We start from the raw sequence: 56,676 nt of genomic DNA, 5'->3' as shown, positions 1-56,676 counted from the left end.
CCTGCTCAGGCAAGCTGCTTCTGCCAGCGTATGAATGGTGTGAGCCTTTCCGGGCTGCGCGACCATGTCGGCAAATGCGTGGGCGATCTGAGGGTCGCTCAGCATCGAAAAGCGTTCGACCCACACATTCATCGAGCTCAGCGACTTCCGCACCAAAGCCACGATCACCTGCTTCAGCAGCGCGCCGGTCATTGCGCCGGAACCGATTTCCTGCGACATCAGTTCAGCCATTGCATTCTTGAGCTTGGAATCGAGCTGGTCGGCCGCGCAAAAATTCTCGACGATCGGCGCGGACAAGGTCTCGAACAAGTCGATCGACGAGCCGTACAAGGTCTTGAAGAAGCCGCAGATCATGACCGTCCGAGGCCCGGCGCTGCCCGCCGTGAAGCGCTGTATCGAGTCGACCAGCTTCACATTGTCCATCCCATCCACCGCTTCCGTCGCACCGGGCTGCTCGTCGCTTTTCATTACTTCCAGGCGGAATGGACAGTTCGGCGGCAAGATGACGAGCGTATGCGGCTCGATCTTCACCGGCGGATCGTTTCGAACATACATCAGCCCGGATCCTTCGAGCACGTAATGAATACCGGGAAACTCCTGCCCTTTCAATACCAGGTGATAGCCTGGGCTGACCAGACATTCCGATAAGCCGACTACCTGGACGTCCAGCACTGCAATCAAACGGTTCAAATCCGGCGGTGAAATTTGAGAAACGGACTTCATTAAAAAAAGAACTCCTTTGTTCGCACTGCTTTTAATTTCTTTTTCCTCCACCCAGGCGTGCTTCGTCGAATTGATGCAATTCACCCGGCATCGGATCCTGCCGTGCGGCCTGGCGCGTCATTACAGGTGTCTTATCGACATCATGCCAGAAGCCGGACGGGTTTTGCGGGGTCGCCTGTAGATTAGGACTATTGAGCACAATTCGCGGATTTTACGGTCACCGGAGTCTTTAAGATTCATCCATACGCAGAGGCTGGTTGAGCCGTTCTTCAGCGGACAAAGCAATAGGCAACACAAAATAAGCGAAACGAAAAAAGCTTCCATTCAACCCTATTCAAATCAAAAGGAAATGCCATGCACGTCAAAAAAATGCTGGAAAAAGTGAGCTCCGGTGCTGCGGTCACTCCCGTCGAAGCGCGCGATGCGATGCTTGGCTGCTTCGTCACCATCCACGGCGAATCGCTCAAGCGTGGCGCCGAACTGCTCGGCAAATCCCTGAGCGACGCCGAGGCGGAAAAGCACGCGACCGTGATCATGAAAGACCTGCTCGGCAACGACTGGGACAATCCGACTTCCAGGTCCTTGCACGATGCGCGGGTTGCCATGGATCGCAAGATGAGCTTCTCCAGGGCGCCAAAGGATCTGCGCGACCTGCACGACCAAACGTGCAAGCTCATCGTCAGCAAACTCTGAATGCGACAACGCCGGGTGCAAGGAACCATGCAAGCAAACGAAGGAAATACGACGCCATGCATGGCCAGCAGCGATGACGGCTTGCGTGCTCCTGCCTGGCTGGCGCTCGAAGCCGTCGATCGCCTGGTCAGCACCATGGAAGTCCAGGTGATTGCGCTTTCCGAATGCGTCGTCGGGCCAGGATTTGCAATCGACCTTGACGGCTGCGACACGCCAAGCTTCCACTACATCCGCGAGGGGTACGGGCGCCTGTACACGCGACATGGCATTCCAGCCGCGATTGAACCGCAAGCGCTGATCATCGTGCCGCCCCATTGTCCTTTCAGGTTCGAGCCGGCACCGTCCCCCTCGTCGTCACCCGCAGAGAGCACGGCGTTCATGTTGTGCGGCACGTTCCGCAGTTTATGCGGCCATTCGATCGACCTCTTCGATACGCTGCACGCACCTGTCGTCGAACAGTTTTCCAGGGACGATGGGCTGGAGCGCACATTGCAGCTTGCGCTGACCGAGCATATTGCACGTGAGGTCTGCTCCGATGTGCTGGTCTCGTCCGCCATGAAGCAGGTCCTTATCGCACTGATACGCCGCTCGGTCCTGTCGAAGAAAGGCTGGACACGGCGTTTTGTGGTCGTCCCGGTTGCGGAACATGCGTCCCTACCCGTCCCTATCAATTCAAGAAAGGCATGACATCAGATGAGTCCGGCTGTGATCCTTCATCACAATGTGACAAGAGCTACCTTGGAAGCCATCCATTCCGCCTTCGGCGCCAGCTACAGGCTGGTCGAGGTGGACGCTGCGGCAGATATCGCAGTGGAAGGCAGAAAGGAACGTGTTGCACTGGTCGTGGTCGGGATAGACAACGAGCTTGTCGCGCTGCCTGAACAGGTAGAAGCGCCCACGGTCCTGGTCGCGCGGCGACACGATATGGCGCAGGAGCTGCAGGCACTCGAGGCCGGCGCGGCCGACTACTTGTCGGATGTGACGCCGACGCCGGTGCTGAAGGCGCGGCTGCGCAACCACCTCTCCGGACGGATGTCAAAACTCGAATGCTCCATCCGCGAACTCGAGCGGCAGCAGAGAAAAAACGCCAAGCTGAACCGCTGCCTTGCGACGCTCAGTGCAACGAACTCGGCGATTGCGCGCCTGCGCGATCGCTCCGTCCTGTTCAATGAAACCACCCGGATCGCGGTCGACATCGGCGGATATGGCGCAGCGTTGGTGGCAATGCGCGACAAGGACGGCAAGCTGGCGCTCGCTGCGAGCAATGGCTTTTCGCACGACGAACTTCCTGCCCTCGATCCCTTGCTCGCTCATGAAGGCGTGATACGGAAAGCCATCGACTCGGGCGTGGTCCGCATTCATGATCCGGGCTCGCCGGATGCCGTGCCAGATGCGGATGGCGTCCATGTCTTCGAGCGCGGCCTCGGCGCCATGGCCATCGTTCCACTCAAGCCCTGGGACCGGGTCGAAGGCGTCATGGCGCTGTTTGCCGACGAAGGTTTTTTCGACGAAATCGACGTACCGCTCTTGTTCGAACTGAGCCAGGATCTTTCATTTGCGTTAAGAAACCTCGATCAACAAGATCGCGCGAACTATCTGTATTACTACGATGTCCTGACGGGTCTGCCGAACTTCCCGCTGTTCCTCGACCGCTTGACCCAGCTCGTTTACGCGGCCTATAGTCGTCAGCTCGGCGTCTATGTACTCGTCGCGAATCTCGGGCATTTCAAGCACGTCAACGAGGTATGGGGACGCCAGGCGGGCGACCAGGTGCTGGAAATCATCGCCCAGCGCTTGCAGGCCGGCTTGCCGGAACAGGCCAGCATCGCCCGGGTGGCTGGCGACAGCTTTGCGATCGCGGACATCTATGCCGACAATGCGGATTTGACGCTGCTGATAGACCGCGTTACGGAGATCATCGAGGAACCGATACAGCTCGAGGGCCACAAGTTGCAGCTGTCGGCGCGCATGGGATGCGCTACCAGCCCCCAGGATGGCGAAGAAAGCGAAGTGGTATTCCGCAATGCAGAAGCGGCGCTGAAACACGCCAGGATGACCGGAGAACGCGCATCTTTCTACTCGCCCGAACTGAATGCGCATGTGAGCGCCCAGCTCGAGCTGGAAGGCCTGATGCGCTCCGCCATCGGAACCGGCCAATTCGTTATGCACTATCAGCCCAAGGTCGACGTCAGGTCCGGCGAAATTGTGGCGGCTGAAGCGCTGATACGCTGGATACATCCGGAAAAGGGTGTGATTTCTCCGGCGCAGTTCATCCCGCTGGCAGAAGACATCGGATTGATTGTCCCGATTGGAAAATGGGTGATCGATACTGTCTGCGCCCAACAGTCCGCATGGCGTGCGCAAGGGATTCCGATCGTCCCCGTGGCCATCAACATCTCCGCCATGCAGTTCAAGGGGAGCGATGTCTTCAAGGACGTTCAGGACGCGCTCCGCTTGCACGACGTCAGCCCGGACGACATCGAGCTGGAACTGACGGAGACGCTGGTCATGCAAGACCCCGATGCGGCCGAGGAAACCATGCGCTCGCTTCGAGACGCCGGATTGCATCTGGCATTGGACGACTTCGGCACCGGCTACTCATCGCTGGCTTATCTGAAACGCTTTCCTTTCAGCTCGGTGAAAATCGACCGTGCGTTTGTCACCGACATGACGACGAATTCCGGCGATGCCGCCATCGCAAAAGCGATCATCAGCATCGGCCACAGCCTGCAACTCAAGGTGATCGCCGAGGGGGTCGAGACCGCGGAGCAGGTGCAGTTGCTGCGCGAGAGCGGCTGCGACCAGATCCAGGGCTTTTATTTCAGCAAACCGGTTCCCGCGGGCGGGTTTGCCGACATGCTGCGGGCACGAACAATCAGTCGCACCATTTCAGGTTTGAATTCAGCATGAACCCGGATACCTGCCTGGAAGACTCCTCGATCCGCTTGGATGCGCTGCGAGCGCTCAGTCTGTTCAATGCGAATCCCGACGAGCGCTTCGATCGGCTCGCGCGCCTGGCCAAACGCCTCTTCAATGTGCCGGTCGCCAAGGTGACCCTTGTGGCGCCTGACATGGTGTACACCATCTCCAGCACGGGAGACGCTCAGGCTCCGATCGCGCGTGAGCATTCTTTCTGCGCCCAGGCGATAAAAAGTGAGGACATCATGCTTGTACCGGACACCCTCGCCGATGGCCGGTTTGCCAACAATCCTTTCGTCGTCGGCGCCCCGCATGTCAGGTTCTATGCGGGTTGCCCGCTGGTGATGAACGGCTGCCGCCTGGGAACCCTCTGCCTTGTCGACGATGTCCCCAGGAAGATGACGCAAGAGGACATCGGCGTCATGAAGGATCTGGCGGCGACGGTCGAACATGAGCTGACGGCAATGCACATGGCCATCGTCGACGGACTGACGGGACTGGTCAACCGCCGCGGATTCGAGACGCTGGCCCAGAATGGACTGCATGTCTGCAGGCGCATGCAGCGGCCGGCTTCCCTGCTTTTTTTCGACCTGAACGGCTTCAAAGCGATTAATGACACGTTTGGGCATGCTGAAGGAGATCGTGCTTTGCGCCATTTCGCGGACGCGCTGAAGCGGACCTTTCGCAGTACGGACATCATCGGGCGGCTCGGCGGAGATGAGTTCGCTGTCCTGCTGCTCGATTCAAGTCCCTCCGATACCCGCGCCGCCATGCAGCGCCTGCGGGCCATCGTCGAATCGGAAAACGAAAGAGGCAGGCGTGGCTGCGAGCTTCAATTCAGCGTCGGCCATGTCGATACGAACGGCCTGGAAGCCGCGGATATCGGCCGAATGCTGCTCGACGGCGATACCAGGATGTATTCCGACAAGCGCGCCCTGTCATCCATTCAGGACTCCCGCGTCAAGAAGCCGGATTTCATGACATGATGCAAGATTTAGCATGGCGCCTGCTGATCGAATCGTCAGCTTGTCTGAAACGGATAGGGACGCCATGAACATTCACAAAATCTACCCGGGCAGCGCCGGCTCCGACGCCCTGTCTCTCCTCCACATGGGAGAGACACCGATGCCCCTGGCGCCTTGTATCCGGCTCACGAACGGCAAATATTGCATCCCCCAGCACTACCTGCAGTATGAGCAAACGGTAGAGAGCGTATCCGCCATCCTGAACGATATCGAAGCGGTAGACGATGTCCTGCTGTTTTGCGGGCAGGATAATGTCGGCCTGTACCTGCAAACGGGTTGCATCGGCCCCGATAACTACCAACGTCAAGGCGAGCCAGGCAAGCGGCGGATCGTGTATGGCCGCCGCTGGCGGATCGACACGTACGTGCCGACTTCCGAGGTGATACAAACGGCCTTCCTGGCGATAAAGAAAGCCTGCGAACACGAAGTAAGGGAACTCCTGACCATCCACGACAACAATACCGGGCGCACCGGGACGCCATTCAGCACCCACATGGACCTTCCGTTGATGACGCGGTTTCCGGAACTGGTCAGGCGAAAGGCGAGTCACGGCCACCAGCCCGTCGTGGAGACGTGGCTGCAAGGCGTACGCTTCGATGGCCGTACGATGAAGGTCGATGATGTGGCGATTCGCCCCAACGGTAACGTGATCGTCGACATCGTATTCGCGCAATCTCCGTCCCCCAGGGCGCGTTCGGGATTTGAACAATTGCCGATGACTATCGTTTTACGCGAATTCAGCGAGGCGTCCCTGATGCACGAAATAATGAATGCGCTGATACGGCACAGCGACCGCCTCGTTGATGAGCAATTCCGCTATCGCGGTTTCGCCCGGTTCAGCCAGGACCTCGATCCAGCGCGCTTGATGGAACTATCCGTAGTCACGCGCACTGCAGGTTTGCCGGACCAGCAATTCGAACTTGTCCGCACCGCGGTGAATTACGATACCGACAAGCGCAGGGTGCCGTCGCTCGGCGCCGGCATGTTAGCGCACAAGAACCGCGGTGCGCTTCTGCAGGAGGGGGAGCTCGGCGGCCATCTGCCGATCGGCTTGCCGGCTTTTCCTCTATTTCAAAGCGGACCGTCATATTCGCCACGTGCCGGGTAATCCCTGGTGATTGCGAAATCGATCGCCTGGAGCAATTCCACGAACACCGGGCGGGCGAACGGCATTGTTTGCACCGCACCGTAGTACAACGTTCCGTCCGGCCGCACAAGGAACACCCCTGGTTCTGAAAAGAGCGCCGGTTCTTCAATGTTAATCGACGACTTTCCACGCGATGAAGATATATAGAGTCCCCATTCGCGGGCGGCCGTGAGCGGGAGCGAGTGCCCGAATCGCAAATCATCGGCGCCGACCTTGCGGGCCATCTCCTGCGTTCGTTCGGGACTGTCGGAACTGATGGCGATCACCTTCGTGCCGCGACGCTCGAACTCGAGAACCAGGGATCCAAGCTCGCGCAGATACTTCAAACAGATCGGGCAATGCAGGCCGCGGTAAAAACAGATCAAGGTGAAACGCTCCGGCGCGTCGTCTGCAAGATCGAACTCGCCATGCGCAAGCGTGGGCACGCGAAGCCCGGGAACGGGTTTCCGAGGTAGTAGCATTTTTTCTCCGTAGTAGGTCATTTTTTCATTGGTCCGGGCGCCGGGGCTTTCAACGGCTTTCGATACTGGATGAAACCCGAGCGATCGGCGATGCGGTCGTAAAGCTGCATGGCGCTCCGGTTCTCTTCGTGCGTCAGCCAATACACACGGGCGGCGCCGCGACGTTTCGCGTCCGCATAGACATGTTCGATCAGGGCGCGGCCGATGCCGCCGCCACGCGCATCGCCCGCGACAAACAGGTCCTGGAGATAACAGTAGTCTTCCGTCGTCCAGGTGGAGCGGTGGTAGACCGAATGCACCAGCCCGACCGCGTGGCGGCCGGCCAAGGCCAGGGCCGCATGAAGCGGCTCGCGGGGGTCCAGGAAGCGCTCCCAGGTCCCGCGCGTCATGGAGGCGGGGATTTCCGCCTCGTAGAAACGCTGATAGTCCATCCACAGCGGAAGCCAGATGTCAAAATCCTTGTCATCGACGCTCCTGATCTCAACCGATCCCATGGCATGCCTCCAGATATCCGCGGCCTGGCGCCCCGCCCGGCCCTTTCCGTCCCGGCCCCTGCTAGGCCGCCGTCACCAGCAGTCCGCGCTGCACCGCGGGACGCTCGAGGCCGCGCTCGAGCCATGCCGGCACATGCAGCAGGCTGTCGAAATCGACGAGTTCGCGCGCTTCGTAAAAGCCGATCAGGTTACGCACCCAGCCGAGCAGCGACATATCGGCGATGCTGTAGTCGTCCCCCATCACCCATTCGCGGCCCGCGAGCCGTTCGTCGAGGACATCGAGCAGCCGCGCCGCCTCGGTCACGTAGCGGTACAGCGGGCGCTTGTCCTCATAGGCTCTGCCGGCGAATTTGTGAAAGAAGCCGACCTGGCCGAACATCGGCCCGACCCCGCCCATCTGCCACATCAGCCACTGGATCGTTTCGTAGCGCGTGTTGGGATCGGGAGAGAGGAAGCGCCCGGTCTTGTCGGCGAGGTAGATCAGGATCGCTCCCGATTCGAACAGGGCCAGCGGCTGGCCGTTCGGCCCGTCGGGATCGTAGATCGCCGGGATCTTGCCGTTCGGGTTGAGCGCGAGGAAGGCCGGATCGCGGTTCTCGTTCGCCGTGATGTCGACGCGGTGGGGTTCGTACGCGAGGCCTGTCTCCTCGAGCATGATGCCGACCTTGACTCCATTGGGGGTCGGCAGGGAATAGAGCTGGAGCCGATCGGGGTACTGCGCCGGCCAGCGCGTGAAAATTGGATGATCGAGTGCCACATTCTTCTCCGGACTTTGGTGTTGCGTTCGCATCGGACACCCCGGTAATCCCGGAGGCTCCGATGCGGGCGACAGCGTTCAGATCGCGCCGGCGGGCGTCACGGCGGGGAAGTCCTTCTCCGGATCGAACACGTTGTTGAAAAAGTTCGTCAGCGAGTACATCGCCACCAGCGCGACGATTTCGATGACGTTCGCTTCCGTGTAGCCGGCGTCGCGCACAGCCTGCAGGTCGGCGTCCGTGACGTTGCCGCGGGTCTCGATGACTTTGCGCGCAAACTGGACGGCGGCGTGGCGCTTCCGGTCGCTGGCATGGCCCTTCCGGGCGAGAATGATTTCATCGGCCGGCATCCTGGCCATATGCTCGGCCGTAAAGCTATGCACACCCAGGCAGTAATTGCAGCCATTGACTTCGGACACGGCGAGGCCGATGCTGTCGCGCGTCTTCACGTCGAGCGCCTTGCTCAGCGAGCCGAGCAGGGTTGCCCATGCGTTGAACGCGATCGGGCTCTGCGCGAAGGTCGCCATCATATTGGGGGTGAAGCCGATGTTCTTGGTGAACGCATCGAGGGTCGGTTTCGAAGCGGCCGGTACTTGTTCCGGGGTGAGCACTACAGATCTTGCCATCATCATCTCCGTGTTTACTGGTTTCACTACTGATAGGGGAAGCCCATGTCGGCACACTCCCCTGCATGCTCCGAACCCATGCGATGGGCCGAAGCAAATCGGGCGTTGAAGGGGCGCGGCCGGGCCTATACCAGGTCGAGCACGTCGGCCACCGGACGGCGTGGCTTCTGCGGCCAGTTACCCGGACGCTCCGCTCCTACCGACAACAACATGACCGGCACTTCGTCGTCGGCCAGTCCGAACTCGCGGTGTACCGCATCGGCATCGAAACCGATCATCGGCGTCGATCCCAGGCCCAGCGAGCGGGCCGCGTAAATGATTGCCGCGGCGCCGAAGGTGGCGGTGCGCACCGCCTCATCGCGCCGGCGCTGCGGGTAGGCCATGTACAGGTCGCGTGCGGGGATTTCCCATTCCGGCACCATCGCCGCCGGCATGATGCCCGCGTCGACCACCGGGGCCAGGCGCTCCGGTATCACGCTGGTATCGACCAGCTGGCCGATGACGATGAAAGTGACGGCGGCATCCTTGATGGCGGGCTGGCTCCAGGCGATCGGGCTCAAGCGCGCCTTGGCCTCGGGCGTGCGCACCGCGATGAAACGCCAGTTCTGCAGGTGGAAGGAGGTCGGCGCTGCGGTACCGATCTGCACCAGTTCGCGGATCTGATCGTCGCTCAGGACCGCGGCAGGGTCGTAGTACTTGGCGGCGCTGCGGCTCAGGATGCATTCGATGACGGCATTGGTCTTGGTAAGTGCTTTGGTCATGGTTATTCCTCGGGGTGAAGGGACAGGTTGAGGTACACACGCGCTGTGAATGAGCCTCCACTGTAGGCCGTCGGGTTACCGATTTCGAGACTGCATCTGCTCAATAAGCTGCCCAAAAGGATCATCCAGATCACGCAGCCGCAACGGCGCGAAAAAAAAGGCGGCCGCACAAGCGGACCGCCGTCAAGGAGAGCAACAAATCTTGAACAGGGAGTTCAGCGCGCCTGGCGGCCCTCGCCGGCGCCAGCGCGCGGTAGTCGAAGCGCCTCTCGAGCAGGGAAGTACGTTTGACAGTCAATGGGCCTGTGTTCTTCATCGTGTCGTCAGGCTTCTTTCTTCACGACCTTGCGCGGATCGTCATTGCTGACTCTCCTGCACCGCCGGCACGTGACCATCCCCATCGGCCGATCGGGCGGCGCCCTTCCCCATCACCGTCAGGTCGATCTTCGCGAGCGCGATCTTCCTTGCCAGTGCGGCTTGCTCCCGGTCGAGAAAGGCGGTGGCCTGCACGGGGAAGAATTGCAGGGATTTCAGCCCGATGCTGCCCAGCACCGCGGACAGGTACGGCCTGAGAAAATCGGGCTGGTTGGCGCGCTCGCCCGCGAAAACGCCACCGGAAGCGATGCCGACGAACACCGGACGATCCCGCAGCATTCCCACCTTCCCGGACGGCGTCGACTTGAAGGTGCGGCCGGTGCGCAGGATCCGGTCGATCCAGGCCTTGAGAACCGAAGGAACGGTGAGGTTGTGCATGGGCGTTCCGATGACGATCGCATCGGCCGCCTCGACTTCCTGGATCAGCGTTTCGGAAAGATCGAGCGCACCCATCGGCGGCGCCGCCAGCGTGGCCGGCGAAGATAGGGCGGTCGCGTAGTCGGATTCGCTGTGCGGCACCGGGGCCACGGCGAAGTCGCGCCGGGTCACGCTCGCGCCGGGCGCGGCTTCGAGGAGCTTTCCGACGATCGCCGCCGACAGCGCGCGGCTGTGCGATTCGGGGCGCGGGCTGCAGTCGATATGCAGGATGTTCATGCGAATCCTGGTCGTTTCATTGGTCATGATGATTCATTGGGGTGACTGGATCGGTCGAGGCACGCGCATGCTTTCGCGCCATGCGCAGCGCTTGTCGTTCAGGGTTCCCGATCGAGATAGCGGCTGGCCCACGTCGCTATCATTGCGGCGGCGTAGTCGGCATCGGCGCGGCGCGTCAGCAGGTGGACGGCGTCGTCGAGGGAAATGAAGCTCTTGGGGTGCTTCGCCAACGTAAAAATACGCGCGGCATTTTCGATCCCCACCGTGGCATCCAGCGGCGAATGCAGGACCAGCAATGGAATGCGCAGCTGCGCTATCCGCGATGCCAGGTCGTGACGCGCCAGGTCCTCGATAAAACTCCTGCGTACCATGAACGGCCTGCCGGCCAGCGACACCTCTGCTTGTCCGTGCATCGCGATGGCCTGAAGGCTTTGCGGGTCGAATTGATGCAGGACGTGGGTGGTATCGAAGGGCGCGCCCAGCGTGGCCAGGGCGCGTATGCCTGGCATGCGGCCTGCCGCCATCAGCACGGCCGCGCCCCCGAGGCTATGGCCGACCAGGATGGATGGCGGCTTGCCGTCCCTGGTCAGCGCGTTGCCGGCCGCGACCAGGTCTTCCACGTCCGCGGCGAACGTCGCGTCGGCGAAACTCCCGCCACTATTGCCCAATCCGGCGAAATCGAAGCGCAACACGCCGATGCCGCGCGCGGCCATTGCGCGTGCCAGGCGGGTGGAAGCCAGGCTGTCCTTGCCGCACGTGAAGCAGTGGGCGAGTATGGCCCAGCCTTGCGGCTGCCCGTCCGGCAGCTCCAGCTTGCCGGCCAGCCGGTAGCCGCGCGGGCCGTCGAATTCAAAGGTTTGTGCTGTCATACGAGGAGTCGATATCCCTGGTGTCGGAAGCCTCCACGTTAGCGCGGCCGGATACAGGTTTCGAGACTGCAGCGGCTCAATTCAATGCCCAGGAAGATCAAAACGGCGATGCAATGGCAAGGCCCTACTCGCCCTCCCGCGCCTGGCGGCGCCATTGCCCCGGTGTCATCCCCATCTTGTCCGTGAACACGCGCCGAAAGGCCGCCACCGATTGATAGCCGACCGACTCGGCCACGGTTTCGGTGGTCATCGCCGGCTTCTTCAGCTCGTTGGCGGCCAGGCTCATCCGGATATCGGTCAGCAGCTCGATGGCCGAGCGTCCCAGCTTGTCCTGAAAATGCCGTACGAAGGTGGCGCGCGACATGCTGCACAGGGCGGCCAGATCGGGCAGGTTCCAGGGCCGCGCCGGATCGGCCAGCATGGCTGAAATGGCCGGCGCCAGCCGCGGATGGCCCGACAGCGCCAACAAGCCTGCCTGGGCTTGCTCGGATTCGCTTGCCGCACGCAGCACCAGCGTGAACAGCGCCGAGGTAAGCGCATTGAGGATGGCAAATCCACCGAGCTTGTCTCCGGCGGACTCGGTGCGCATCAGGCCGACGAGGCTGGCCAGATGGCTCGACGCGGCGTGGGCGCCCTCTTCCGCATGGCCGCCGGCGGTGCGAACCACCAGGTTGGTGGGCAGATAATTGCGGATCAGCCGGTCGTGAGGCGGGCCGATGAAAAACCGCCCGCACAACATGTCCAGATGCGCGCCCTGGCCATCGTTTTCGCTGTACGTCATTCCCGCCGGACCGCTCCGGATATAGGTACGCGCCGGCGCACGTCCGCTGCCGTCGTGCAGCACGTGCGCCGACCCGTGCGGCAACAGCACGATATCTCCGCTCACCAGCTCCGTGGCAGTGTTCGTCTCCGGATCCTCGATCACGGCCCGGCCATTGAGGACGACGTGGTAAGGAATCTCGTGCGCCGCGGACTGGGGCCAGGCCACGCGCCATGGAGCATCGTAGGCGCAGCGCACCTCCAGTCGACCAGTGACGGTGATCATTTGCAGGAGATGGCTCAGCCAGTCGACTTGGGACATAGCACTTCGGGAACGTAACACGCTCACGCCGGACGGGCTGCGGGCGTGAACTGATCGGACGTGCGGCGCACGCGCTGCAGGTGCAGGGTTTTCAACGTTGCTCAAGATGGGCCCGGCACTGAGGGCTCGCGGACCCGGGCGGGTGCTCCGCTGGTGGCGGTCGGCATGCTCCTTTGGCGTCTGCGGCATGCGGCTACCGGAATTCGACATTCGGCTTCGCGGTGACGCCTGGCCCATGCGCCTCGGCGCCAGCGGAGATTGCAGTTGTCATACCTATTGCGGTCAGAATCGGACGAGTCATCATTGTTGCGCTTCTCCTCTTGGTCTTTACATTCTGTACTATCGATGGTACGAATAGAAGAACCAAGATCCCCCTAGTTTGTGTGTACCAAGAATGGATTCGACCCTGCAGATTCAACTCGACCGGACAGCGAAGCTGTCTCTGTCAGAACAAATTCTTGTCAGTATTACGCGGGCCATCGAGTCAGGCCTGCTCGTACCTGGCACCAGACTGCCTTCGTGGCAGGACCTGGCCGCGCAACTCGGCGTGGCGCGTGGTACCGTTCAGGCGGCATATGAACGCCTGTCCGATGCCCAGATGATCGAAACATTCGGGGCACGAGGCACCCGCGTGGCGCCGCGGCCCAGCGTGGCGGCGCCCCAGGCAAAGGCGCCGGAACCGGGAATCCTGATGAGAACCTGTCAGGAGATAAACGCCCGGCCCGGGATCTTTCAGCTCGGCATTCCGGGACTGGATGTCCTCCCGGAGCGGCTTTTTGCGCGCGCCCGCGCTTCCAATCTGTTGAAGATCGGCTCGCTCTCCTCACCGATCTATCCCGATCCTGGCGGGGAGTTCGAGCTGCGCCGGGAGATTGCGGGCTATCTCTCCATCGCCAGGAATCTTCACTGCTCCCCGGAGCAGGTGTTCATCACGTCGGGATACCGGGCCGGCCTGGGTCTTGCGCTGAGAGTGCTGGGCCTGGAGGGGAAGAAGGTTTGGATGGAAGAGCCCGGTTTCCACTTCACCCGGAGAGGACTGGAACTCGCCCGTTTGGATATCGTTCCGGTACCGGTCGACGCCGACGGCCTCGACGTCAGCTACGGGATCGGGCACGCTGCGGACGCCGCGCTGGCCGTCGTGACGCCCGGCCAACAGGCGCCCCTGGGCTCGACCTTGTGCCTGCGTCGGCGGCTTCAGCTGCTCGAATGGGCGGTCTCGAGCGGCGCCTGGATCATCGAGGACGACTACCTCAGCGAGCTGCAACTGGAAGGCAGGGCGGCACCCGCCCTGGCCTCACTGGACAAGGGCAACCGGGTGATCCACATCGGTTCTTTCAGCAAGACCATCAGTCCCGGGCTGAGACTCGGGTTCGTCGTGGCGCCCACCGAGCTGCTTGCCGCGTTCTCGGAAGTAGCCGCCATGCTCGCCCCCGCGCCGGCACCGGTCGTGCAACTCGCCACGGCCCAATTCATGCGTGATGGCCACTACGTGCGGCGCGTGCGCCGGCTCAAGCGCCTGTATTCCGCGCAACGCGACGCGCTGTGCGAGCAGTTGCGCATGCGCGACGCGGAGTGGGTCAAGGCGGGCCTGGCGGTACTGCTCAGGCTCCCCGACGGCGCGCCCGACGTACAGATCGCCCGGGAAACGCTCGCCTTCGGCATGGCCCCCTCGCCTTTGTCCGCGTGGTTCGCGACCCCATCCCTGGCCTTGCCGGGGCTGCTGCTCGGGGTCGCCACGGCGCCCGAGCCCCAGCTCGCTACCGCCTGCCGTCACCTGTTCGACATCATCGATCGATATCGCTAGCCCGGTTCAGCTCGGGAAGGACCCAGTTGGGGCGCGGGAAGTGGCAGGTATACCCGTCGGGCCGCTTCTCGAGGTAATCCTGGTGCTCCGGCTCGGCTTCCCAGAAGTCCCCGGCAGGCGCAAGCTCGGTCACGACCCTTCCCGGCCACAGGCCCGACGCGTTCACGTCGGCGATGGTCCTCTCCGCCACCCTTTTCTGCTCATCGCTCGTATAGAAAATCGCCGAACGGTAGCTCATGCCGATATCGTTGCCCTGGCGGTTCATGGTGGTCGGATCGTGGATCTGGAAGAAATACTCCAGGATGCGCCGGTAACTCGTCTGCGCCGGATCGAAGACGATCTCGATTCCCTCCGCATGGCTACCATGGTTGCGGTAGGTCGCGTTCGGCGTGTCGCCACCGGTATAGCCGACGCGGGTGGCGACAACGCCGGGCAGCTTGCGGATCAAGTCCTGCATGCCCCAGAAGCAGCCCCCGGCAAGTACAGCGCGCTCATGCATGTCAAAGCCCTCCAACCTGGTCGAGATATTCACCGTAGCCCTCGCGCTCCATGTCGTCGCGATGGATGAAGCGGAGCGAGGCGGAATTGATGCAGTAGCGCAGGCCGCCGCGGTCCGGCGGGCCGTCCGGGAAGACGTGCCCAAGGTGGCTGTCGCCGTGCGTCGACCGCACTTCGGTCCGGACCATCCCATGGGAGGTGTCGCGCAAGGCATTGACGTTCGCGGGAACGATCGGCTTGGTGAAACTCGGCCACCCGCAGCCCGACTCGAACTTGTCGGTCGACGCAAACAGGGGTTCGCCCGAGACCACGTCCACGTAGATGCCGGGCTCCTTGTGATCGTTGTATTCCCCGGTAAACGGACGCTCGGTTCCCGATTCCTGCGTGACGCGGCGCTGCACCGGGGTCAGTCGATCGATCGCCTGCTGTGACTTTCTGTATTCCATGATCAGCCTCCAAAATGTTGTTTGAGTCGGGTCTTGCTGTTGCCCCTCGCATCTTCACGGACGAACGCGGATGATCGACTTGCCCTTGCCCGGCGCCGATAATGCTGCGACGGCGTTGTCGAGCTCCGCCACCTTGCCGATGTTGGTCCGCAGTCTTCCATCGCGCACCCGCTGGACGATCTCGCCCAGCTGCGTACGGTCGGCCTCGACCACGAAGTCGATCGCGCGGCCGTCGGCGGGCCGCGCTTCGGATGGGCCGACGACAGACACCAGGGTTCCTCCGGCCCGGATCAGGCGCGCGGACCGCTTCCCGATGTCGCCGCCGATGACATCGAACACCAGGTCGACGCTGTCGACATCTTCCAGCTTGTCGGTGTCGAGGTCGACGAATTCGTGGGCGCCGAAGTCGAGCGCCTTGTTGCGGTCGGCGGCGCGTCCGGTCCCGATGACATGTGCGCCGGCCGATCTTGCAAGCTGGGTCACCATCGAGCCGACCGCACCGGCCGCGCCGTGCGCGATGACGCTCTGTCCCGCCTGAAGGCGGCCGTGATCGAACAATCCCTGCCACGCGGTGAGTCCCGAGATGGGCAGGCTCGCGCCCACCGTGAAATCGACGTCGTCCGGCAAGGGCGCGAGGTTGCGTGCCTCGATCGCCACATACTCGGCAAGGGAGCCGTCGCGATACCAGTCGGCGAGGCCGAACACGCGCTGCCCAGGCGACAGGCCCGCCGTGCCGTAGCCGAGGGCCGTGACCACGCCCGCCAGCTCGTGGCCGGGGACCGTGGGCGTCCGGTCGCGGCCGAGGCGATCCGCCCAGGTCGATGGCCATGATAACTCGGTCCCGACGAATCCCGACGCATGGATCCGGACGATAACGTCATTGATGGCGGCCTGCGGCTCCGGCCGCTCCACCAGCTTCATTCCGGCCATGCCCGCAGCCTGGTCCGTCACGATGATCGCTTTCATGGTCTTCCTCCCTATGCCTGGAATAACCATGTTAGCGCCGTTCGCGTACTCGGTAGTCTCGAAATGGTGCTGATTCGTCCACATGTGCGCATCGCTGCCATTGGACAGTATGCCTCCACTGTACTGCCAGGCCGGGCGGCTCGGCGGTGTACTGGAAGGTGTGGATGGGAATCGACCTGGCGCAAGCGGGACGCCAAAAACAAAAGGGCTAGCTTTCGCTAACCCTTTGATTTGATTGGTCGGGGCGAGAGGATTCGAACCTCCGACCCCCTGCACCCCATGCAGGTACGCTACCAGGCTGCGCTACGCCCCGACTCAGCCTGCAATTATATCAGAGGCAGGTAAAATGATAAGTGTTTTGTTACTTCCATTCACCACGCAAGGCCAGCACTTCCTCGTACAAGCCTTCCGGCGTGACCTCCTGCGGCGGCACCGGGCGGCCCACCGCCAGCGCCAGGCGCGAGCGCCAGCCGCGCGTGAAGGAGCGCTCGAACACGTTCGACGGGTCGCGCGAGAACAGGCTGCCCCACAGGCCGCGCAGCGCCATCGGGATCACCGGCACCTTGCTGCGTTCGACAATTTTTGCGATGCCGCCGCGGAACTCGTTCATTTCGCCGGTGCTGGTCAGCTTGCCTTCCGGGAAGATGCAGACCAGTTCGCCTTCGTGCAGGGCCTGGGCGATGTCGACGAAGGCCTTTTCCATCAGCCAGGGGTTTTCCTTGGCCGGGGCGATCGGGATCGCTTTCGCCGTGCGGAAGATGAAGCCGAGCAGCGGGGTCCTGAAAATGCGGTGATCCATCACGAAGCGGATCGGGCGCGGGCTGGCCGCCATGATCACGATGGCGTCGACGTAGCTGACGTGGTTGCAGACCAGCACCGCCGCGCCCTCTTCCGGGATCCGGTCGGTGTCCACGGTCGAGACGCGGTGGATGGTGTGGATCAGCAGCCAGGCCAGGAAGCGCATCAGGAATTCCGGCACCAGCGAGAAAATATAGATGGCGACCACCGCGTTCAGCAGCGCCGTGGTCAGGAACATTTCGGGGATGGTGAAGCCCCGCTTGATGAGGAACACGGCGAGGCCGGCCGCCGCCACCATGAACAGGGCGTTCAGGATGTTGGTGCCGGCGATCGTGCGCGACACGTGCTGCGGGTCGCAGCGGGTCTGGATCAGGGCGAACAGCGGCACGATGAAGAAGCCGCCGAACACGCCCAGCAGCAGCAGGTCGGCCAGGATGCGCAGCGTACCGGCCTGGTGCAGCAGGCCGAGGAAGTCGACCGGCGCGGTATTCGCATAGCCCTGGCTGGCGAAATACAGGTCGATGCCGAACAGCGACAGGCCGATCGCGCCGAACGGCACGAGGCCGATCTCGACCTTGCGGCCCGAAAGCTTTTCGCACAGCAGCGAGCCGGCGCCGATGCCGAGCGAGAAGATGGTCAGCAGCAGCACGAACACGCTGTGGTCGCCGTGCAGGTAGTCCTTCGCATATAGCGGGAATTGCGACAGCAGCAGCGCGCCGTAGAACCAGAACCAGGAATTGCCGAGCATGGACAGGAACACCGTGCGGTTCTTGCGCGAGAACGCCAGGTTGCGCAGGGACTCGGCGGCAAAGTTGCGGCTGATGGCGAGCTCGGGCGCCGGCGCCGGCGAGTGCGGAATGCGCCAGCTGGTGATGAAGCCCAGCACCGCCACGGCCAGGGTGGCGCCGGCCACCAGGTGGATGCCCCAGGTGCCCTGCCCGGCCAGCACCGCGCCCATCACTTCGCCGAGCAGGATGCCCACAAAAGTCCCCATCTCGATCACGCCATTGCCGCCGACCAGCTCTTCCTGCTTCAGGTGCTGCGGCAGGTAGGCGTACTTGACCGGGCCGAACAGGGTCGAATGCACGCCCATCCCGGCCACCGCCGCCACCAGCAGCCACAGCGTATGCGTCATCCAGCCCAGGCCCGCCACCGCCATGATGCCGATCTCGAGCAGCTTGACCCAGCGCGCCAGCCTGCCCTTCTCGACCTTGTCGGCGATCTGGCCGGCGGTCGCCGAGAACACGACGTAGGGGAGGATGAACAGGCCGGGGATCAGGTTGTTCAGCAGCGCCGGCGGCACGCTGGTCCAGGACAGCGCGTCGTAGGTCAGCACGACCATCAGCGCGGTCTTGAACAGGTTGTCGTTGAAGGCGCCGAGGAACTGGGTCCAGAAAAACGGGCCGAAACGGCGCTGGGTCAGCAGCGCAAACTGGCTATGGTGGCTGGATTGGCTCATTCGGTGGGGTCGCGGTGTTGTGACAGATGCGTAATCTACCGCACAACACCGCACTTGAATACCTGGCCTTGCCGAACTCCGGCCAAGGTAGCGGATTCCGATACCGCGCGGATCAGCGCATCCGCGACCAGGCGCGGTACAGCGGCCCGATCGCCAGCACCACGACCACCATGCGCGACACGTGGAAGGCCGTCACCACCGGCACGCCCAGGTGCAGCACGCGCGCCGTCAGCGACATCTCGGCGATGCCGCCGGGCGAGGTCGCCAGCAGCATGGTGCCCGGATGCAGGCCCGTCACCTGGGCCAGGGTCAGGGCGAAGCCGGCCGCCAGCAGCATGGTGACCGCCGTGCAGGCGGCGACGCCGGCCAGGTAGCGTGGCGCGGTATGCACGAAGCGCGGGGTGAAGCGGGTGCCGAGCGAGACGCCGATGAACAGCTGGCCGGCGCGGATCATCCACTCCGGCAGGCGCGAGAGCTGGATCCCGGCCGCGGTCAGCGCCAGCGCCACCAGCAGCGGGCCGATCACCCAGGCGTTCGGCACCTGCAGGCGCTTGAGCAGCAGCGCGGCGGCGGAGGTCACCGCGATCAGGACCAGCAGGCCGGCCGGGTGGACGGTGGCGGCGAGCGGCACGAACAGGTCGATGCCGGCGCCCCAGCCGTGGCTGGTGAACCAGCGCACCGCGAACGGGATCGTACCGACCACCATCATGATGCGCAGGCTGTGGGCGGCGGCCACGTGTTCGACCACGGCGCCGTGGCGCTCGCCCTGCACCGCCATCTCGGACGCGCCGCCGACCGCCATCGCGAAGAAGGCGGTCGCTTCGTCGCTGCCGGACAGGCGGCGCAGCATGGCGCCGGCCACCACGCCCAGGCAGATCGCGACCGCCACCGCCAGCACGATCCATGGCAGGTTGCGCGCCAGCGCCGCCAGCACCGGGGCGCTGAAGTACAGGCCGAGGGCGGTGCCGATCGCCCACTGGCCGGCTTCGCGCGCCTGCACCGGCGCCCCCAGCCGCGCGCCCAGCATGCAGGCCGCCGCGGTCAAGAACAGCGGCCCGATCATCCAAGGCAGCGGGGTATCGAGGGCGATGCAGGCCTCGGCCGCGGCGAACGCCAGGGCCAGGGCCGGCAGGAAGGTCGACAAAAGCGCGCGCAATGGCGCCGGCAGGCGGATCAACAGTCGGCTGCTGTGGCTCAGAACACCCACAGCTTCTCGGCCGGCATCTCGAGCCAGTACTGGCCCGGGTCGATGCGGTGCTTCGAATACGCGCGCACGCTGGCGTCGCCCTGCTTGAACAGGCATTCCCACCGGTCGCCCAGGTACATGCAGGTCGACAGCGGCATCTGGATGCCGTTGTCCACCTGCTGGCGGCCGATGCGGACTTCCTCGACCCGGATCAGGGCGGCGGCATCTGCGCTGTCGCCGGTGCCGCGGGTGGTGGCGTTCAGCGCCATGCCCTCGACCTGCAGGCGGGCGGTGCCGCCGTTGCGGGCGACCACGCGCGCCGGCAGGCGGTTGTTGCTGCCCATGAACTCGGCGGTGAACAGGGTGTCCGGCGACTCGTACATCGATTGCGGGGTGCCCTGCTGCTCGATCTTGCCGTTGTTGAGCAGGAGGATGCGGTCCGAGATCGCCATCGCCTCGGCCTGGTCGTGGGTCACCATCAGGGCCGACAGGCCCAGGCGCACGATCAGTTCGCGCAGGAAGGCGCGCGCTTCTTCGCGCAGCTTGGCGTCCAGGTTCGACAGCGGTTCGTCGAGCAGGATCACGGGTGGGTTGTAGACCAGGGCGCGGGCGATCGCCACGCGCTGCTGCTGGCCGCCGGACAGCTGGTGCGGGAAGCGCTGGCCCAGGTGGCCCAGGCCGAGCTGGGACAGCACCTCGTTGACCTTGCCTTCGATCTCGCGGGCCGCCATCTTGCGCAGCTTGAGGCCGTAGGCGACGTTGTCGAACACGGTCTTGTGCGGCCACAGCGCGTAGGACTGGAACACCAGGCCGAGGTTGCGGGCTTCGGCCGGCAGCTCCATCTTCTGGCTGCCGTCGAACACGCGGCGCTCGCCGATGTCGATGGTGCCCGCCTTCGGGCTTTCCAGGCCGGCCACGGCGCGCAGCAGCGTGGTCTTGCCGCTGCCCGATGGGCCCAGCAGGGCCACCACTTCGCCGCGCTGCAGGTGCATCGACACGCCTTTCAGGATCGGGTTGGCGGTGGCGCCGCTGCCGTAGTCGAGGTGCAGGTCGTTGACGGTCAAAACGTTCATGGTAGGGTCTCGCAATTCGTTGGTCATGATGCTTGTGTCGCTTAGTTGTGCAGCTTGACGCCGAAGCGCAGCGCAATGCCCAGGCCGATGGCCACGAGCGTGATGTTAATGAAGGACAGCGCGGCCACCAGGTCGGTCGAGCCGCCGGCCCACAGCGACACCAGCATCGCGCCGATCACTTCGGTGCCCGGCGACAGCAGGTACACGCCGGTCGAGTATTCGCGTTCGAAGATCAGGAACACCATCAGCCAGGCGCCCAGCATGCCGAACTTGATCAGCGGCAGCGTGACGTCGCGGGTCACGCGGCCGCGGCTGGCGCCGACTGCGCGCGCCGCCTCTTCCAGTTCCGGGCCGACCTGCAGCAGCGAGGTCGAGACCAGGCGCATGCCGTAGGCCAGCCACACCACCGAGTAGGCCAACCACAGCGCGAAGATGGTCGAGCGCAGCTGGCGCAATTGCGGGATGAAGTGCTCGGACAGCCAGCGGGCGGCGTCGTTGTCGAAGTTGTGCAGCAGGCCGTCCAGCCAGCTCGGCACGAACAGGAACACCCACAGGAAGGACAGGCCGGCCAGCAGGCCCGGCACCGCGCGCGGCACCAGCACGCTGTAGTCCAGCAGGCGGGTGACGCCGTCCTGCTTGCGGTGCATGGCCAAGGCGATGGCGGTGTAGCAGGCCACGGCCAGGGCGCCGCCGATCACGCCGATCAGGATGGTATTGAGGATGCCGCGCATCAGCGACGGCTGCTCCCAGATGTCGCGGAAGTGCTGCAGGGTCAGCACGTCGGCCAGTTTCACGCCCTCGCCCCAGTACTGGACGAAGGAGCGCAGCACGATGCCGGACAGCGGCAGCACCACGGTGACCAGGATCCAGGCGCCCAGCACGGCCATGGCGACCCATTTCCATTTACCCAGCGGCAGCGGCTTCTGGCGCGCGCCCTTGCCCTTGATCGACACATATTTATTGGCCGATTTCAGCAGCCAGCGCTGCAGCATCACCAGCGGCATCGTCACCGCCACCAGGCACACGGCCACGGCGGCCATCAGGTGGTAGGACGGGGTGCCCAGCTTGTTGGTCAGCTTGTACAGGTAGGTCGCCAGCACCAGGTGGCCTTCCGGATCGCCCAGCACCAGCACCAGGCCGAACACCTCGAAGCCGAGGAAGAACACCAGTACGCCGGCATAGGCCAGGGCCGGCATGATCATCGGCAGCGAGACGTTGAACATCACCTGCCACGGCGAGGCGCCGGACACGCGCGCCGCTTCTTCGACGTCCGAGCCGAGGCTCTTCAGCGCCGACGAGGCGTACAGGTAGACGTGCGGCACGTGGGTCAGGCCGGCGATCACGACGATGCTGGTGAACGAGTACACGTTCCACGGAGTGACGCCGAGCAGCTGGTGCACCCAGGTCGTGTAGAAGCCCACCGGGCCCATCGACACGACGTAGCCGAAGCCCATCACCATCGGCGACACGAAGATCGGCACCAGCAGCACCGGCGCGATCCAGCCGCGGCCCGGCAGGTCGGTGCGCACCATCAGGAAGGCCAGCATGCCGCCCAGCGGCACGGCGATCGCGGCCAGGCCGGCGGCCAGCAGCATGCCGTTCTTGAACGCCATCCAGAAGTCGGCGTCGTCGAAGATGAAGCGGAAAGCGTCCAGCCCGAGTTGCTTGTCGGGCATGAAGAAAGGCGCCGTCAGGACACTCTGGTAGAACACCAGGAACAGCGGCAGGAAGATCGCCACGCAGGTGAGCAGGACCACGATGGCGCGCGGCCAGTTCAGGTGCTTGCGCGTAGCCGCAGCGTCATGCGCGGCGCCGGATTTCAGGCGTGCGCCCGGCAGGGAAAAGGTAGGCATGGGGAGATCCGATCAGACAGCGGAAACAGGGACGGCAGGCGGACGGGCCGGAGGTCGACAGACCCGCCCGTCCGGGGTGCTACGTGATGCTTACTTCTTGCCGGCGGTGGCTTTCCACTCTTTCAGGAAGGCCATGCGGATCGCCGGATCCAGGTACTCGGCGACGGCCGGACTGACCGGCAGCGGCTTGATGTTCTTCTCGCCGACCATCTTGACCAGGTCGCTCGAAGTGGTCTCGCCGGTGACGTCGGAGCGGATCGCATACAGCTTGGAGCCGTTGGCGATCACGGTCTGGCCGCGGTGCGACAGGATGTAGTCGGTCCACAGCTTGGCGGCGTTCGGGTGCTTGGCCTTGCTGTTGATGAAGTGCACGCGCGAAATGATCAGCGTGTAGTCCTTCGGCAGCACCACGCCCAGCGACGGGTCGGTCTTGGCGCGCACCAGGGCGTAGGAACCCAGCACGTTGTAGCCGATCAGGTTCTCGCCCGACGAGATACGCTCGAGCATGGTGCCGGTCGAGGACTGCACGCGCACCTTGGCGGCGCCGAAGGCCTGCTCCAGCTGCTTGAACTGCGGGAAATCCTTCTCGTCCTGGGTCATGAACATGAAGCCGACGCCGGATTTCTCGATGTCGTAGGTGGTGACCTTGTCCTGGAACTTCGGCTTGCTGATCAGGCTCACGAATTCGGCATGGGTGTGCGGGACTTCGGCTTCGGTCACCAGGCGCTTGTTGTAGACGAAGGCAGCCGGCTCGAAGGTGGTGCCGTAGGCGGTGTCCTTCCATACGGCCCAGCCCGGGATCTTGGACGCTTCGACCGATTTGTAGGCCATCGCGTAGCCGCCGGCGGCCAGCTTCATCTGCAGGTCCATCGCGGAGGACCACAGCACGTCGGCGGTGTCGCCGCCGGCCGCGTTCTCGGAGATGAAGCGGTTGTACACCTCGGTCGAGTTCATGTCGTTGTACTCGACCGTGATGCCCGGGTAGAGGGTGTTGAAGTCCTTGATCAGCGGCTGGGCGGCCTTGCTGTCGGTGGCGCCGTAGATCACCAGCTTGGCTTCCTTCTTGGCGCCGTCGACCAGTTGCTGGTAGTTGGCGGGATAGCCGGCCGGCACCTGGGCCAGTGCCAGCGGGGCGGCCAGCATGGCAGCTGCGGCGGCGATGAGGGTTTTGGTGAATTGCATGTCGTCTCCTTGGTTTTTTCGGTATGGTCAGCGGACCAGGTTTAACTGCCTGGCCTGCCGGTTGTAGTCGGCCACGGCCTGTTTGATATAGCGGGTCAGCGCGTCGCCGGTCAGCGAGAACGGATACAGGCCGGCTTCAAGGCGCATCTGGGCGAAGCCGGGCGCCGCCTCCATGCGGTCGAAAGCCTCGACCCAGCGCTTGTAGTCGGCGTCGGATACGCCCGGGCCCATCCAGACGCCGCGGATGACCGGCCACACCACGTCGTAGCCTTGTTCGCGCGCGGTCGGCACCTTGGCCAGCACGCCCGGCAGGCGGTGTTCGGCCAGCACCGCCAGCACGCGCACATTGCCGGCGTCGGCGTACAGCGTGGCCTCGGAAGTGTCGCCCGAGATCACCTGGACGTAGTTCGCCTGCATCGCGGTGAATTCTTCGCCGCCGCCTTCCAGGGCGACGAAGCGCAGCTGCTTCGGATCGATGCCGGCCTTGCGCACCAGCAGGGCCATCTTGATCCAGTCCTGGCTGCCGATGGTGCCGGACACGCCGATCAGGACCTTCTGCGGATCGTTGCGCAGCGCGTCGATCAGCTCGGCCAGGTTGTGGTACGGCGAATCGCCGCGCACCGCGATCATGCCGTAGTCGGCGCCGAGCGCGGCCACCCAGCGCACGTCACCGGGGTTGGCCTTGCCGAACTTGCCCTGGGCGAGGTTGAGCAGCGAACCGCTCGAGAACGCGATCAGGGTGTCCGGCTCGGCCCGGCGCTGCGAGACGATGGTGTGCCAGGCGACCGCGCCGATCCCTCCCGGCAGGTAGCTCAGCTTCAGGCGCGGCGCGTCGGGCCTGGCCTGCAGGGCCTTGCGGGCCAGCTTGCAGGTCAGGTCCATGGCGCCGCCCGGCTTGGACGGCACCACGCATTCGGCATCGGCGGCCATGGCCGGGATGGCGGCCGCAGCCAGGGTCGAGACCATGGCTGCGGCGAACAGGGATCGAAGTGTATGCATGGCTAGCATGATACTGCTGTTGGCGCGGTCGTCCGGCGGCGATCAGAAGCGGTGCTGGATGCCGGCGGTGAAGCCGTTCTGGGTCGTGCCGAAGCCCGGATCGTCGCGCGACAGGCCCACCAGCTGGCCGTGGTCGGCCTTGGCGTGGGCGGCGACCATGTACAGGTCGGTGCGCTTGGACAGCGCGTACATCGCGCGCGCCACCAGCATGGTCGGATCCGCGTCCTTGTCGGCCGCCACGCTCTTGGTGTTGACGTGGTAGACGGCGCCGGTCAGGGTCCAGGCCTTCACGTTGTAGCTTACGCCAGCCCAGTAGGTGTCGCCGCGCACGTCCGGGGTCGCTGCCTTGCCCGACTCCAGCTTGTAGCCGCGCATGGCGGCGTCCAGGCGCCACGGACCGACCTTGTAGTCGGCGCCGACGTGGAAGGCGGTGGTCTGGTCGCGGTTGCCGGTGGCGGCCACGGTGTTGCCGTTGATCTGCTCGTAGGATGCCATCACCAGCAGGCCGCTGCCGCTCCAGGAGCCGCCGACCGCGTATTTGCGGCCGTCGGCCTGGCTGGTGGTCTGCTCGCCCAGGCCGATGGTGGCGCCGTAGGTGAAGCCGCCGGTGTGGCCGGTGTACTTGATCAGGTTGTCGAACGCGGTGGTCATGCCGTACTTCGACGGGCCGGTGGCGTTGCCGCTGGTGGCCCAGGAGTAGTTGGGCGCGAAGCCCATCGGGTCGACCTTGATCACCAGGTCATAGGTCGTGGTGAACGAACGGCCGATCACCACGCGGCCGAAGGCGCCTTCCAGGCCGACGTTGGCCTGGCGCTTGAACAGGGCGCCGTCCTGGGCGCCAGTGTCCAGCAGGATGCCGCCTTCCAGGTTGAACACCGCTTTCAGGCCGCCGCCCAGGTCTTCGCTGCCGCGGAAGCCCCAGCGCGAGGTATTCTTGCCGCCCGAGACGACGCGGGTCATGTCGGCTCCGTTGGGACCGGCGTTGGTCAGGTGCTCGACGCCGGCGTCGATCAGGCCATAGACCTGGACGTTGGATTGAGCGTGGGCGGTGGTGTTCAGGGAAAGCGCTGCCAGGGCGGCGAGCGCGAGAGCCGACTTCTTCATGGTGTCTCCGGTTGTGAAAAATCTTTTTTATACTGCTTGGCGAACCAACTATATGCGGCGTTTCCTTTCAATCAGCTTTCAGTCGGCTGTCAATCGGCTTTCAATCCGTATTCAATGCGCACTATCCGGCGCCGGCGGTTTCCGCTTACACTAAAAAAATGCGAATCCTGTTAGTCGAAGACCACGTCGAGCTGTCCCATTGGGTCTCCAAGGCGCTGCGCGACGCCAAGCTCACCGTCGAATGCGCCACCAGCGGCACCGATGCCGATGCCCTGCTCCATACCCAGGACTACGCCCTGGTGATCCTGGACCTGACCCTGCCCAAGATGGACGGCCTGGAGGTGCTGCGCCGCCTGCGCACGCGCGGCGGCCCGCGTGCGCGCACGCCGGTGCTGATCCTGACCGCCCGCGGCGGCCTCGAAGAAAGGGTGCAGGGACTGAACCTGGGCGCCGACGATTACCTGGCCAAGCCCTTCGAACTGGCCGAGCTGGAAGCCCGCGTCAAGGCTTTGCTGCGCCGCAGCGTCGGCAACGAGGCGCTGGTGCACCGCTGCGGCCAGCTCAGTTTCGATACCGTGGCGCGCATGTTCAGCTACTGCGGCGAAGCGCTGCCGCTGACGCCGCGCGAGCACGCCCTGCTGGAGACGCTGATCGCGCGCCCGGGCTGCGCGCTGTCCAAGGAAAAGCTGTTCGACGCCGTGTTCGCGCTCGACGACGACGCCAATCTCGACGCCATCGAGCTGTACATCCACCGCATCCGCAAGAAGCTCGACAAGCGCGAGGACGGCGGCGCCGCCATCGTCACCCTGCGCGGGATCGGCTACCTGCTGCAGGAACGCCCGGCGCAGGCGGACAAGCCGGCCTGACGATGACGGTCGCGCGGCTCGCCTCCTTCCTGCGCCGCCAGCCCGGCGCGGCCACGCGGCCCGCGCCGGCGGCGCCGCTGGGCAGCCTGCGCAGCCAGCTGCTGCGCTGGCTGATCCTGCCGCTGGTGGCGCTGGTCGCGCTGAACGCGGTTTCGCTCTACCGCGACGCGCTGGACGCCGCCGATATCGCCTACGACCGCTCGCTGCTGGCCTCGACCCGGGCGCTGGCCGAACGGGTCTCGGTCCGCGACGGCAAGGTGGTGGCCGACGTCCCCTACGTGGCGCTGGACAGCTTCGAGACCGACACCCTGGGCCGCATCTTCTACCGGGTCGGCGGCCTGAAGGGCGAAACCGTGTCCGGCTACGACGACCTGCCGCCGGTGCCGGCCAAGGTCAAGCGCTCGGAACTCTATCCGGCCCTGGTGCGCTTCTACCATGCCGACTACAACGGCGAGCCGCTGCGCATCGCCGCCCTGCTGCAGCCGGTGTACGACGATTCGATGCGCGGCATCGCCCTGATCCAGGTCGGTGAGACGCTGGACGCGCGCCGTGCGCTGTCGCGCCGCATCCTCCTGAACACCCTGCTGCGCCAGGCGCTGCTGGTGCTGGCGGTCGCGACCCTGGTGTGGTTCGCGGTGCGCCTGGTGCTGCAGCCGCTGATGCGCCTGAAGCAGGTGTTCGAGACGCGCGCGGTGTCCGACCTGTCGGACGTCGACGCGTCCATGGTGCACCGCGAGGTGCGGCCGCTGGTGGCGGCGCTGAACGGCACCATGGGCCGCATGCAGGGCCTGATCGCCAGCCAGCGCCGCTTCATCGCGGACGCCTCGCACCAGCTGCGCACGCCGCTCACGGTGCTCAAGACCCAGGCCGAACTGGCGCTGCGCGAAAACGACCCGGCCGCGATGCAGGCCATCGTGCGCTCGATCGCGGCGACCACCGATTCCACCGTCCACCTGGCGAACCGGCTGCTGACCCTGGCGCGCATCGAGCACGGCAACGGCAGCGCCGCCTCCTTCCCGGTCTCGCTGGCGGCGCTGGCCCAGCAGGTGGGCCTGGAACTGGCCCTGCCGGCGGTGCAGAAGAACATCGACCTGGCGCTGGAGGCGGAGGACGGCGACGGCACCACGGTCCAGGGCCAGGAAATGCTGCTGCACGAGCTGCTGACCAACCTGACCGACAATGCGATCCGCTACACGCCCCCGGGCGGCGGGGTGCTGCTGCGGGTATGCCGGGTGCCGTCCGGCGTGTTGTTGCAAGTGCAAGACAGCGGCCCCGGCATCGACGAGGCGGAATACGAGAAAGTGTTCATGCCCTTCTACCGCTCCCAGGCGGCGCTGGAAATCAATCCCGGCGGAACCGGGCTGGGCCTGGCGATCGTGCGCGACATCGCAACCCTGCATGGCGCCACGCTGAGCATGGGCCGCGCCGACGGCGGCCACGGCCTGAAGATCGGCGTGCTGTTCCCCGCCGAGACGGCAGCAGCCGGCACGGACGACCTTGTTTCGGGTTAAACGAAGCCGGGAATCCCGCTGTTTCGATGGCGGGGCCCGCCAGGTGGGACGCGAGGTATCGGCAAACGCTGCCGAACACGAACTGTTTCACGACGCATATTGCGGATAGCCAAGCATGCGAGACGGCAAAACTTTCGGCGTTTGAGCGAGCACAAGCTCTGTTGCCGGATGGGCTTCCTGTACCATGCGGCGCCGGTAGAATGCGCCCATGAACACGACCCGCCACGCCTACAGCATCCACGAATGCAGCGCCACCGAGGCGCTGTTCGACCAGATCGAGCAGGAGCTGCTCGTCCTCACCACGGCGTCGCTCGATGGCCAGGCCGAGGCGCCACAGTGCGTCGACGAGTTCGCCGACGACTTCTTCGATCGCTGGAGCAGGCCACCCGCCATGCCGCCCGATGTCGCCATCGAGCGGCCCTGGCTGGCGGGTTAACCCAGCGACTCCAGGCGGATACGCACCACCTTGCCTACCACCGTCGACAACGCTTCGATCTTCGCGATCGCCGCGTTGACGTACTTTTCGCGGGTCTGGTGGGTGATGATGACGATGTCGGTGCGGGCCTTCTCGCCCGGCTCCTTCTGCAGCACGGCGTCGATCGAGATGCCGGCCTCGGCCAGGATACGGGTCAGGTCGGCCATCACGCCCAGCTGGTCCTGCACGTACACGCGCAGGTAGTAGGCGGTGCGGATCTCTTCCATCGGCAGGATCGGCAGGTCCGCCAGCTCGGCCGGCTGGAAAGCCAGGTGCGGCACCCGCGAATACGGATCGACGGTGGCCAGGCGGGTCACGTCGACCAGGTCGGCGATCACGGCGGACGCGGTCGGCTCGGCGCCGGCCCCCTTGCCGTAGTAGAGCGTGGTGCCGACCGCGTCGGCCTTCACCAATACCGCATTCATCGCGCCTTCGACGTTGGCGATCAGGCGGGTGGACGGAATCAGGGTCGGGTGCACGCGCAGCTCGATGCCCTCGGTACCGTCGACCACGGTGCGGCGGGTGATGCCGAGCAGCTTGATGCGATAGCCGAGCTGTTCGGCGTAACGGATATCGACCGCCTGCAGCTGGCTGATGCCCTCGACGTGGCTGCTGGCGAACTGCATCGGGATGCCGAACGCGATCGCGGCCATGATGGTCAGCTTGTGGGCGGCGTCCACGCCTTCGATGTCGAAGGTCGGGTCGGCTTCCGCATAGCCCAGCTCCTGGGCCTCCTTGAGCACGGTGCCGAAGTCCAGGCCCTTGTCGCGCATTTCCGACAGGATGAAGTTGGTGGTGCCGTTGATGATGCCGGCCACCGACTCGATGCGGTTGGCCGACAGGCCTTCGCGCAGCGCCTTGATGATCGGCACGCCGCCGGCCACGGCCGCCTCGAAGGCCACCATGACGCCCTTGGCCTGGGCCGCTTCGAAGATTTCATTGCCGTGCAGCGCCAGCAGGGCCTTGTTGGCGGTGACCACGTGCTTGCCGTTGGCGATCGCCTGCAGCACCAGTTCGCGCGACAGTTCGTAGCCGCCGATCAGCTCGACGACGATGTCGATCTCGGGATGGTTGACGACCGCGAACGGGTCGGCCACGACCTCGACTTCCGGGCCGACGATACGGCGGGCACGCTCGAGATTGCGGGCGGCGACCATCGCCACTTCGATGCCGCGGCCGGCGCGGCGGCGGATTTCTTCCTGGTTACGCTGGAGCACGTGATAGGTGCCGGCGCCGACGGTGCCGATGCCTAACAAGCCTGCTTTGATGGGTTTCATATTCAAGTTCTACTCTGTCGTTCTCAGCGCGCGTGGCGGCGCCGGTAACCGTCGAGGAAGCGCGCAATGCGGCCACACGCGTCGGTCAGGTCGTCGGAATTGGGCAGGAACACCAGCCGGAAATGGTCCGGGGCGATCCAGTTGAAGCCGGTGCCTTGCACCAGCAGGACTTTTTCCTCGGACAACAGCTCGCAGATAAATTGCTGGTCGTCAGCGATCGGGTAGATCTTGGGGTCGAGGCGGGGGAACATGTACAGCGCCGCTTTTGGCTTGACGCAGGACACCCCCGGAATATCGGTCAGTAATTTGTGCGCGAGGTCGCGCTGGCGCGCCAGGCGGCCGCCGGGCGCCACCAGGTCGGCGATGCTCTGGTAGCCGCCCAGCGCGGTCTGGATCGCGAACTGGCCCGGCGCGTTGGCGCACAGGCGCATCGAGGCCAGCATGTTCAGGCCTTCGATATAGTCTTTGGCATGGCGTTTTTCGCCGGACACCACCATCCAGCCGGCGCGGTAGCCGCAGGAGCGGTAGTTCTTGGACAGGCCGTTCAGGGTCACGAACAGCACGTCGTCGGCCAGCGAGGCCAGCGAAACGTGCTCTTCGCCGTCGTACAAGGTCTTGTCGTAGATTTCGTCGGCGTAGACGATCAGGCCGTGCTGGCGCGCCAGCTCGACGATCTCCAGCAGCACTTCGCGCGAATACAGCGCGCCGGTCGGGTTGTTCGGGTTGATGACCACGATCGCGCGGGTGTTCGGCGTGATCTTCTTGCGCATGTCGGCAATGTCCGGCATCCAGCCGGCCTGCTCGTCGCAGATATAGTGGACCGGATTGCCGCCCGCCAAACTGACCGCCGCCGTCCACAGCGGATAGTCGGGCGCCGGCACCAGCACCTCGTCGCCATTGTTGAGCAGGCCCTGCATCGCCATCACGATCAGCTCGGAGGCGCCGTTGCCCAGGTAGATGTCGTCGATCTTCACCCCGGCGATGTTCTTTTCCTGGGTGTAGTGCATGACCGCCTTGCGCGGCGCAAACATGCCCTTCGAGTCGGTGTAGCCCGCGGCGCCGTGCAGGTTGCGGATCATGTCCTGCACGATCTCGTCCGGCGGATCGAAGCCGAACACGGCCAGGTTGCCGATGTTCAGCTTGATGATCTTGTGGCCGTCATCCTCCATCTGGCGCGCCTTCTCGAGCGCGGGGCCGCGGATTTCGTAACACACGTCATCCAGCTTGTTCGATTTCAGAATCGGTCGCAAAATGTCACCCTGCCAATGTAGATTGTTGCAATGCGAAAAATCCCATTCTGCCCAATACAGCGAGATTAAGCAACCTGACTGCTGGCGTTGTAGAAAAACCCATTACAATACGCGGCTCGTGCGCCCCGCGCACTTTTTCAGCACGCACAACCACGGCTTTCGACATGAAGCTCCATTCCAGCAACACCGAAAAATACCAGACCGTCACCGGCTACGACCAGTCCGGCGTCGAGATCAATGCCAAGCGCTACGACTACAGCGTGCTGGTGATGCCCGAGACGCCGCCGCGCGCCTGGGACGTGACCCGGTTCGAGGACCTGACCGCCGCCCATTTCGAACAGATCGCCCTTGATAAGCCCGATGTGGTCGTGCTCGGCACCGGCGAGCGCCAGCGCTTCGTGCACCCGCGCCTGATCGCCAGCCTGTCGGCCCTTCGCATCGGCGTGGAAAGCATGGACAGCCATGCTGCCTGCCGCACCTACAACATCCTGATGGGTGAAGGCCGCAAGGTGACGCTGGCGTTGATCATCGAATGAAAGAACTTCACAAGAACAAGACCCTGGTCTGGACCCTGTTTCTCGCCTTCGCCGCCGTCCTGCTGGGCGTGCTGCGGGCGCGCACGCTGGTCCCGCCCGACGAAGGGCGCTACGCCGAAATGGCGCGCGAAATGTTCGCCAGCGGCGACTGGATCACCACCCGCCTGAACGGCATCAAGTACTTCGAAAAGCCGCCGCTCCAGACCTGGATGAACGCCCTGACCTTCGAGATCTTCGGGCTCGGCGACTGGCAGGCGCGCCTGTGGACCGGCCTGTGCGGCCTGCTCGGCGTCGGCCTGACCGGCTACACCGGCATGCGCGTGTTCGGCGCGCGCATCGGCTTTTACGCGGGCCTGGTGCTGGCCTCCTCGCTGTACTGGGTGATCTGCAGCCAGGTCAATTCCGTCGACATGAGTTTGTCGGCCATGATGACGGTCGCCCTGTGCGCACTGCTGATCGCCCAGCGCGACGATGCCACCGCGGCCGAGCAACGTAACTGGATGCTGGTGTGCTGGGCCGGAATGGCCCTGTCGGTGCTGGCGAAAGGCTTGATCGGCCTTGTTTTGCCGGGCGGCGTGCTGGTGCTGTACACCGTGTTTGCGCGCGACTGGAAGATCTGGACCCGCCTGCACCCGGTCAAGGGCCTGCTGCTGTTCTTCCTGATCGCCGCGCCCTGGTTCGTGCTGGTCGGCCTGAAGAATCCCGAGCAGCCGCACTTCTTCTTCATCCACGAGCACTTCGACCGCTTCCTGAAGAAGGAGCACCACCGCGAAGCCGCCTGGTACGTGTTCTTCGTCCTGCTGGCCGTCGGCAGCGTGCCCTGGGTCGGCGTGCTGGTGCAAAGCCTCATCCTGGGCGCCAGACGCGAGGAAGGCGCCACGCGCTTCAAGCCGCGCCTGCTGCTGCTGGTGTGGACCGCCTTCATCATCCTGTTCTTCACCAAGTCGAATTCCAAGCTGCCGGGCTACATCGTGCCGGTGTTCCCGGCCGTGGCCCTGCTGGTGGCGGTCTACCTGGACGTCGGCACCCGCCGCAGCCGCATGCTGACCGCCGGCCTGACCGCCCTGTTGGGCGCCGGCCTGCTGGGCTTCGTGCCCTTCATGCTGCGCCTGGCGCGCCACCCCGGCGAGAACCTACTGTACGCGGCCTACCAGCCATGGGTGCTGGCGGCCGGCCTGGTGCTGCTGATCGGCGGGCTGCTTTCCATGCTGTACGCGCGCCAGATGCAGCGCGACCTGACGGTGCTGGTGCTGGCGATTGCCGGTTTTGCCGGCACCGAGCTGCTGCTGACCGGCTTCGAGCCGATCGGCCAGGTGCGCGCCGGCACCAACCTGCTGCCGGCCCTGAAGGCCGCCGGCGCCGCCGATCCTGCCACGCACGTGTATTCGGTCAACATCTACGAACAGTCGCTGACCTTCTATCTCAACCGCACCGTGACCCTGGTCGACTACTGGGACGAATTCACCTTCGGCCTCGAACAGCAGCCGGAACTCGCGATCCCGACCGTTCCGGCCTTCGTCGCGCGCTGGCGCGCCGAGGCTGCGGCCGGCCAGAAGAGCATCGCCATCACCCGTCCCGAGATCGCGGCCGAGCTGAAACGCCAGGGGGTGCCGCTGCGCGTCGTCGCCGGCGATGCGCGCCGCACCGTGATCGCCAATTTTTGAACCATGAACCTCTCCACTTTCGCTTTCATCATTTCCGGCGTGCTGCTCAACGCCATCGCCCAAGTCCTGCTCAAGGCCGGCACCAACGCCCTCGGCGGCGCCATCCACCTTACGATGAGCAACGCATTCCAGACCTTCGTCAAGGTCATCAGCCAGCTGCCGATCCTCGGCGGCCTGGCCTGCTATGCCCTGTCGCTGGTGGTGTGGATCATGGGCCTGTCGCGCACCGACGTGACGATCGCCTACCCGATGCTCTCGCTGGGGTACGTGGTGGCGGCGGCCGGCGCCTGGCTGTTCCTGGGCGAGACCGTGTCGCCGCAGCGCCTGCTGGCGATCGCCGTGATCATGGTCGGCGTGGCCCTGCTGGCGCGCTCCTGACAGGCAGGCTGATAAAATCACGCGTGCATTTCCACCAATCACATAACCACATCGATCACCTCATGACTGCCGAGCTGCCCTTCCTGCCCTTTTCCCGGCCCACCATCGACGAAGAAACCATTACCGCCGTCGGCGAGGTGCTGCGCTCCGGCTGGATCACCACCGGTCCGAAGAACCAGGCCTTCGAAGCCCTGCTGTCCGACTACTTCGGCGGCCGCCCGGTGCGCACCTTCAATTCCGGCACCTGCACCATGGAGATCGCGCTGCGCATCGCCGGCATCGGGCCGGGCGACGAGGTGATCACCACCCCGATTTCCTGGGTCGCGACGGCCAACGTCATCATCGAAGTCGGCGCCACCCCGGTATTCGCCGACATCGACCCGGTCACCCGCAACATCGACCTCGACAAGGTCGAAGCGGCGATCACCCCGCGCACCAGGGCCATCATCCCGGTCTACCTGTCCGGCCTGCCCGTCGACATGGACCGCCTGTATGCGATCGCCAGCAAGCACAATCTGCGCGTGATCGAAGACGCCGCCCAGGCCCTGGGCTCGCGCTGGAACGGCAAGCCGATCGGCTCCTTCGGCGACTTCGTCTCGTTCAGCTTCCAGGCCAACAAGAACATCACCACCGGCGAAGGCGGCTGCCTGGTCCTGAACAACGCGGAAGAAGCCCGCCTGGCCGAGAAATACCGCCTGCAGGGCGTGACCCGCAGCGGCGTGGACGGCATCGACGTCGACGTCCTGGGCGGCAAGTACAACATGAGCGACATCATGGCCGTCATCGGCCTGGGCCAGATGAAGCACCTGGAGAAGCTCACCGCCCACCGCGCGATGCTGGCGCAGCACTACTTCGACTGCTTCGGCCCCGACTTCGAAGAAAAGTACGGCGCCCAGCTGCCGGTCAAGGCCTTCGGCTCCAGCAACTGGCACCTGTTCCAGATCATCCTGCCGGACAACGGCCCCGGCACCCGCGCCGAGTTCATGACCCGCCTGCAGAAGGAACACAACGTCGGCACCGGCTATCACTACGCGCCGATCCACCTGTTCACGATGTACCGCGAACGCGGCTTCAAGGACGGGCAATTCCCGGTGTCCGAGAAGATCGGCCGCCTGACCGTGACCCTGCCGATGTTCAATGCCATGACCACTGCCGACGTCGAGCGCGCCGTGGCCGCAGCTAAGTCGGTCTTAAATTCGGCGGTGCTGGCAAAATGACGGTGAGTACTGCGAAACCGGAGCTGTCGATCGTCATTCCGGTCTATAACGAAGAGGCCGGCCTGGCCAACCTGTTCGCGCGCCTGTATCCGGCGATGGACAAGCTGGGCGTGCCCTACGAGGTCATTTTCGTCAACGACGGCAGCCGCGACAACTCGGTCTCGATCCTGGCCGAGCAGTACCGCAAGCGCCCGGACGTGACCCGCGTCGTGCTCTTCAACGGCAACTACGGCCAGCACATGGCGATCCTGGCCGGCTTCGAGCAGACCCGCGGCGAGATCGTGATCACCCTCGACGCCGACCTGCAGAACCCGCCGGAAGAGATCCACAAGCTGGTGGCCAAGATGCGCGAGGGCTACGATTACGTGGGCTCGATCCGCCGCAAGCGCCAGGACTCGGCGTGGCGCACGGTCGCCTCGAAGATGATGAACCGCCTGCGCGAACGCATCACCAACATCCACATCACCGACCAGGGCAACATGCTGCGCGCCTACGGCCGCAACGTGATCGACCTGGTCAACCAGTGCGGCGAGGTGAACACCTTCGTGCCGGCGCTGGCCTATAAATTCTCGCGCAGGCCGACCGAGATCGTGGTCGAGCACGAAGAGCGCGCGGCCGGCGAATCGAAGTACTCGCTGTACAGCCTGATCCGCCTGAACTTCGACCTGATGACCGGCTTCTCGCTGGTGCCGCTGCAGATATTCTCGCTGCTGGGCATGTCGCTGGCGATCTTCTCCGCCCTGCTGGTGCTGCTCCTGCTGTTCCGCCGCTTCCTGCTGGGCGCCGAAGCCGAAGGCGTGTTCACCCTGTTCGCGATCGCGTTCTTCTTCATGGGCGTGATCCTGTTCGGCATCGGCCTGGTGGGCGAATACGTCGGCCGGATCTACCAGCAGGTGCGCGCGCGGCCGCGCTATGTGGTGCAGACCGTGCTGCAGGGAATGCCGGCCGGGTCCGAGGTGGAGCCGGTCGAGAAGCGGCAGGTGGTGCGCTGAACATATCACCGTCGTTCCCGCGCAGGCGGGAACGACGGATCAAGCTATCGCGGTGAAATCTCACGTAATCACATGACCCAACAATCCAAACGCGCAGTCGTCTTCGCCTACCACAACGTCGGCGTTCGCTGCCTGAAAGTGCTGCTCGCCGGCGGTGTCGACGTCGCCCTGGTCGTCACCCACCAGGACAGCGCTACCGAGAACATCTGGTTCGAGTCCGTGCAATCGCTGTGCGAAACCGAAGGCATCCCCTTCGTCACCCCGGACGATGCGAAGTCGCCAGAGCTGCTGGCGCGGATCCAGGCTGCGCAGCCGGACCTGATGTTCAGCTTCTACTTCCGCCACATGCTGCCGCAGGCGATCCTCGACGTGGCGCCGGCCTACAACATGCACGGCTCGCTGCTGCCGGAATACCGCGGCCGCGCGCCGACCAACTGGGCGGTGCTGCACGGCGCGACCCGGACCGGCGCTTCGCTGCACGAGATGACGATCAAGCCGGATGCCGGCGCCATCGTGTCCCAGCAGGCCGTCCCCATCCTGCCCGACGATACCGCCTTCGAGGTGTTCGGCAAGGTCACGGTGGCGGCCGAGCTGGCGCTGTACGAGGTCCTGCCGGCGCTTCTGGCCGGGACCGCGCCGCGCACGCCGAACGACCTGTCGAAGGGCGGCTACTTCGGCGGCCGCAAGCCGGAAGACGGCCGCATCGACTGGTCGAAGCCTGCGCAGGAGGTGTACAACCTGCACCGCGCGGTCGCGCCGCCCTACCCCGGCGCCTTTACCGACGTCGGCCCGCGCCGCTATGTGATCGAGCGCGCGCGTCTTCACCGCGGCGCGGCGCCCGATTTACCGCCCGGACTGGCGGTGGTGGATAATGCCATCCTCGGCGTCTGCGGCGATGGCCGCGCGCTCGCCATCCACAGCCTGCTGGCCGACGGCCTGCGCATTTCCGCAGCCGAACTCAAGGCCCAGCTCGCCGAGCAACACTGACCCAACACACCATGAAAAAAGTCCTCATCCTCGGCGTCAACGGCTTCATCGGCCACCACCTGTCCAAGCGCATCCTCGCGACCACCGACTGGGAAGTCTACGGCATGGACATGAACGCCGAGCGCATCACGGAGCTGCTGGACCATCCGCGCATGCACTTCTTCGAAGGCGACATCACGATCAACACCGAATGGGTCGAGTACCACGTCAAGAAGTGCGACGTGATCCTGCCGCTGGTCGCCATCGCCACGCCGTCGACCTACGTGAAGGAACCGCTGCGCGTGTTCGAACTCGACTTCGAGGCCAACCTGCCGATCGTGCGCTCGGCCGCGAAGTACAAGAAGCATCTGATCTTCCCGTCGACCTCGGAAGTGTATGGCATGAGCCGCGACGAGGAATTCGATCCGGAAAATTCGGAACTGGTCTACGGCCCGATCAACAAGCCGCGCTGGATCTACGCCTGCGCCAAGCAGTTGATGGACCGCGTGATCTGGGGCTACGGCATGGAAGGCCTGAACTTCACGCTGTTCCGCCCGTTCAACTGGATCGGCGCCGGCCTGGATTCGATCCACACGCCGAAGGAAGGCTCGTCGCGCGTGCTGACCCAGTTCTTCGGCCACATCGTGCGCGGCGAACCGATCCAGCTGGTCGACGGCGGCGCGCAGAAACGCGCCTTCACCTATGTGGACGACGGCATCGACGTGCTCATGAAGATCATCGAAAACAAGGATGGCAAGGCGAGCGGCCAGATCTACAACGTCGGCAACCCGGCCAACAATTATTCGATCCGCGAGCTGGCCGACATGATGCTGGAACTGGCCGCCGAGTATCCCGAATACGCCGCTGGCGCGCAGAAGGTGAAGATCGTCGAGACCAGCTCGGGCGCCTACTACGGCAAGGGCTACCAGGACGTGCAGAACCGCGTGCCGAAGATCGAGAACACCATGAACGACCTCGGCTGGGCGCCGACCACCACCATGGCCGAGGCCCTGCGCCACATTTTCGACGCCTATCGCGGCCAGGTCGGCGTCGCCCGGGCGCTGATGGACTAAGGCACGGGACTTCATCTTGGCTCATTTGGCTCCCCCGCTGCTCGTCCTCAAGATCGACGTCGACACCTACCGCGGCACGCTGGAAGGCGTGCCGAACCTGGTGCGCATGCTGACCCGCCACGCGGCCGGCGCGACCTTCCTGTTTTCGCTCGGCCCCGACCATACCGGCTGGGCGATGCGACGCGCGCTGCGCCCGGGCTTCTTCCAGAAGGTCTCGCGCACTTCGGTGCTCGAACACTACGGCTTCAAGACCCTGATGTACGGCGTGCTGCTGCCCGGCCCCGACATCGGCGTGAAAGGCGCGGCCGAGATGCGCGCCGCGCGCGATGCCGGCTTCGAATGCGGCATCCATACCTGGGACCACGTGCTGTGGCAGGACAATGTCCGCGCCAGGGACGCCCGCTGGACCGACGGCATGATGAAGAAGAGCGAGCAGCGTTATGCCCAGGTCTTCGGCGAAGCCCCGCATACCCACGGCGCGGCCGGCTGGCAGATGAATGTGCACGCCTTCGCGCGCCATGACGCGCAAGGCTATGCCTATGCCTCCGATGGCCGCGCGGTGCTGCGCGACGACGGTTCGCTCCAGGATCCGCAGGCAGGGCCCTACCGCTTTACCGGCATGCGCCACATCCAGATGCCGACCACCCTGCCCACGCTCGACGAGCTGCTGGGACGCGAGATCGACGGCCAGGAACTCACCACCGCGAACATCGCCGCCCACCTGCTCAAGCTGACGGCGGACAACCGGCGCGACCACGTGTATACCTTGCACGCGGAACTTGAAGGACAGAAACTCGCCCCCATCTTCGAGCAGCTGTTATCAGGTTGGAAAGCACAAGGCTACCAGCTCGCCTCGATGGCGGACTATTATGAGAAGATAAAACATGCCCCGCTGCCGGAATATCCGGTGCAGTGGGGAGAGTTACCGGGCCGGTCAGGAGAGTTGATCGTGCTCGATACCAAGGACTGAGAGCGGCTTTCGTGCCGCCTTACCGTTTCCGACAGGAGAAACCCGTGGCCGAAAGCCCATCCGCAGCATCTACCGAACCCTTGGCCAACTTTACCGCTGCCATGACCGGCGACCAGACCTTCGAGCTGAACGGTCGTCCCGCCAAGTACACGGTGCTGTATTTCTATCCAAAGGACAACACTCCCGGCTGTACCACCGAAGCCATGGCCTTCCGTGACCACCACGACGAGTTCACCGCGCTGGGTGCCGAGATTTACGGCCTCAGCCGCGACTCGCTGCGCTCCCACGAAAGCTTCAAGGGCAAGCTCGGCCTGCCTTTCGAACTGATCTCGGACCCTGACGAAGCGGTCTGCACCCAGTTCGATGTAATGAAGATGAAAAACATGTACGGTAAGAAAGTACGGGGGGTCGAGCGCAGTACGTTTGTCATTGACGCTAACGGCAAAGTGGTGAAAGAATGGCGTGGCGTGAAAGTCAATGATCACGTTGATGAAGTGCTGGAATTTCTCCGAAGCCAGCCCTGAACGGATGGCTCGGCTAACGCTAACCCGAAGCCATTACGTTTGCCTATTTTGAGTCCCAGTTTTACCTCAACGCATCATTCCAATCTGGCCTCCGGCCCCGCTCCATCGAGGCGGCCGGGGGCCGCGCAGCTCCCCCCACAGTTGCATCTGTCCGGCCCGGCGGCGCACATGTCCGCACGGCGCATTTTTCCGACTTCTTATTAGATTGAGAACCTGATGCCACTACCGAAAATACCAAGCAAACCTGCCACCATCCTGCTGGCAAAAGATTATCCCAAGGCCGAACCCGGCAAATCGCCTGTCCGCGCAGCCGCGAAGGCGGAGAACGACCCCGTTGAAGACCTGGTGAGCGGCCCGGCCGTCGCGGCCAAGACCACCCGCGCGCGCAAGTCGAAGGCCGCGCTGCTGGCCGAAGCGCCGGCGCGCGAAGCCATTCCCGAGAACGGCGCCGCGACGGCGGCATCGGCCAGCGCGCCCGCCCCGGCCCGCGCCGACAAGGGCGGCAAGACCGGCGCCGGGGAAGGCGTCGCTGCGAAGCTGCGCGAAACCGACATGAACGAGCCGCATCCGGCCAAGCACAAGCCGGTCGAGGTCAACGTCAAGTCCTCGGCCAGCCGCAAGGCCGACAGTGCTGGCGCGACCAAGATGTTCGTGCTCGACACGAACGTGCTGATGCACGACCCGACCTCGCTGTTCCGCTTCGAAGAGCACGACGTCTACCTGCCGATGATGACGCTCGAGGAACTCGACAATCACAAGAAGGGCATGTCGGAAGTCGCGCGCAACGCACGCCAGGTATCCCGCACCCTGGACGCCCTGATCGCCAACACCGACGACGACGCGATCGAAGCCGGCATTCCGCTGGCCAAGCTGGGCAACAAGGATGCGCGCGGCCGCCTGTACTTCCAGACCCGCCTGAACGCCGCCAGCCTGCCGGAAGGCCTCCCGGTCGGCAAGGCCGACAACCAGATCCTGGGCGTAGTGCGCGCGCTGGAAGGCGACCAGTCGGGGCGTGCGATCGTGCTGGTGTCGAAAGACATCAATATGCGCATCAAGGCGCGCGCCCTGGGCCTGGCCGCCGAAGACTACTTCAACGACCACGTGCTGGAAGACACCGACCTGCTGTACTCGGGCATCGTCCAGCTGCCGGACGACTTCTGGACCAGGCACGGCAAGAACATGGAGTCCTGGCAGGAGATCAAGGGCGGCAACTCGTCGACCTTCTACCGCGTCACCGGGCCCTTCATCCCTTCGCTGATGGTCAACCAGTTCGTGTTCTTCGAGCCGAAGAACGGCGAAGCGCCCTTCCAGGGCCAGGTCAAGCAGATCAACGGCAAGACGGCCGTGTTCCAGACCCTGCGCGACTATAGCCACAACAAGAACAATGTGTGGGGCATCACGGCGCGCAACCGCGAGCAGAACTTCGCCCTGAACCTGTTGATGAATCCGGAGATCGACTTCATCACCCTGCTCGGCCAGGCCGGCACCGGCAAGACCCTGCTGGCGCTGGCGGCGGGCCTGGCCCAGGTGCTCGAGACCAAGGTCTACAACGAGATCATCGTCACCCGCGTCACCGTGCCGGTGGGCGAGGACATCGGCTTCCTGCCGGGTACCGAGGAGGAGAAGATGTCGCCCTGGATGGGCGCCTTCGACGACAACCTCGAAGTGCTGATGAAGGGCGACGGCGACGCCGGCGACTGGGGCCGCGCCGCGACCCAGGACCTGATCCGCTCGCGCATCAAGATCAAGTCGCTGAACTTCATGCGCGGCCGCACCTTCGTGAACAAGTTCCTGATCATCGACGAGGCCCAGAACCTGACGCCCAAGCAGATGAAGACCCTGGTCACGCGCGCCGGTCCGGGCACCAAGATCCTCTGCCTCGGCAACATCGCCCAGATCGACACGCCCTACCTGACCGAAGGTTCGAGCGGCCTGACCTATGTGGTCGACCGCTTCAAGGGCTGGAGCCACGGCGGCCACGTGACGCTGGCGCGCGGCGAGCGCTCGCGCCTGGCGGACCATGCGAGCGACGTGCTGTAAGTTTCAAGCCTCCCACGGCGAAAAGCCTGCGTTCCTGGAAGGGGCGCAGGCTTTTTTACTGGCCGGCTTCGCGCAACCGGGCATGACAAATTCATGAAACTCGCTTACACAAACACGCTGGCATCGTCCCGGGAAACGACGTAACAATGGCAGAATCACATCCCGAGGAACCATCATGACATTCCAGTCGACCCGTTCGATCCTGCTGTTTGCCGGCTGCGCGGCCCTGCTGGCCGGCTGCGCGAGCGGCCCCGAGGACATAGCGCGGCACGCCAGCCGGGAAGAGACCTACACCCCGACCGGCAGCCTGATCGCGCGCCGCAACGTGGACCGCGCGAGCCCCGTCAAGACCGCCAGCAAGGAAGAGATGGAGAACGCGCGCATCATGGGTGGCAACGCCCTGAACCTGCCGCAGAACTGACACAAAGGGCCGGGAGCGTGCACGCCCGGCCCTCTTCATTCACGGCTTCGGTGTCAGTCGTTGCCGTTCTGGACGAACACCGCCGTCGTGCGCGCCGGGATGCTGAAGCTTCCGCTGGCGCTCGAGAAGGCCGAGGCCTTCACCACTTCGTCGCTGCCGTTCATCTGGATGCGGTGCAGTTGCAGCTTGCGTCCCTTCAGTTCCGGCACCGCGATCGTCTTCGCGGCCTTGTCGACGTTGAACACCACTACCACGCCCTTGTATTGCGCGCCGGGATAGTTGGCCGGATCGTTGCCGTCGATGCTCATCACGATCACGCCCGGCACCTGGTTGGGGCCGACGTTATGGAACTTCAGGCGCTCGATCACGTCCTGGGCGGTGCGCAGGCGGAACAGGGTCGAGTCCTTGCGGATAGCCAGCAGGTCTTCGAAGGCCGCCTTGGCCGACAGGATGGCGCGGGTGTCCGGCTTGATCAGCGGATTGCGCAGGATCGGCGCCATGATGCCCCAGTTGTCCTGGTTCGGCCCCGCCATCGGCAGGCCGACGCCGAAGTTGTTCGACGCGTAGCTGTAGTCGAGGCGGTTGAACCAGTCGCCGGCGTTGTAGCTGTCGCGGTCGAGCGACTTCGAACGCAGGATTTCCTGGCCGGCGTGGATGAAGGGCACGCCCTGTGACAGCAGCACGATGGCCGCGCCCAGGTTCTGCACCCGCACCCGGTCCGCTAGCGGCGTCGATTGCGGCAGGCGGAAGGCGTTGATGTCGAACAGGGTCTGGTTGTCGTGCGCCTCGACGTAGTTGATGACTTCGGACGGACTGGCGGCGAAGCCCGCCTGCTGGCCGAAGTAATCGATCTGGGCGTTGCTGCGCAGCGAACCGAAGCGGTCCGTGAAACGGTAGTCGCGCAGGGTGCCGGACAGGCTGACCCTCACCATGTCGGCCAGGCGCAGCGCATCGTCGCGGCTCTGGTTCGCCTGGGCGTTCGGGTCATACCAGACGCCGTTGATGAAGCCCTGCTGGCTGACCAGGGCGCTGCCGCCGTCGCAGCAGCCGCCGCCGCGCACGGCATCGCGGATGCGGTCGTTGAACGAGCCGATGCCGGTGCCGGCCATGTTCGCCTGGCGCGCCTGCACGAAGCGGGCGTCATTGGCGACGTTGCCGAAGTTCCAGGCTTCGCCGTACAGGTAAATGTCGCGGCCGGCGGCCTGGTTGACGCCGGCCTGCAGGCGCTTCAGCAGGTCGAGCGGGGTGAAGCCCATGATGTCGAAGCGGAAGCTGTCGACCTTGTACTGCTTCGCCCACAGCGAGACCGAATCGATCATCAGCTTGCCCATCATGACGTTTTCCTGGGCGGTGTCGGCGCAGCAGCTGTCGTTCAGGATGCCGCCGTTCGCGCCCAGCCGGTAGTAATAGGTCGGCACGATGCGGTCCAGCACGGACAGCGGTCCCTGCTGCGACTGGCTGGTGTGGTTGTAGACCACGTCCATGGTCACGCGCAGACCGGTTTCGTGCAGGGCCCGCACCATCGCACGGAACTCGCGCACGCGCGCGGCGCCGTCGTTGGCATCGCTGGCGTAGCTGCCTTCCGGCGCGTTGTAGTGCACCGGATCGTAGCCCCAGTTGAAGCAGTCGCTGTCCTGGACCGCGGCGACGGCGGCCTGCTGGTCGGTCCAGTCCGGGCCCGCGTTCGGGATCGTCGGGGTCACGCAGCCGGTTTCGTTGACGCTGGCGAAGTCGAAGCTGGGCAGCAGGTGGACGTGCGACAGGCCGGCCTTCTGCAGCGACTTCAGGTGGCGCATCGGATTCGCGTCGAGGTCCGTGAAGGCCAGGTACTTGCCGCGGTGCGCGGCCGGCACCGTCGTGTCCTGGGCCGAGAAATCGCGGATGTGCAGTTCGTACAGCGCGATGTCGGTCGGCGCGTCCAGCTTCGGGATACGCTGGTCGTCCCAGCCGGCCGGTTTCAGGGCTGGGCTGTCGAGGTTGGCGACGAACGAGCGCGTGCTGTTCGCGTTCAGGCTGAGCGAGTACGGGTCGGTGACGGTATTCGTCACCACGCCATTGTTCGCCCAGCGCGACAGCACCTGCACGGTATAGGTGTAGTAAGCGCGGTTGGTCCAGCCGGCATCCGGCGCGGTATAGGCCCATACGCCGCTGGCCGCATCCTTGCTCATCGGGTAGGCGGTGGCGGCGCTGGCCTTTGCGTCCGGGTAGACGTTCAGGGCCACCGACTTCGCGGTCGGCGCCCACACGCGGAAGGTCGGCACGCCCTGCGCGTTGAAGCTCACGCCAAGCTGGGCCTGGGCCGCCTTGGTCGCGAACACGTCGTCCAGCATGCCGGCGGTCTGCAGCGAGGTGACCTGCACCAGCTTGCCGGCGCCATCGTACTGGGCGATCGCGAACTGGCCGCTGGCCAACTGGGCGACCCGGGCGGCATCGGCATCCGACAGGCGCAGGCCGGTGGCGCCCGCCAGGTGCGGATACTTCTGGCGGGTCGCGTCCGGCAGCGCGGCCGGCGCCAGGACAAAGCTGCCGTCGGCGCCAGCCAGGCCGGTGCTTGCATCCGGCGTGGCCGCCAGCCCGCCGTTCACGGCGTAGAACAGTTTATAGGTGGCGCCCGACGCCGGCACGCCCGGCCAGGCCAGGGTCGTGGCGGACAGCCAGTGCGCGCTGGCGAAGCCAAGGTTGCCGTAGCTGAGGGCCGGCTGGCTGCCATAGACGGTGCAGTCGCCCTCCAGCATCCAGATCTCCTGGCCTTTGGTGGCGACGTCGGCGCTCAGGTCGGCGTGCTGGTCGGCGCCGCAATTCTTGGTGCCGTTGCCGTCGGTGACCAGGAACCAGATCGCGCTCTTGCCCGCCGCCAGCGGGATGTCGACGTAGCCGCCGAAGCCGTCCGTCTTGGCGAACATGAAGCGGTCGGTGATCCAGGCCGAGCTCGGGTTTTGCGGGCCATCCCAGGAATACACGCCCCATTGGGCGGTGTCGTTCTGGACGCGGTGGAAGTGCATGCGGATGTTGCCGGGCGCGACTGGCGCGACGGACGCGCTGGGCGCCTCGGCCAGCAGGCGGCTGGCCGAGGCGCTCCCCTGCTGGGCATCGCCGCCGCCGCATCCGGACATTGCGCCCGCCAGCACGATGGATGTGCAAACGGCTGCGGCGAGGCGCAGCCGTGAAGTTAAACTACGTCTGATGAACATGTCGTCCCCTGTATTGTTATCGGTGGCGTGGCGCCGTATGTAATATTACTACCATCGATAGCAAAAAAGTAAGGGAAGCCTGTTGCGTGGCGTGCACAAAAAACAAGGCGCTGTTCGCATTAAGTGTTGAATCTGCCCAGCGCCGCTCTCAGGAAGGCATCCGGGCTGGCGATGCGCTGCCCGTCCAGCGCCCAGCGCCAACCGAAGTAGTGGGACAGATAGCGGCTGGCGATCCCGCGGAACGGCACCAGCCAGGCGCGCATGCGGCTGTGATAGGCGTTGACGTTTTGGATGTGCAGGGCGCCGCGCTTGCGGATGCCTGCGCTCACGTTCACGGCTTCATGGGCGATCCCGGCTTCACGGGCGAATGCCGGATAAGCGGCGTGGCTGTCGGTCACCAGCAGCACGTCCGGCTCCAGGCGCGGCCGCAGGTGCTCGAGCAAATGCTGCTTGCGCAGCGCGCCCTTGCCGGTGACGGCATCGATGGTCTGCCCGCTGCGGTCGCGTGCGACCAAAATACACATCTGCTCGTTCGAGATGCCGCGCTTTGACGCTTTGCCGCCGCGCTTGCGTGGCGGGCGGTCGAGTTTCCTGGCGCCTTTGTGCGATTCGAGCACATACATTTCGTCGGCCTCGGTGATTCCCTTTAACCGCTCGGGCCGGTCGTCCTTGGTCACGCTGAGGAAGCGATGCCGCCAACGAAAGCTGGTGGCGCTGGCCACGCCCGTTTCCAGCGCCGCGCGGCGCACGCTGCGCGAGTCGAGCATGCCGTCGAGGTAGTCGATCCAGCGCGATTTGTGGCGCAGCCGGGCCAGCGGCGTGCCGCTCAGGGCGTTGAAGGTACGAAAGCAGATGCGGCAGCGATAACGCTGCAGGCCATTCGCATGGCCGTGACGATAGGGACGATCGGCCTGGCAGTGCGGGCAGCAAGGCGTCTGTCCTGGTTGTTCGATGACGTCGAGAGCCCGGTCCAGCCCGGCAGCCGATTGCAGCAGCGCCAGCAGCCGGCCGCGCTGGCGCCGGGTGAGGCTCGGTAGACGCTGGAGAAATTGCTCGAACTGCCGGGTTTGCATGGCGCCTCCGTCAACGGTTCAGGTCGACGTTGGACCGGGCGCTTGCCGAAAAAATTCCACACTTAATGCGAACAGCGCCAAAAACAAAAGGGCGGGATCTGCATCCCGCCCTTCCTGGATTTCTACCGGTGCCTGTTTACAGGACGTGGGTACCGATCCACCAGGCGATCGCCGCCATGAAGGCCGAAGCCGGGATCGTGAAGACCCATGCCCAGACGATGTTGCCGGCCACGCCCCAGCGCACCGCCGAGGCCTTCTGCGCCGAGCCGACGCCGACGATGGCGCCGGTGATGGTGTGGGTGGTCGATACCGGCACGCCGATCGAGCTGGCCAGGAACAGGGTGATTGCGCCGCCCGATTCCGCGCAGAAGCCGCCCACCGGCTTCAGCTTGGTGATCTTCTGGCCCATGGTCTTGACGATGCGCCAGCCGCCGAACAGGGTGCCCAGCGAGATCGCGGTGTAGCAGGAAATGATGACCCACAGCGGCGGCGCGGCGTCGCCGGCCTGCGACACGCCGGCCGCAATCAGCAGCATCCAGATGATGCCGATGGTCTTCTGCGCGTCGTTGCCGCCGTGGCCCAGGCTATAGGCCGCGGCCGAGACCAGCTGCAGGCGGCGGAACCAGGTGTCGACCTTGCGCGGCGGCGTCTTCACGAAGATCCAGGACACCGCCAGCATCACCAGCGAGCCGAGCAGGAAGCCCAGCAGCGGCGACAGGATGATCCAGGTGACGGTCTTGAGCAGGCCGCCGCCGACCAGGGCGCCGGTGCCCGACTTGGCCACGGCCGCGCCCACCAGGCCGCCGATCAGGGCGTGCGAGGACGAGGACGGAATGCCGTAGTACCAGGTGACCACGTTCCAGAAGATCGCGCCGACCAGCGCGCCGAACACCACGTAGTGGTCGACGATATGCGGGTCGACGGTGCCCTTGCCCACCGTCGACGCCACGTGCAGGCCGACGGTGAAGATGGCGACGAAGTTGAACAGCGCGGACATCGCGACCGCGGTCTGGGGTTTCAGCACCCCGGTCGACACTACCGTCGCGATCGCGTTGGCGGCGTCGTGGAAGCCGTTCATGAAGTCGAAGACCAGCGCTAAAAAGACGAGCAGGCCCAGCACATAGATGCTGATATGAAGAGAATTCATATTGTTTTTATTGTTCTGGCTTACGCGTTTTCGACGATGATGCCTTCGATGATATTGGCGACGTCTTCGCAACGGTCGGTGACGGTCTCCAGGATCTCGTAGATCGCCTTCATCTTGATCAGGTTGCGCACGTCCGGTTCGTCGCGGAACAGCTTGGACATGGCGGCGCGCATCACGTGGTCGGCGTCCGATTCCAGGCGGTCGATCTCTTCGCAGATCGCGACCATCTTCTGGGCGTTATCCATGTTGTGCAGCATGCCGACGGCCTGCTGGACCTTTTCGCAGCAGGCCAGGCACAGCTCGGCCAGGCGCTTGGCTTCCGGCGTGACGGCGTGCAGGTCGTACAGCGAGATGGTCTGGGCTGCGTCTTCCATCATGTCGAGGATGTCGTCCATGCGGGTGATCAGCTTGTGGATGTCGTCGCGGTCGAGCGGGGTGATGAAGGTCTTGTGCAGCAGGTCGACGCACGCGTAGGTGATCTTGTCCGCCTGTTTTTCGATGCTCTCCACGGCGTGGGTGCGGTTTTCCAGGTCGTCGAAATTGGTCATCAGGCCGACCATCTCCTGCGCACCCTTCACGCAAAGCGCTGCGTGCTGGTTGAACAGGTCGAAAAATTTGCCCTCCGTGGGCATCAGGCGTCCAAACATAGGTTCTCCGTTGGTAAATCTCTTGGATCTTGCTTAAAAGGCCGCGCAGTGGTCAGAGCCCGGTGTTGCTCTTAAAAGGGCTCTGACCCCGGTTTTTGACCCGCGCGGCGGTTATATCGACTTAGTCGCCCTGGTAAATGGACAGACTGCCGCTGTAATTGCCAAACTTGGTATACATGCCCATCCAGGTCAGTCGCACGGCGCCGATCGGGCCGTTACGCTGCTTGCCGATGATGATCTCGGCGGTACCCTTGTCCGGCGAATCCGGGTTGTACACTTCATCGCGGTACAGGAAGATGATGACGTCCGCGTCCTGCTCGATAGCGCCCGATTCGCGCAGGTCGGACATGACCGGGCGTTTGTTCGGACGTTGTTCCAGCGATCGGTTCAGCTGGGACAGTGCGATCACCGGGCAACCCAGTTCCTTGGCCAGGCCTTTCAGGCTACGCGAAATCTCCGAGATCTCGGAAGCGCGGTTGTCGCCCGGCTTGGAACCCTGCATCAGCTGCAGGTAGTCGACGATGATCAGGCCGAGCTTGCCACATTGCCGCGCCAGGCGGCGCGCGCGGGCACGCATCTCGATCGGATTCAGCGCCGGCGTCTCGTCGATGAAGATCTGGGCGTCGTTCATCTTCTGGATCGCGTGCGTCAGGCGCGGCCAGTCTTCGTCGATCAGCTTGCCGGTACGCAGGCGGTGCTGGTCGAGCTGGCCGATCGAGCCCAGCATACGCATGGCCAGCTGGGCGCCGCCCATCTCCATCGAGAAGATCGCGACCGGCAGGCCGGCCTCGACCGCGACCGCCTCGCCGATGTTGACCGAGAACGCGGTCTTGCCCATCGACGGACGGCCGGCGACGATCACCAGGTCGCCCGGCTGCAGGCCGGACGTCATCTTGTCGAGGTCGATGAAGCCGGTCGGGACGCCGGTGATCTCGCCCTGGTTTTCGCGGCTGTAGAGTTCGTCGATGCGCTCGACCACCTGGGTCAGCAGCGGCTGCACCGGGATCCAGCCCTGGGCGCCGCGGGCGCCCTGCTCGGCGATCGCGAAGATCCGGGATTCGGCTTCGTCGAGGATCTGCTTGACCTCGGCGCCCTGCGGATTGAAGGCCTTGGCCGAGACTTCATCGGCCACGGTGATGAGCTGGCGCAGCACGCCGCGGTCGCGCACGATCTCGGCGTAACGGCGGATGTTGGCGGCGGACGGCGTGTTCTGCGCCATCGCGTTGAGGTACTGCAGCCCGCCCACTTCCTCGGCCTTGCCGAGCTGGACGAGCGACTCGTAAACGGTGATGACGTCGGCAGGCTTGCCGGCATTGATCAGGCGGACCATCTGTTCGAAGATGATCCGGTGGTCGTAGCGGTAGAAGTCCTCCGCATGCATGAAGTCGGCAATACGGTCCCACGCCGCGTTATCGCGCAGCAGGCCGCCGATGACGGACTGTTCTGCTTCGATGGAATGCGGGGGAATGCGGAGCGACTCGATCTGCGGGTCTGCTGAGGTGTTCATGGCCGACATTATACCTTTTCCGCATCGCCGGCTGAAATGATTGGTGATTTTCTAAAAAGAAAAAGCGACGTTTTTTGGTCACCCAAAAAGCGTCGTCCCCGCGAAGGCGGGGACCCAAGTTCTGTTGCCGCCATCAATGCGCGAGCAAACCTGGGTCCCCGACTGCGCGGGGACGACGGGGTACTACTGTATTACTTAGGCAGCTTCGCCCACGACCGCAACGGTCACGTCGACGACGACGTCGGTGTGCAGAGCGACGGCAACCGGGTGCTCGCCGGTGGTCTTCAGCGGGCCGGTCGGCATGCGCACGTTGGCCTTTTCGACGGCGAAACCTTGCTTGCTCAGGGCTTCAGCGATGTCGAAGTTGGTCACGGAACCGAACAGACGGCCATCCACGCCAGCTTTCTGGGCGATGGTGATGGTCATGCCGTTCAGCTTCTCGCCTTGGGCTTGTGCGGCTGCCAGCTTCTCGGCGGCTGCCTTTTCCAGTTCGGCGCGCTTGACTTCGAACTCGGCCACGGCCGATTCGGTAGCACGGCGGGCTTTCTTTTGCGGGATCAGGAAGTTACGTGCGTAACCGTCCTTGACCTTGACCACGTCGCCCAGGTTGCCGACGTTGACGACTTTTTCCAGCAGGATGACTTGCATATTATTCTCCAGTATACGTGTCGTGACCGACGATTAAGCGTTGTGCAGGTCGGTGTACGGCAGCAGGGCCAGGTAGCGGGCGCGCTTGATCGCGGTATCCACTTGGCGCTGGTAGTGCGCCTTGGTGCCGGTCAGGCGTGCCGGCATGATCTTGCCGTTTTCCTGGACGAAATCCTTCAGGGTGTCGACGTCTTTGTAGTCAACCTGTTCCACGCCTGCAGCGGTGAAGCGGCAGAACTTCTTGCGCTTGAACAGCGGGTTCTGCTGTTTGCGCTTCAGTTTTTCCTTGGCTTTGTTTTTGTCGAACTTTTTACCGAATGCCATTTTGAGGCTCCTGTATCTAAATGGGTGGCCGCAATGTTTTTATGCGGCGGCACTGAAATCAATGATGTGAAACACCAGGGCTTTGCTGTTGCGGTTCTTCTTGGCCAGAAATCCCCTGAACTGGTGTACCGCTCCCAGTTCGGCATCGGCGAATCGGCCCGAAATATCTCCCGCGGCAACCGCGGCGATCTCGAACTCGACCTGCCTGGCTATTCCCGCCTCCGTCTGCTGCGATCCATGCTGCAGGATGCCGCTGACGATGGGAATGCCGGCCGGGGTGTAGCGCAGGATATCGCGTTCCGCGATGCTTGCGACCAGCAACAGCTCGTTCACTGCCCTTGCGCGCTTCTTTCCGCGTTTCTAGTCTGAACGGATTAGGCGGCTGCGACCGGAGCGGCGGCAGCTTCGGCGCGGTGGCTCTTGGCTGCGTCTTCGCGCTGCACCGACTTCATCATCGGCGACGGTGCGGTTTCGGCCTTCTTCATCTTGACGGTCAGATGACGCAGCACGGCATCATTGAATTTGAATGCGGTTTCCAGCTCGACCAGGGTCTCGTTGTCGCACTCGATGTTCATGCAGATGTAGTGTGCCTTCGGCAGCTTCTGGATCTGGTAAGCCATTTGACGGCGGCCCCAGTCTTCGACGCGGTGGATGTTACCGCCGCGCGAGGTGACCGTGGTCTTGTAGCGCTCGATCATCGCCGGGACCTGCTCGCTCTGGTCCGGGTGGACGATAAACACGATTTCATAATGACGCATGCAACACTCCTTAAGGACGTTTAAACAAATGCCCACCTCGGCGTCAAGACGAGTGTGGGAAGGGAAAGCCCGACATTATAACCGTAAAAACGTCAAGAGCTCAATCGCCGTGTGCGGTCCAGCGGGCATTGGCTGTGCCCGCCAGGCAAAAAAAACCGCCAAAACGCACGGAATCCCCTTGCGCCCGGCGCAATACTGTACAAAAATACAGGGTATCGAGTTTCACTCGCACCCCGCTCATCTACGCACATACACCATGCTTAAGCTCACCGCACGGCAAGAACAGATCCTCAACCTGATCAAGGAAGCCATCGACAACACCGGTTTCCCGCCGACCCGCGCCGAAATCGCCCAGGAGCTTGGCTTCCGCTCGGCCAACGCAGCCGAAGAACACCTGCAAGCCCTGGCGCGCAAGGGCGCGATCGAAATTTCTCCCGGCACCTCGCGCGGCATCCGCCTGGTCGGCAGCGCCGCGACCGACAACGCTCCGCTGCCCGCAGTGCCGGCCGCCCTGCTGATGTCGCTGCCGCTGGTCGGCCGCGTCGCCGCCGGTTCGCCCATCCTGGCCCAGGAACACGTCGAAGCCACCTATTCGGTCGACCCGGCCATGTTCTCGGCCAAGCCCGACTTCCTGCTGAAGGTCCGGGGCTGGTCGATGCGCGACGCCGGCATCTGCGACGGCGACTTTTTGGCTGTCAAGAAAGTGGATTCGGCCAAGAACGGCCAGATCGTGGTTGCCCGCATCGGCGACGAAGTCACCGTCAAGCGCTACCGCAAGAACGGCAGCACCATCGAACTACTGCCGGAAAACCCGGACTTCTCCGTCATCACGGTCGATCCGCAGAACGACGAGTTCGCGCTCGAAGGCCTGGCTGTCGGCCTGCTGCGTTCCTGGCACTAAGCCAGGTACTACGCCGGCCGGGCGCAAAGCCAGGCCGGCGGCGCGTCAATTGTTGACGCGGTTGTTGCGCCGATTCTCGAGTTCCTTCTCGCGTTCCAGGCTCGGCGTGCTCTTCACGATCTCGTTGTGTTCCTTGACCCAGGCGTCGGTGGCGTCGCGCCACACGGCAAAGTCGGCCAGCACCAGCTTGGCCTTGACCTGGGCGCTCTCGGTCAGGTTGGTATAGACCTCGGCCAATCGTTTCTCCGCCCGCTCCATCTCCGACTTGTTGATCAGCTTTGCCACATCGGCGGGGATCCGCTTGGTCAGCGGCGACGCCTCATTCAGCGCGCGCGCCTGGGCGTTATAGCATTCCTGCCACTTCGTCATGCTGGCCGAGACCCGGTCGATCTCGTCGCTCTGCTTGGAAACCGTAGGAAAGCGCGGCGCCGGGCAGCGGTATTGACCGGTGGTCAGGTCGGAGCCATCGTATTTGTCGACCCAGTAATCGATGTCGGCACGGTGTTCGCCGCGCCGGCGCATCAGGTCGAGAGAAGCGATGGCGACGCTATTGCCCTTCGCCGCGGCCTTGCGGAACCAGGCCTCGGCCTTGGCCTCGTCGACGGCGCCGGCCTCGCCGTACAAGTACATTTCGCCCAGGTGCTGCTGGGCCTCGATGTTGCCGGCATTCGCCAGCTTCGTATAGCGCTGCAGCGCGCCGGCATAATCCTTGTTGGTAAACGCCGCATTGGCGGCAGCAAGCTCGTCGGCGGAGCAGGTTCCCGCCAACAGCATGCTCAGGCAAAAAACGACAGTTTTCACGTGCGATCGATCTATGCAGTTGAGTAATGGCACATGATATCGCCTGGATCGGCGAGTGCCAATTACTCAACTGTAACGGCAAGTTCAGTGATTTGCCGGATTGGCGCCCCGGGGGGCATTGGCCAGTGCCTGATTCCCCTCGTACACCCGGCGCAGATCGGTCGTGATCTGCATTTTGTTGCGGGCGGTTTCCTCGGCGTTCTTCTTGTTCACATCGGCGACGTAGGTATTGGTCGCCTTGGACCAGGCGTCACGCTGGGCCAGCACCGCCGACGCGCTATCGCCCATCGAACGTGCGACATTCGCGAACACCTGATCGAGATGCGACTGGGTCTGGCTGATCTCCGCCGGCGTCATCATGTCGAGCACATCCTTGGGCACATGTTTCAATACCGGCGACAGGCTCTTGAGATTGGCAACGGCGCCGTTATAGCATTCCTGCCAGGTTGCCACGTCATCCGAAACCTTCTTGATTTCGGAATTCGTTTTCGAGACGACTGGAATGGTCGGCGCAGCGCAGGCGTATTTACCCGAAGTCAGATCTTCGCCTTTATATTCCTTCATCCAATAGACGATTTCATTACCTCGCGTCTCGCGGCGGTTCAGGGATTGCAGCGATTCCGCCGCATCCTTGTTGCCGGCCGCTGCCGATTTCTGGAACCAGGCAGCTGCCTTTTTCAGATCGGGTGCAGTACCGTCGCCAAACCAGTACATTTCTCCAAGGCGAAATTGTGCTTCCGCATTTCCTGCTTCTGCAAGCCGGGCATAGATAGGCAGCGCCCGTCCATATTCCTTGGCATTCAACAGTTTATTTGCCTCATTCAGATCGTCAGCAAATACAACGCCGGAAATCAGCATCAGGGATACGCACAATAACTTTTTCATCTGAATCTCCACGTTAGGGGCAATGAAGCTTCATGGTAGGTAGAGATTGCCAGGACTTCAAGCCAATATGCATAAGATCGCTGTTTATTATGTTGCGTTATGTTGCAATGATGTCGGCGATAATGCTTCGCCGAAATCGCGCAGCAAATCCTGCGTATCCTCGATCCCCACCGACACCCGGATCAGCGACTCGGCAATGCCCATGCTGGCGCGGCGCTCCGGTCCCATCTCGAAGAAGATCGTGTGCGCGACCGGGATCACCAGGGTGCGCGTGTCGCCCAGGTTGCTGGCCGGAATAGCTATCTTCAGGCGGTTCAGGTAGTCGAAGCAGTCGGTGCCCTCCTTCAGCTCGAAGCTGAACAGCGAACCATAGGCGCGGAACAATGTCGTCGCCAGGCCGTGCTGCGGGTGCGAGGCCAGGCCCGGATAGTGGACCGCGGCGACCCGTTCGTCGGCTTCCAGCATCTGCGCGAGCGCCAGCGCGTTGGCACAGGTGCGGTCCATGCGCAGGGCCAGGGTTTCGGCCCCGACCGCGATGTGGTGGGCCGCTTCCGGGGCCAGCGAGGCGCCGAAGTCGCGCAGCGATTTGGCGCGCAACTGGGCCATGCCCTGGGCCTTGGCCGGCTGCTTGCGGAAGTTCGGCGCGATGTTCGGATAGGCGCTCCAGTCGAACAGGCCGGTGTCGGTCAGCGCGCCGCCCAGCGCCATGCCGTGGCCGCCGATCGACTTGGTCAGGGAGTTGACGACCAGCCCGGCGCCCACCGCCTTCGGGCGGAACAGCCAGGGCGTGGTCATGGTGTTGTCGACCACGTAGAGAATCCCGCGCTCGCGGCACAGTTCGCCGATGCGCGCCAGGTCGGCGATCTGGGTGCGCGGATTGGCGATGGTCTCGACGAACACCAGGCGGGTATTTTCCTTGAGCGCCGCCTCGACGTTGGCGACATCGGTCGCGTCGACGAAAGACACCTCGGTGCCCTGCCCCGCCACCGTGTTCCACAGGCTGTTGGTGTTCCCGAACAGGAACGACGACGACACCACGTGGTCGCCCTCCTTCAGCAAGGCCTGCGCCAGCGCGCCGATCGCCGCCATGCCGGTGGCGAAGCACAGCGTCGCCACGCCATCTTCCATCTTCGTGATCTTGTCTTCCAGCGCCGACACGGTCGGGTTGCCTTGGCGGCCGTAGCGGAAGCCCGGTTCCTTGCCCTGGAAGACCGAGGCCAGCTGGCGCGCGTCGCCGTAGCCGAAGGCGACCGAGGTGTGGATGGGCTTGTGCAGCGAACCCTGCTCGATGGTCTTCTGGCGGTCGTTGTGGAGGATGGTGGTGGTGAAACCGTAGTTGTTCGTGTCGCTCATGTTCGTGTCGTACAAATGAAAACGGGCGCCACGGCGCCCGGTCAAGGATTATTCCGCTGCTACCGGAGGATTCAGGTTGAGCTGGGTGCGCACCAGGTCCTCGGACGATTTGCCGGAACTCTTGTGGCGGTGGCTCTCCAGCTTGTCCAGGTATTCGGGCGAGATGTCGCCGGTGATGTAGACGCCGTCGAAGCAGGAAGCCTCGACGCTGGTGAGAAGCGGGTTCACGTCCATGATGGACTTCTTCAGCGCCTCGATGTCCTGGTAGACCAGGCGGTCGGCCGTGATCTCGCGGCAGACTTCCTCGACGGTGCGGCCATGGGCGATCAGCTCGTCGCGGGTCGGCATGTCGATGCCGTACACGTTCGGATACAGCACCGGCGGCGCGGCCGAGGCAAAGAAGACCTTGCGTGCGCCTGCTTCGCGCGCCATCTGCACGATCTCGCGGCTGGTGGTGCCGCGCACGATCGAGTCGTCCACCAGCAGCACGTTCTTGTCCTTGAATTCGGCGGCGATCGCGTTGAGCTTCTGGCGCACCGACTTCTTGCGCATGCCCTGCCCAGGCATGATGAAGGTGCGGCCGATGTAGCGGTTCTTGATGAAGCCTTCGCGGTACTCGACGCCGAGCTTGAGCGCCAGCTGGATCGCGGCCGGGCGCGAGGAATCCGGGATCGGCATCACGACGTCGATCTCTTCGACCGGGATCTCCTTGCGGATCTTGTCGGCCAGGTATTCGCCCATCCTCAGGCGCGTTGCGTAGACCGAGGCGCCGTCGATCACGGAGTCCGGGCGCGCCAGGTACACGTATTCGAAGGCGCACGGGTTCAGCGACGGATTCTCGGCGCACTGGCGCGCGTGCAGCTGGCTGGCGTCGTCGATGAAGACCGCCTCGCCCGGCGCGATGTCGCGCACGAAGCGGAAGCCCAGGCCTTCGAGCGCCACCGATTCGCTGGCGACCAGGTATTCCGGGCCATTCTCGGTTTCGTTCACGCCCAGGCACAGCGGACGGATACCGAACGGATCGCGGAAGGCCAGCAGGCCGTGGCCGGCGATCTGGGCGATCACGGCATAGGCGCCGCGCACGCGCTTGTGCACCATCGCGACCGCCTTGAAGATGGCTTCCGGGTCGAGCGAGTAGCCGTTGGCGGCGGTCTGGATCTCGTGCGCCAGCACGTTCAGCAGCACTTCCGAGTCGGAGCCGGTGTTGACGTGGCGGCGGTCGATACGGAACAGCTCGTCCTTCAGCTGGGCCTGGTTGGTCAGGTTGCCGTTGTGCGCCAGCGTGATGCCGAACGGCGCGTTGACGTAGAACGGCTGCGCTTCCTCTTCG

Annotated in this window: 55 protein-coding genes and 1 tRNA gene (2 of these 56 cut by a window edge); 21 read left to right on the top strand and 35 right to left on the bottom strand. The window is 64.1% G+C overall.

Annotated elements, in window-relative coordinates:
* Positions 1-723, bottom strand: partial view of an AraC family transcriptional regulator gene (locus AC3A6M_RS15355; protein WP_487853586.1) — the 5' portion only. 237 nt of this gene lie to the left of the window's left edge; 723 of the gene's 960 nt are visible here — the first part of the coding sequence; the start codon lies at positions 721-723; the stop codon falls past the left edge of the window.
* Positions 724-1,077: 354 nt separating this feature from the next.
* Here AC3A6M_RS15355 and AC3A6M_RS15350 point away from each other — a divergent pair, with 354 nt between their 5' ends.
* The 5 genes from AC3A6M_RS15350 to AC3A6M_RS15330 all read left to right on the top strand — a co-directional run bounded on the left by AC3A6M_RS15350 (position 1,078) and on the right by AC3A6M_RS15330 (position 6,468).
* Entirely contained in the window at positions 1,078-1,416 is a 339-nt protein-coding gene (locus tag AC3A6M_RS15350; protein ID WP_487853585.1) for a hypothetical protein, read from the top strand.
* 27 nt (positions 1,417-1,443) lie between these two features.
* Positions 1,444-2,103, top strand: a complete 660-nt coding sequence (locus tag AC3A6M_RS15345; RefSeq protein WP_487853584.1) for a cupin domain-containing protein — start codon at positions 1,444-1,446, stop codon at positions 2,101-2,103.
* Between the two features lie 51 nt (positions 2,104-2,154).
* Positions 2,155-4,326 (top strand): putative bifunctional diguanylate cyclase/phosphodiesterase, encoded by a 2,172-nt coding sequence (locus AC3A6M_RS15340; RefSeq protein WP_487853583.1) that lies wholly within the window; start codon positions 2,155-2,157, stop codon positions 4,324-4,326.
* Positions 4,323-5,321, top strand: coding sequence for a sensor domain-containing diguanylate cyclase (locus AC3A6M_RS15335; protein WP_487853582.1), 999 nt, complete (start codon positions 4,323-4,325; stop codon positions 5,319-5,321). The genes AC3A6M_RS15340 and AC3A6M_RS15335 overlap by 4 nt, the downstream gene beginning before the upstream one ends.
* Positions 5,322-5,385: 64 nt before the next feature.
* A complete protein-coding gene (locus AC3A6M_RS15330; RefSeq protein WP_487853581.1) occupies positions 5,386-6,468 on the top strand; it encodes a hypothetical protein in 1,083 nt (360 codons plus the stop codon).
* On the opposite strand, the gene AC3A6M_RS15325 is transcribed toward AC3A6M_RS15330, so the two are convergent.
* The 8 genes from AC3A6M_RS15325 to AC3A6M_RS15290 all read right to left on the bottom strand — a co-directional run bounded on the left by AC3A6M_RS15325 (position 6,432) and on the right by AC3A6M_RS15290 (position 12,583).
* Entirely contained in the window at positions 6,432-6,989 is a 558-nt protein-coding gene (locus AC3A6M_RS15325; protein ID WP_487853580.1) for a peroxiredoxin-like family protein, read from the bottom strand. The two genes, AC3A6M_RS15330 and AC3A6M_RS15325, sit on opposite strands and share 37 nt — an antisense overlap.
* Complete coding sequence (locus AC3A6M_RS15320; protein ID WP_487853579.1) at positions 6,986-7,462, bottom strand: GNAT family N-acetyltransferase; 477 nt, start codon at positions 7,460-7,462, stop codon at positions 6,986-6,988. Before AC3A6M_RS15320 ends, AC3A6M_RS15325 begins: the two co-directional genes overlap by 4 nt.
* A gap of 61 nt (positions 7,463-7,523) precedes the next feature.
* A complete protein-coding gene (locus tag AC3A6M_RS15315) occupies positions 7,524-8,219 on the bottom strand; it encodes a glutathione S-transferase N-terminal domain-containing protein (RefSeq protein WP_487853578.1) in 696 nt (231 codons plus the stop codon).
* 78 nt (positions 8,220-8,297) lie between these two features.
* Positions 8,298-8,843 (bottom strand): carboxymuconolactone decarboxylase family protein, encoded by a 546-nt coding sequence (locus tag AC3A6M_RS15310; RefSeq protein WP_487853577.1) that lies wholly within the window; start codon positions 8,841-8,843, stop codon positions 8,298-8,300.
* Between the two features lie 125 nt (positions 8,844-8,968).
* Positions 8,969-9,604: a nitroreductase family protein gene (locus AC3A6M_RS15305; protein WP_487853576.1), complete on the bottom strand. Its 636-nt coding sequence runs from the start codon at positions 9,602-9,604 to the stop codon at positions 8,969-8,971.
* Positions 9,605-9,961: 357 nt separating this feature from the next.
* A complete protein-coding gene (locus tag AC3A6M_RS15300) occupies positions 9,962-10,633 on the bottom strand; it encodes an FMN-dependent NADH-azoreductase (protein WP_487853575.1) in 672 nt (223 codons plus the stop codon).
* A 98-nt stretch (positions 10,634-10,731) separates the two neighbouring features.
* Complete coding sequence (locus tag AC3A6M_RS15295; protein WP_487853574.1) at positions 10,732-11,502, bottom strand: alpha/beta hydrolase family protein; 771 nt, start codon at positions 11,500-11,502, stop codon at positions 10,732-10,734.
* Positions 11,503-11,626: 124 nt separating this feature from the next.
* Positions 11,627-12,583, bottom strand: coding sequence for an AraC family transcriptional regulator (locus AC3A6M_RS15290; RefSeq protein WP_487853573.1), 957 nt, complete (start codon positions 12,581-12,583; stop codon positions 11,627-11,629).
* Positions 12,584-12,977: 394 nt separating this feature from the next.
* Between AC3A6M_RS15290 and pdxR the strand changes: the two genes are divergently transcribed.
* Entirely contained in the window at positions 12,978-14,387 is a 1,410-nt protein-coding gene (gene pdxR / locus AC3A6M_RS15285) for a MocR-like pyridoxine biosynthesis transcription factor PdxR (protein WP_487853572.1), read from the top strand.
* Here pdxR and msrA read toward each other — a convergent pair.
* From msrA to AC3A6M_RS15230, 11 genes are all read right to left on the bottom strand, one after another.
* Positions 14,368-14,886, bottom strand: coding sequence for a peptide-methionine (S)-S-oxide reductase MsrA (msrA, locus tag AC3A6M_RS15280; protein ID WP_487853571.1), 519 nt, complete (start codon positions 14,884-14,886; stop codon positions 14,368-14,370). The two genes, pdxR and msrA, sit on opposite strands and share 20 nt — an antisense overlap.
* A gap of 1 nt (position 14,887) precedes the next feature.
* Positions 14,888-15,331, bottom strand: a complete 444-nt coding sequence (gene msrB / locus AC3A6M_RS15275; RefSeq protein ID WP_487853570.1) for a peptide-methionine (R)-S-oxide reductase MsrB — start codon at positions 15,329-15,331, stop codon at positions 14,888-14,890.
* Positions 15,332-15,385: 54 nt separating this feature from the next.
* Entirely contained in the window at positions 15,386-16,297 is a 912-nt protein-coding gene (locus tag AC3A6M_RS15270) for an NADP-dependent oxidoreductase (protein ID WP_487853569.1), read from the bottom strand.
* Between the two features lie 236 nt (positions 16,298-16,533).
* Positions 16,534-16,610, bottom strand: a tRNA-Pro gene (locus tag AC3A6M_RS15265).
* Between the two features lie 48 nt (positions 16,611-16,658).
* A complete protein-coding gene (locus tag AC3A6M_RS15260) occupies positions 16,659-18,554 on the bottom strand; it encodes an MFS transporter (protein WP_487853568.1) in 1,896 nt (631 codons plus the stop codon).
* Positions 18,555-18,666: 112 nt separating this feature from the next.
* Positions 18,667-19,722, bottom strand: a complete 1,056-nt coding sequence (locus AC3A6M_RS15255; protein ID WP_487853702.1) for an AbrB family transcriptional regulator — start codon at positions 19,720-19,722, stop codon at positions 18,667-18,669.
* 26 nt (positions 19,723-19,748) lie between these two features.
* The gene (locus tag AC3A6M_RS15250; RefSeq protein ID WP_487853567.1) at positions 19,749-20,813 is read right to left on the bottom strand and encodes an ABC transporter ATP-binding protein; all 1,065 of its coding nucleotides are present in this window, start codon (positions 20,811-20,813) and stop codon (positions 19,749-19,751) included.
* 41 nt (positions 20,814-20,854) lie between these two features.
* Entirely contained in the window at positions 20,855-22,666 is a 1,812-nt protein-coding gene (locus tag AC3A6M_RS15245) for an ABC transporter permease (protein ID WP_487853566.1), read from the bottom strand.
* 90 nt (positions 22,667-22,756) lie between these two features.
* On the bottom strand, positions 22,757-23,848 hold the full coding sequence (locus AC3A6M_RS15240) for an ABC transporter substrate-binding protein (protein ID WP_487853565.1): 1,092 nt from the start codon (positions 23,846-23,848) through the stop codon (positions 22,757-22,759).
* 27 nt (positions 23,849-23,875) lie between these two features.
* A complete protein-coding gene (locus AC3A6M_RS15235; protein ID WP_487853564.1) occupies positions 23,876-24,847 on the bottom strand; it encodes a tripartite tricarboxylate transporter substrate binding protein in 972 nt (323 codons plus the stop codon).
* A gap of 42 nt (positions 24,848-24,889) precedes the next feature.
* Positions 24,890-25,951, bottom strand: a complete 1,062-nt coding sequence (locus AC3A6M_RS15230) for a porin (RefSeq protein ID WP_487853563.1) — start codon at positions 25,949-25,951, stop codon at positions 24,890-24,892.
* Positions 25,952-26,109: 158 nt separating this feature from the next.
* Here AC3A6M_RS15230 and AC3A6M_RS15225 point away from each other — a divergent pair, with 158 nt between their 5' ends.
* The 3 genes from AC3A6M_RS15225 to AC3A6M_RS15215 all read left to right on the top strand — a co-directional run bounded on the left by AC3A6M_RS15225 (position 26,110) and on the right by AC3A6M_RS15215 (position 28,764).
* Positions 26,110-26,817, top strand: a complete 708-nt coding sequence (locus AC3A6M_RS15225; RefSeq protein WP_487853562.1) for a response regulator — start codon at positions 26,110-26,112, stop codon at positions 26,815-26,817.
* A gap of 2 nt (positions 26,818-26,819) precedes the next feature.
* Positions 26,820-28,328 (top strand): sensor histidine kinase, encoded by a 1,509-nt coding sequence (locus AC3A6M_RS15220; protein WP_487853561.1) that lies wholly within the window; start codon positions 26,820-26,822, stop codon positions 28,326-28,328.
* 208 nt (positions 28,329-28,536) lie between these two features.
* A complete protein-coding gene (locus AC3A6M_RS15215; protein ID WP_487853560.1) occupies positions 28,537-28,764 on the top strand; it encodes a hypothetical protein in 228 nt (75 codons plus the stop codon).
* On the opposite strand, the gene AC3A6M_RS15210 is transcribed toward AC3A6M_RS15215, so the two are convergent.
* Both AC3A6M_RS15210 and AC3A6M_RS15205 read right to left on the bottom strand, forming a co-directional pair.
* Entirely contained in the window at positions 28,761-30,080 is a 1,320-nt protein-coding gene (locus tag AC3A6M_RS15210) for a homoserine dehydrogenase (protein ID WP_487853559.1), read from the bottom strand. The two genes, AC3A6M_RS15215 and AC3A6M_RS15210, sit on opposite strands and share 4 nt — an antisense overlap.
* Before the next feature lie 23 nt (positions 30,081-30,103).
* Positions 30,104-31,330, bottom strand: a complete 1,227-nt coding sequence (locus AC3A6M_RS15205) for a pyridoxal phosphate-dependent aminotransferase (protein WP_487853558.1) — start codon at positions 31,328-31,330, stop codon at positions 30,104-30,106.
* A 164-nt stretch (positions 31,331-31,494) separates the two neighbouring features.
* On the opposite strand from AC3A6M_RS15205, the gene AC3A6M_RS15200 reads away from it, so the two are divergent.
* From AC3A6M_RS15200 to AC3A6M_RS15150, 11 genes are all read left to right on the top strand, one after another.
* The gene (locus AC3A6M_RS15200) at positions 31,495-31,866 is read left to right on the top strand and encodes an Mth938-like domain-containing protein (RefSeq protein WP_487853557.1); all 372 of its coding nucleotides are present in this window, start codon (positions 31,495-31,497) and stop codon (positions 31,864-31,866) included.
* Positions 31,863-33,530 (top strand): glycosyltransferase family 39 protein, encoded by a 1,668-nt coding sequence (locus AC3A6M_RS15195; RefSeq protein WP_487853556.1) that lies wholly within the window; start codon positions 31,863-31,865, stop codon positions 33,528-33,530. The genes AC3A6M_RS15200 and AC3A6M_RS15195 overlap by 4 nt, the downstream gene beginning before the upstream one ends.
* Positions 33,531-33,533: 3 nt before the next feature.
* On the top strand, positions 33,534-33,908 hold the full coding sequence (locus AC3A6M_RS15190; RefSeq protein ID WP_487853555.1) for an EamA family transporter: 375 nt from the start codon (positions 33,534-33,536) through the stop codon (positions 33,906-33,908).
* A gap of 62 nt (positions 33,909-33,970) precedes the next feature.
* The gene (locus AC3A6M_RS15185; RefSeq protein ID WP_487853554.1) at positions 33,971-35,125 is read left to right on the top strand and encodes a DegT/DnrJ/EryC1/StrS family aminotransferase; all 1,155 of its coding nucleotides are present in this window, start codon (positions 33,971-33,973) and stop codon (positions 35,123-35,125) included.
* Positions 35,126-35,127: 2 nt separating this feature from the next.
* A complete protein-coding gene (locus AC3A6M_RS15180; RefSeq protein WP_487853553.1) occupies positions 35,128-36,117 on the top strand; it encodes a glycosyltransferase in 990 nt (329 codons plus the stop codon).
* Between the two features lie 72 nt (positions 36,118-36,189).
* Positions 36,190-37,104: a formyltransferase gene (locus AC3A6M_RS15175; protein WP_487853552.1), complete on the top strand. Its 915-nt coding sequence runs from the start codon at positions 36,190-36,192 to the stop codon at positions 37,102-37,104.
* Between the two features lie 11 nt (positions 37,105-37,115).
* Positions 37,116-38,156: a bifunctional UDP-4-keto-pentose/UDP-xylose synthase gene (locus AC3A6M_RS15170; RefSeq protein ID WP_487853551.1), complete on the top strand. Its 1,041-nt coding sequence runs from the start codon at positions 37,116-37,118 to the stop codon at positions 38,154-38,156.
* A gap of 16 nt (positions 38,157-38,172) precedes the next feature.
* A complete protein-coding gene (locus tag AC3A6M_RS15165; protein WP_487853550.1) occupies positions 38,173-39,126 on the top strand; it encodes a polysaccharide deacetylase family protein in 954 nt (317 codons plus the stop codon).
* A gap of 44 nt (positions 39,127-39,170) precedes the next feature.
* Entirely contained in the window at positions 39,171-39,650 is a 480-nt protein-coding gene (locus AC3A6M_RS15160; RefSeq protein WP_487853549.1) for a peroxiredoxin, read from the top strand.
* Between the two features lie 216 nt (positions 39,651-39,866).
* Positions 39,867-41,690: a PhoH family protein gene (locus AC3A6M_RS15155; RefSeq protein ID WP_487853548.1), complete on the top strand. Its 1,824-nt coding sequence runs from the start codon at positions 39,867-39,869 to the stop codon at positions 41,688-41,690.
* Between the two features lie 175 nt (positions 41,691-41,865).
* Entirely contained in the window at positions 41,866-42,111 is a 246-nt protein-coding gene (locus AC3A6M_RS15150; RefSeq protein ID WP_487853547.1) for a hypothetical protein, read from the top strand.
* A 53-nt stretch (positions 42,112-42,164) separates the two neighbouring features.
* On the opposite strand, the gene pulA is transcribed toward AC3A6M_RS15150, so the two are convergent.
* The 9 genes from pulA to rpsF form a co-directional block, all read right to left on the bottom strand.
* On the bottom strand, positions 42,165-45,224 hold the full coding sequence (gene pulA, locus AC3A6M_RS15145; protein ID WP_487853546.1) for a pullulanase-type alpha-1,6-glucosidase: 3,060 nt from the start codon (positions 45,222-45,224) through the stop codon (positions 42,165-42,167).
* 197 nt (positions 45,225-45,421) lie between these two features.
* Positions 45,422-46,375, bottom strand: coding sequence for an IS1595 family transposase (locus AC3A6M_RS15140; RefSeq protein WP_487853545.1), 954 nt, complete (start codon positions 46,373-46,375; stop codon positions 45,422-45,424).
* Between the two features lie 136 nt (positions 46,376-46,511).
* The gene (locus AC3A6M_RS15135; RefSeq protein ID WP_487853544.1) at positions 46,512-47,522 is read right to left on the bottom strand and encodes an anion permease; all 1,011 of its coding nucleotides are present in this window, start codon (positions 47,520-47,522) and stop codon (positions 46,512-46,514) included.
* 20 nt (positions 47,523-47,542) lie between these two features.
* Positions 47,543-48,169: a DUF47 domain-containing protein gene (locus tag AC3A6M_RS15130; protein WP_047823888.1), complete on the bottom strand. Its 627-nt coding sequence runs from the start codon at positions 48,167-48,169 to the stop codon at positions 47,543-47,545.
* Between the two features lie 121 nt (positions 48,170-48,290).
* Positions 48,291-49,676: a replicative DNA helicase gene (locus tag AC3A6M_RS15125; protein WP_487853543.1), complete on the bottom strand. Its 1,386-nt coding sequence runs from the start codon at positions 49,674-49,676 to the stop codon at positions 48,291-48,293.
* Positions 49,677-49,871: 195 nt separating this feature from the next.
* Complete coding sequence (gene rplI / locus AC3A6M_RS15120) at positions 49,872-50,324, bottom strand: 50S ribosomal protein L9 (protein ID WP_487853542.1); 453 nt, start codon at positions 50,322-50,324, stop codon at positions 49,872-49,874.
* Positions 50,325-50,357: 33 nt separating this feature from the next.
* Complete coding sequence (rpsR, locus tag AC3A6M_RS15115) at positions 50,358-50,648, bottom strand: 30S ribosomal protein S18 (protein WP_036249492.1); 291 nt, start codon at positions 50,646-50,648, stop codon at positions 50,358-50,360.
* A 39-nt stretch (positions 50,649-50,687) separates the two neighbouring features.
* Positions 50,688-50,981, bottom strand: a complete 294-nt coding sequence (gene priB / locus AC3A6M_RS15110; protein ID WP_487853541.1) for a primosomal replication protein N — start codon at positions 50,979-50,981, stop codon at positions 50,688-50,690.
* 41 nt (positions 50,982-51,022) lie between these two features.
* Positions 51,023-51,406 (bottom strand): 30S ribosomal protein S6, encoded by a 384-nt coding sequence (gene rpsF, locus AC3A6M_RS15105; RefSeq protein ID WP_487853540.1) that lies wholly within the window; start codon positions 51,404-51,406, stop codon positions 51,023-51,025.
* 256 nt (positions 51,407-51,662) lie between these two features.
* Here rpsF and lexA point away from each other — a divergent pair, with 256 nt between their 5' ends.
* Complete coding sequence (gene lexA / locus AC3A6M_RS15100; RefSeq protein ID WP_487853539.1) at positions 51,663-52,307, top strand: transcriptional repressor LexA; 645 nt, start codon at positions 51,663-51,665, stop codon at positions 52,305-52,307.
* 45 nt (positions 52,308-52,352) lie between these two features.
* On the opposite strand, the gene AC3A6M_RS15095 is transcribed toward lexA, so the two are convergent.
* The 4 genes from AC3A6M_RS15095 to purF all read right to left on the bottom strand — a co-directional run.
* Positions 52,353-53,108, bottom strand: coding sequence for a tetratricopeptide repeat protein (locus tag AC3A6M_RS15095; RefSeq protein WP_487853538.1), 756 nt, complete (start codon positions 53,106-53,108; stop codon positions 52,353-52,355).
* Positions 53,109-53,192: 84 nt separating this feature from the next.
* Complete coding sequence (locus tag AC3A6M_RS15090; protein ID WP_487853537.1) at positions 53,193-53,993, bottom strand: tetratricopeptide repeat protein; 801 nt, start codon at positions 53,991-53,993, stop codon at positions 53,193-53,195.
* An 87-nt stretch (positions 53,994-54,080) separates the two neighbouring features.
* Positions 54,081-55,346, bottom strand: a complete 1,266-nt coding sequence (locus tag AC3A6M_RS15085; RefSeq protein ID WP_487853536.1) for a cystathionine gamma-synthase family protein — start codon at positions 55,344-55,346, stop codon at positions 54,081-54,083.
* Positions 55,347-55,394: 48 nt separating this feature from the next.
* On the bottom strand, positions 55,395-56,676 hold the 3' portion of the coding sequence (gene purF / locus AC3A6M_RS15080) for an amidophosphoribosyltransferase (RefSeq protein WP_487853535.1). 242 nt of this gene lie beyond the right edge of the window; only the last 1,282 of its 1,524 coding nucleotides appear in the window; its start codon lies beyond the right edge, outside the window; the stop codon is at positions 55,395-55,397.

It is taken from the genome of Telluria sp. Soil_C_11 (assembly GCF_057657395.1).
Note: the sequence above shows the minus strand (reverse complement) of the source record. Positions and strands in the feature narration are given on the sequence as shown.

Bases quoted from the DNA above. Each gene is read 5' to 3' on its own strand.
- AC3A6M_RS15210 (WP_487853559.1), bottom strand. From the start codon at position 30,080: ATGAAACCCATCAAAGCAGGCTTGTTAGGCATCGGCACCGTCGGCGCC.
- AC3A6M_RS15190 (WP_487853555.1), top strand. From the start codon at position 33,534: ATGAACCTCTCCACTTTCGCTTTCATCATTTCCGGCGTGCTGCTCAAC.
- lexA (WP_487853539.1), top strand. From the start codon at position 51,663: ATGCTTAAGCTCACCGCACGGCAAGAACAGATCCTCAACCTGATCAAG.
- pdxR (WP_487853572.1), top strand. From the start codon at position 12,978: ATGGATTCGACCCTGCAGATTCAACTCGACCGGACAGCGAAGCTGTCT.
- AC3A6M_RS15155 (WP_487853548.1), top strand. From the start codon at position 39,867: ATGCCACTACCGAAAATACCAAGCAAACCTGCCACCATCCTGCTGGCA.
- AC3A6M_RS15325 (WP_487853580.1), bottom strand. From the start codon at position 6,989: ATGACCTACTACGGAGAAAAAATGCTACTACCTCGGAAACCCGTTCCC.
- pulA (WP_487853546.1), bottom strand. From the start codon at position 45,224: ATGTCCGGATGCGGCGGCGGCGATGCCCAGCAGGGGAGCGCCTCGGCC.
- AC3A6M_RS15230 (WP_487853563.1), bottom strand. From the start codon at position 25,951: ATGAAGAAGTCGGCTCTCGCGCTCGCCGCCCTGGCAGCGCTTTCCCTG.
- AC3A6M_RS15330 (WP_487853581.1), top strand. From the start codon at position 5,386: ATGAACATTCACAAAATCTACCCGGGCAGCGCCGGCTCCGACGCCCTG.
- msrB (WP_487853570.1), bottom strand. From the start codon at position 15,331: ATGGAATACAGAAAGTCACAGCAGGCGATCGATCGACTGACCCCGGTG.
- AC3A6M_RS15085 (WP_487853536.1), bottom strand. From the start codon at position 55,346: ATGAGCGACACGAACAACTACGGTTTCACCACCACCATCCTCCACAAC.
- AC3A6M_RS15245 (WP_487853566.1), bottom strand. From the start codon at position 22,666: ATGCCTACCTTTTCCCTGCCGGGCGCACGCCTGAAATCCGGCGCCGCG.
- AC3A6M_RS15300 (WP_487853575.1), bottom strand. From the start codon at position 10,633: ATGAACATCCTGCATATCGACTGCAGCCCGCGCCCCGAATCGCACAGC.
- AC3A6M_RS15130 (WP_047823888.1), bottom strand. From the start codon at position 48,169: ATGTTTGGACGCCTGATGCCCACGGAGGGCAAATTTTTCGACCTGTTC.
- AC3A6M_RS15185 (WP_487853554.1), top strand. From the start codon at position 33,971: ATGACTGCCGAGCTGCCCTTCCTGCCCTTTTCCCGGCCCACCATCGAC.
- AC3A6M_RS15250 (WP_487853567.1), bottom strand. From the start codon at position 20,813: ATGAACGTTTTGACCGTCAACGACCTGCACCTCGACTACGGCAGCGGC.
- AC3A6M_RS15200 (WP_487853557.1), top strand. From the start codon at position 31,495: ATGAAGCTCCATTCCAGCAACACCGAAAAATACCAGACCGTCACCGGC.
- AC3A6M_RS15175 (WP_487853552.1), top strand. From the start codon at position 36,190: ATGACCCAACAATCCAAACGCGCAGTCGTCTTCGCCTACCACAACGTC.
- AC3A6M_RS15305 (WP_487853576.1), bottom strand. From the start codon at position 9,604: ATGACCAAAGCACTTACCAAGACCAATGCCGTCATCGAATGCATCCTG.
- AC3A6M_RS15240 (WP_487853565.1), bottom strand. From the start codon at position 23,848: ATGCAATTCACCAAAACCCTCATCGCCGCCGCAGCTGCCATGCTGGCC.
- AC3A6M_RS15195 (WP_487853556.1), top strand. From the start codon at position 31,863: ATGAAAGAACTTCACAAGAACAAGACCCTGGTCTGGACCCTGTTTCTC.
- AC3A6M_RS15260 (WP_487853568.1), bottom strand. From the start codon at position 18,554: ATGAGCCAATCCAGCCACCATAGCCAGTTTGCGCTGCTGACCCAGCGC.
- AC3A6M_RS15225 (WP_487853562.1), top strand. From the start codon at position 26,110: ATGCGAATCCTGTTAGTCGAAGACCACGTCGAGCTGTCCCATTGGGTC.
- AC3A6M_RS15090 (WP_487853537.1), bottom strand. From the start codon at position 53,993: ATGAAAAAGTTATTGTGCGTATCCCTGATGCTGATTTCCGGCGTTGTA.
- AC3A6M_RS15125 (WP_487853543.1), bottom strand. From the start codon at position 49,676: ATGAACACCTCAGCAGACCCGCAGATCGAGTCGCTCCGCATTCCCCCG.
- AC3A6M_RS15135 (WP_487853544.1), bottom strand. From the start codon at position 47,522: ATGAATTCTCTTCATATCAGCATCTATGTGCTGGGCCTGCTCGTCTTT.
- AC3A6M_RS15290 (WP_487853573.1), bottom strand. From the start codon at position 12,583: ATGTCCCAAGTCGACTGGCTGAGCCATCTCCTGCAAATGATCACCGTC.
- rplI (WP_487853542.1), bottom strand. From the start codon at position 50,324: ATGCAAGTCATCCTGCTGGAAAAAGTCGTCAACGTCGGCAACCTGGGC.
- AC3A6M_RS15310 (WP_487853577.1), bottom strand. From the start codon at position 8,843: ATGGCAAGATCTGTAGTGCTCACCCCGGAACAAGTACCGGCCGCTTCG.
- AC3A6M_RS15270 (WP_487853569.1), bottom strand. From the start codon at position 16,297: ATGAAAGCGATCATCGTGACGGACCAGGCTGCGGGCATGGCCGGAATG.
- AC3A6M_RS15170 (WP_487853551.1), top strand. From the start codon at position 37,116: ATGAAAAAAGTCCTCATCCTCGGCGTCAACGGCTTCATCGGCCACCAC.
- AC3A6M_RS15295 (WP_487853574.1), bottom strand. From the start codon at position 11,502: ATGACAGCACAAACCTTTGAATTCGACGGCCCGCGCGGCTACCGGCTG.
- AC3A6M_RS15350 (WP_487853585.1), top strand. From the start codon at position 1,078: ATGCACGTCAAAAAAATGCTGGAAAAAGTGAGCTCCGGTGCTGCGGTC.
- AC3A6M_RS15150 (WP_487853547.1), top strand. From the start codon at position 41,866: ATGACATTCCAGTCGACCCGTTCGATCCTGCTGTTTGCCGGCTGCGCG.
- msrA (WP_487853571.1), bottom strand. From the start codon at position 14,886: ATGCATGAGCGCGCTGTACTTGCCGGGGGCTGCTTCTGGGGCATGCAG.
- AC3A6M_RS15220 (WP_487853561.1), top strand. From the start codon at position 26,820: ATGACGGTCGCGCGGCTCGCCTCCTTCCTGCGCCGCCAGCCCGGCGCG.
- AC3A6M_RS15215 (WP_487853560.1), top strand. From the start codon at position 28,537: ATGAACACGACCCGCCACGCCTACAGCATCCACGAATGCAGCGCCACC.
- rpsR (WP_036249492.1), bottom strand. From the start codon at position 50,648: ATGGCATTCGGTAAAAAGTTCGACAAAAACAAAGCCAAGGAAAAACTG.
- AC3A6M_RS15335 (WP_487853582.1), top strand. From the start codon at position 4,323: ATGAACCCGGATACCTGCCTGGAAGACTCCTCGATCCGCTTGGATGCG.
- AC3A6M_RS15235 (WP_487853564.1), bottom strand. From the start codon at position 24,847: ATGCATACACTTCGATCCCTGTTCGCCGCAGCCATGGTCTCGACCCTG.
- AC3A6M_RS15320 (WP_487853579.1), bottom strand. From the start codon at position 7,462: ATGGGATCGGTTGAGATCAGGAGCGTCGATGACAAGGATTTTGACATC.
- AC3A6M_RS15140 (WP_487853545.1), bottom strand. From the start codon at position 46,375: ATGCAAACCCGGCAGTTCGAGCAATTTCTCCAGCGTCTACCGAGCCTC.
- rpsF (WP_487853540.1), bottom strand. From the start codon at position 51,406: ATGCGTCATTATGAAATCGTGTTTATCGTCCACCCGGACCAGAGCGAG.
- AC3A6M_RS15345 (WP_487853584.1), top strand. From the start codon at position 1,444: ATGCAAGCAAACGAAGGAAATACGACGCCATGCATGGCCAGCAGCGAT.